This window comes from Blastococcus carthaginiensis (genome assembly GCF_030731085.1).
Taxonomy (GTDB): domain Bacteria; phylum Actinomycetota; class Actinomycetes; order Mycobacteriales; family Geodermatophilaceae; genus Blastococcus; species Blastococcus carthaginiensis.
Genome location: NZ_JASNFN010000002.1, coordinates 226901 through 284277, shown reverse-complemented (window position 1 = coordinate 284277; position 57377 = coordinate 226901). Strand labels below are relative to the sequence as shown.

Here is a 57377-nt window from a genome sequence, read left to right as displayed (position 1 = left end):
CCGCGTGATCCACGAAGCCGGCCATGGTGATCCGCTCCGCGGCCGGGCTGCCCGCGACCAGGCGACGGACCCGGTCCCGTTCCGGACCGTCGCCGACGAGGACCAGCGAGGCCCGCTCCGCCATCCGGCCGAAGGCCCGCACCAGGACGTCGGCCCGCTTCTGGTCGGCCAGCCGGCCGACGTAGCCGATGCGGGGGCGCCCGACGCCGGGGAGGACGTCGGCGCCCGGGTCGGCGAAGAGGGCCGGGTCGAAGCCGGACGGGATGATCGAGATGCGCCCGGGCGCCACCCCGTCGCGGGCCAGCGCCCGCGCCGTGCGTGCGGTGAGGACGATGACGGCCTCGGCCCGCCGGAGGGCGCCGCGTTCCGGCGCACCACCGAGACCGTGCAGCACCCGGGCGCGCACCGAGCGCCCGCGGAGCGTGTTCCCGACGCTGCAGTGGACGGTGACCACGAGCGGGCAGCCGTGCCGCCGGGCCGCCAGCCGGGCCAGCAGGAGGGTGGCGATGTCCTCGCCCTGGTGGGCGTGCACGACGTCGACCGGGCCGGTGGTCGACGGCCGCAGGACCACCGGGACGGCGGCGAGCGCCCACAGCTGCCGGAAGCATGCGATCGGCAATCCCGTGCGCCGGACCCGTGCCCGGCGGCCGGTGGGTGCGGCCCCGGACGGGCCGGCCAAGCGGGAGGTGACCACCGTCTGGGTGAGGCCCTGCGAGTCCAGGCACCGGGTCAGGGTCGCGGTGTGGTTCTGCATCCCCCCGATCGGGTCGAACCGCGCGGCCCGGGGGTCCAGCTCGCCGGAGAGCCCGGGCCCGCCCGGCCGCGGGGCGGCGGCCGGCTCGAAGACGCTGCACAGCCGCAGCACGTGCAGCCCGGTGGCGGCGTCGGCAGACCGTGGCACAGGGACCTCCCTGGTCGGCGGCCCGCAGTCAAGCACGGGGTTGCCGGATCGCACAGCCGGGCAGGACCGCCGGCGTGACCGCACCGTTCGCCGATCCGGATGTCCGGCGGGTGGCGCTGGTGCGTCTCCGGGTGGGGCTCGGGGACCTGCTCTGCTCGGTGCCGGCGCTGCGCCGGCTGCGGGACGCCCGGCCGGACGTGCGGGTCACGCTGATCACCTGGCCGGAGATGGCCCCGGTCGTCGACCGGATGACCGGCCTGGTGGACGAGCTCCTGCCCTTCCCGGGGATCGAGGGGATCCCGGAACGGCCGCCGGACCCGGCCGGCTGGGCGCCCTTCCTGGCCGCGGCCGGGGCGCGCCGGTTCGACCTCGCCCTGCAGGTCTACGGCGACCGCCCGGCGGCCAACCGGGTGACCGCGGCCCTCGGGGCCCGGCGCACCGGCGGCTTCGCCCCCACCGGGTGGGCACCGCCGGAGCGCACCGCGCACCTGCACCTGCGCTATCCGCTCGACCTGCACGAGGCCGACCGGCACGTCCGGCTGTTCGAGCACCTGGGGGTGCCCCGGGGCGGGCGGGCGCCGATGAGCTTCCCCGTCCGCGCGGAGGACGAGGCGGAGCACGCCGGCACCCTCGCGCGGACCGGTCTGGTGCCCGGTCGCTACGCCGTCCTCCACCCGGGCGCGTCGTCACCGACCCGCCGGTGGCCGGCGGAGCGCTACGCGGCCGTCGGGAACGCCCTGGCGGCCGACGGCTGGGACGTCGTGCTGACCGGCGTCGCGGGGGAGGCCGGGATCAGCGCGGCGGTGCGGGACCGGATGGCCGCCCCCACCGTCGACCTCACGGGGAGGACGAGCCTGGGCGGCCTCGCGGCGCTGCTGCGGGATGCCGCCGTGCTGATCGGCAACGACACCGGCTCGGCCCACCTGGCCGCGGCCGTCGGCGCCCGCAGCGTCACCGTCTTCCTCCCCGGTGATCCGGTGCGCTGGGCCCATCCGGGCCCCCGGCACCGGGCGGTGGTCGCCGACGTCGGGTGCGCACCCTGCCCGCACCTGGTCTGCCCGATCGACTTCCGCTGCGCCGCCTCGGTCGGCCCGGCCGCGGTGCTCGCCGCTGCCCGCGACGTGCTCGCCGGGAACGGCCGGTGAGCCGCCGGGTCGCCTTCGTGGCCGACTCCGACGCGTGGGGCGGGGCGGAGGTGTACCTGACGCACCTCCTGCGGCGCGCCGGCGAGCACGGCTGGACGGCCTCGCTGGTCGCCGCCGAGCCGGTGGCCGCCCGGTTCCGCGGCATGCCGGGCCGGCGCGCCACCGTGCCGCTGGCCCGCCACGCGCAGCGGGCGCCGGCCGTCCGTGCGGCCCTCGCCGACCAGCGCCCCGACGTCGTCGTGGTGAACCTCGTCGACCCCGGGTCGAACGCCGCCGCCGTCGCCGCCGCGCTCGAGGTCGCACCGGCGGTCGGCGTCCTGCACCTGGTCGGGGACACCGGCACCGGCGCGCGGCGCAGCGGGCTGGCGGCGCTCTACCAGCGCCTCTCGGCGGTGCTCTCGCCCTCGGCGGAGGGGCGGGACCAGGTGGTGGCCGAGCTCGGCGTCCCCGCCTCCCGGGTGCGGGTGATCCCGAACGGGGTGGACGTCCCGGAGGTCCCCCGCGGGCCGGCCGGGCTCGGGGTGCCCCGGGTGGGCGCGCTGGGCCGGTTGACCGCGCAGAAGGGCTTCGACGTGCTCATCGGGGCGGTGCGCGGGCTCGCGTCGGGCGGGATCGCGCTCGAGGTGGTCATCGGTGGCGCGGGCCGCGATGAGGCCGCGTTGCGCGCGGTGGCGGCGGGGCTGCCGGTGGAGTTCCGCGGGTTCGTCGGCGACGTCCGCGGGTTCCTCGCCGGCCTCGACGTGTTCTGCCTCTCCTCCCGCCGGGAGGCCCTGCCGCTGGTGCTCCTCGAGGCGATGGCCGAGGGGCTGCCCTGCGTGGCCACCGATGTAGGGAACGTCGCCGTGGCGGTCGGCGGGGACGCCGTCGTCGTCCCGCCGGGTGACCCCGCCGCACTGGCCGCGGCGCTGACCGGCCTGGTGACCGACCCGGCGCGACGGGCGGACCTGGGGGCACGGGCCCGCCGTCGCGCGGTGGCCGGGATGGACGCCGGCCTCATGGCCCGGCGGACCTTCGCGGTGCTGGAGCAGGTGCGCGCCGAGGCCGCCTGCCCGGCGCCCTGCTGACCGGCGCGGCGGGGGCCGGTGCACCACCGGCGACCTGCGCCGTGGTGGCGGTTCGGGACGAGGGCAGGGAGGTACACCCGGACCGGCCGGTCGTCGCGCGGGTCGTCCGGGCGACGCATCCGCGGGGCCGCCGCCCGACCGCGACCCGTGCCGACGGAGCAGAGGAGCCGAGTGACCGACGACCCGGACCGATCCCGGCAGGGGCGGGACGCGGTGGACGCCGCCGTGCGGGTGACGCTGCGGCCGACGGCGACGCCGCTCCCGATCAGCTTCCTCGGGCTGGCGCTGGCCAGCACGGTCTTCGCGGTGGTGGAGCTCGGCTGGCTGGCGCCCGACCAGGGGCGGGTCGCCGCCCTGGTCGCGGTGGCGGCGACGGTGCCGCTGCAGCTGCTGGCGGCGGTGTTCGGCTTCCTGGCCCGCGACCCGGTCGCCGGAACCGGCTGCGCCCTCATGGCGGTGACCTGGGCGGTGACCGGGCTGACCACCCTCACCTCCCCGCCGGGAGCGACCGTCCCGGGGCTGGGCGTGCTGCTGCTGGCCGCCGGAGCGGGCACCCTGGTGCCGGCCACCGCGGGGAGCGCGACACCGCTGCCGGCCGCCGTCCTCGCCCTGGTCGGGGTCCGTTTCGCCGTGACCGGCGTCTACCAGCTGACCGCGTCACCCGCGTGGGGTGCGACGGCGGGCTGGGTGGGGCTGGGGGTCGCGGGGGTGGCCGCGTACGCCGCGCTGGCCCTGGAGCTCGAGGGGGTCCACCACCGGGCGGTCCTCCCCGTGGGGCGCCGGGGGACGGCGCGTGCGGCGGCGCAGGGGGACGAGGTCTTCGACGCCGGGGAACTGGCCCGGGAGCCGGGGGTGCGCCCCCGCCTGTGACGCGCGCACCCGGACCGGGGCTCAGCCCGCCGGAGGCGGTGCCGGTGTCCCGGTCGCCGCCTGGGCATCCTCCCGCAGGCTCGCCGCCGTCTCCTGGGGCACGAGCGGCCAGGCCTCGCGGAGCTGGGCCAGCGCGGTGGCGGCGAGGCCGCCGGCCGCTCCTGCGTAGACGCCCGTGGCGAGCAGCGCCGCGGTCGTGGGACCGAACCGCTTCTCGAGGACGCGCAGCACGAGCGCCGCCGACGTCCCGAGGGCGAGGGTCCCGAGCACGGTCGCGCCGCCCAGCAGCGCGCCGGCCCGGCCGGCCTGCCGCGCCTTCTCCGCCAGTTCCTGCTGGGCGTGCTGCAGCTCCTGCCGGACGAGGGTCGAGATGTCGGCGCTCACGGCCTGCAGGAGGTCGGCGGTGGAACTGCCCGGGGTGCTCTCGGTCATCGGGGATCCCTTCCTGCGGTCGAGGACCGGTCCGTCCCCGGGGGCCGCTGGCCTACCCGGCCGCCGGACGGTCAACCGGCGCCGGGGGCACGAGCGGGGGCCGCTCGCGGACGCCGAACACCTCGCGGAGGGCCACCCGCGCGGCGTTGTCCCCGGCCATCCCGTGCACCGCCGGCCCCGGCGGGGTCGCGGCGGACGCGAGGAAGACGCCGGGCACCGGCGTCCGGTACGGGTTCCAGCGGGGGACCGGCCGGGCGAGCATCTGCCGGAGCGAGGGCTCCCCGTTGGAGATCTCGCCACCGACGTCGTTGGGGTTGCCCGCCGCCATCTGCGGCGCCGTGAGCGTGTGCCGTTCCAGGACGACGTCCCGGAACCCGGGGGCGAAGCGTTCGATCTGCGCCTCGATGCGGTCGGTCATGTCCACGTCCGAGCCGTGCGGCACGTGCACGTAGCCCCACAGGACGTGCCCGCCCGCCGGTGCGCGGCTCGGATCCGCCACGGTGGGCTGGACGGCGAGGACGAACGGGCGCTCCGGTACGCGCCCGTCGGCGGGGGCGGACTCCGCCGCCACCAGCTCCTCGAGCGACCCGCCCAGGTGCACGGTGCCCGCGCGGCGCACCTCGGGGTCGGTCCATGGAACCGGCTCGGACAGCGCCCAGTCGACCTTGAACACACCCGGGCCGACGCGGTAGCGCGAGACCCAGCGGCGGTATCCCTCGTGCACCCGGTCCCCGGCCATGTGCACGAACGCCTGCGGTGTGGTGTCGAGAAGGACGGCGGGCACGCCGGCGAACTCCCGGAGGTCGGTGACCTCGTGCCCGGTGACGACCTCCCCGCCCTGCTCCTCGAGCGCACGGGCCATCGCATCGGCGATGCTCTGCGACCCGCCCTCCGCGACGGGCCAGCCGACGTGGTGGGCCAGCACCCCCAGCAGGAGGCCCAGCCCGCCGGTCACCGCACGGGTCAGCGGCAGCATCCCGTGGGCAGCGGCGCCGGCCAGCAGGGCACGGGCGGGGTCGTCGTCGAACCACCGGCGGGTGAGGGTGCGGATGCTCGGCAACCCCAGCAGCCCGAACCGGGTGACCGCCGCCACCCCGTGGGTGGGGAGCCGCCGGAACGCGCTGCCGAGGAAGTGGTCGACGATGTCCTGGGCGTCCTCCACGAGAGGCCCCAGCAGCCGCCGGTAGGCCGCCCCGTCGGCGCCCAGCCCCGCCGCGGTCGCCTCGACCGAGGAACGGGCCACCGCAGCCGGGCGGCCGTCCAGCGGGTGCGCGTACGGGATCTCCGGCTGCAGGAGGCGCACGCCGCGGGCGGCGAGGTCGAACTCGCGGAAGAACGGGGACGCAGCGGCCATCGGGTGGGCCGCGGCGCAGACGTCGTGCACGAACCCCGGGCGGGTGAGCGCCTGGGACCGGAGCCCGCCGCCGATCTGCTCGTTCCGCTCGACGACGCGGACCCGCAGCCCGGCGGCGGACAACCGGAGCGCGGCGGCCAGCCCGTTGGGGCCCGAGCCCACGACCACGGCATCCGGTGTCCCGATCATGACGGCCATGCTGCGGGAGCAGCCGGGGGACGGCCAACCGTGATCGCGCGGACGGCGCCGCGGACCGTGGCGGCCGCACGCGCCCGGCAGGGCCGCGACGGGCGGCCGTCCCCGGCGGTCCTGCCGGCCGTCGGGCCCGCCCGCACCGGGACCCCGCCTGCCAGGTCGTCGGCCGCCCCTCCGCCGCCAGGGGATGCGCCCAGGACCGGGTGCTGGTTGAGTGACCACCGGGAAGCTTGCTGGACACCAACGGTGGGGGTGCGGGATGCCGACCAGGGACCAGGTCCTCGCCGTCCTCGGCGGCGGGACGGACTACCCGGCCGCCGCGCGGCGGCTGGGCATCCACCCGGGGCTGGCCTACCTCATCGCCACGGGGCTGCCCGCGGACGGCAGCGACGTCGTCACCGAGGAGGAGAACCGGCGTCCGGGCGTCCTCCCCGGCAGCACCCAGCACCTGGCGAACCCTCCGGCCCACGAGCCGCAGGCCCGGGACGTGGTGCACGCCTGGCTGCGCCGGCGGGCCCAGGCCGACCCGCAGATGATCGCCGCCACGCGGGCGCGGACGGCCGCCCCCGGCCCCGTGCACGACCCGGGTGCGACGGCCGACGTGCTCACCGTCCTGACCCGGCAGCACGACGCCGTCGTCGCCATGGTCAAGCAGCTGTCCGCCATCCCCGGCCGCAGCAAGGGCGGCACCCCGGCGCAGGCCTCCGAGCGGGAGTCGATCGTCGACATGATCAGCATGGCGCTGGCCTCCCACGAGACCGCCGAGGAGGAGCACCTCTGGCCCGCGGTGCGCCGTGCCCTCCCGGACGGGGACGACTGGGCCGAGCGCGGGACCGCCCAGGAGCAGGAGGCGACCGAGACCCTCCTGGCGCTGTCGCGCGCGGATCCGCAGAGCGAGGAGTTCGACGACCTCGTGAAGACCGTGACGACGCAGCTGCACAAGCACGTGGCCCTCGAGGACCAGGTCTTCCTCCGGTTGCGCGAGGCGCTCTCCGACGACGAACGGGCAGACCTCGGGCGGCGCGTCCTCGAGGCGCAGACCCGTGCACCCACCCGGCCGCACCCGGAGGCACCACGCGAACCCGGGCCGGCCGTGACCGCCGCGGCGACGGCCGCCGTCCCCCAGGACAGGGCCCGCGACGCCGCCGGGCGGCCCGCGGACCGCGTCGGCCACCCCGACCCCGAGACGGAGCAGTGAGGGAGCGATGGGCCTCAAGACCTTCATCGAGTCCTGGCCGGTCTACCGGCAGCTGACCGGGGACGACCCGCTCGGCCGCGGCAGCGCCGCCTACAGCAGGACCACGAAGAACCTGGTGCCGCGCACGGCGACCGCCGACAAGGTGGTCAAGTCGGTGTGCCCGTACTGCGCCGTCGGCTGCGGGCAGAACGTCTACGTCCAAGACGGGCAGGTCACCCAGATCGAGGGCGACCCCGACTCGCCGGTCAGCCGCGGGCGGCTGTGCCCCAAGGGTGCGGCCAGCAAGCAGCTGGTGACCGGTGACGGCCGGCAGCACCGGGTGCTGTACCGCCGGCCGCACGGCACCGACTGGGAGTCCCTGGACCTCGACACGGCCATGGACATGATCGCCGACCGGGTGATCGAGAGCCGCCGCGCGGGCTGGCAAGACGAGGTCGAGGGCAAGAAGGTCAACCGGACGATGGGCTTCGCCTCGCTCGGTGGGGCCACCCTCGACAACGAGGAGAACTACCTCATCAAGAAGCTGTTCACCTCGCTCGGCGCGATCCAGATCGAGAACCAGGCCCGCATATAGCACTCCTCCACGGTGCCCGGTCTGGGCACCTCGTTCGGTCGCGGCGGGGCCACGACCTACCAGCAGGACCTGCAGAACTCCGACTGCATCGTCATCCAGGGCTCCAACATGGCCGAGTGCCACCCGGTGGGGTTCCAGTGGGTGATGGAGGCCAAGGCGCGGGGGGCGACGGTCATCCACGTCGACCCGCGGTTCACCCGCACCAGCGCCCTGGCCGACCTGCACGTGCCGCTGCGCGCGGGCACCGACATCGCCTTCCTCGGCGGGATCATCAACCACGTCCTGCAGAACGACAGGTACTTCCACGAGTACGTGCTGGCCTACACCAACGCGCCCAACATCCTGCGGGAGGACTTCTGCGACACCGAGGACCTCGACGGCGTCTTCTCCGGCCTCGATCGCGAGGGGCGCAGCTACACGCCGACCAGCTGGCAGTACGAGGGCGCCCAGGTGCAGGCCGCCTCCGGCAAGCGCGATAAGCAGTACCAGCAGCAATCGCAGAAGCACAGCCGCGGGGAGAGCACCGGCGCCAGCGGAGCCCGGATCGGGCCGGGGACGCCGGAGCGCGACGAGACGCTGCAGGACCCGCGGTGCGTCTTCCAGGTGCTCAAGCGGCACTACGCGCGCTACACGCCCGAGACGGTGGAGCAGATCTGCGGCATCCCGCAGGATCTCTTCCTGCGCGTGTGCGAGAAGCTGGAGGAGAACTCCGGGCGCGACCGCACCAGCGAGTTCGTCTACGCGGTGGGCTGGACGCAGCACACGGTCGGCGTGCAGTACATCCGGGCGGCTGCCGTCCTGCAGCTGCTGCTGGGCAACATGGGCCGCCCCGGCGGCGGCATCATGGCCCTGCGCGGCCACGCCTCCATCCAGGGCAGCACCGACATCCCGACCCTGTTCAACATCCTTCCGGGCTACATCCCGATGCCGCACGCGCACGAGGGCGAGGACCTCCAGGCATTCATCGAGGGGGAGCGGGCCGACAAGGGCTTCTGGGCCGAGATGGGCGCCTACACCGTCAGCCTGCTCAAGGCCTGGTACGGGGCCGCGGCCACGCCGGAGAACGACTTCTGCTTCGGCCACCTGCCCCGGCTGACCGGCAGCCACAGCAACTACGAGACCGTGCACGCGCAGCTCGAGGGCACGACCACCGGCTACTTCCTCCTCGGGCAGAACCCGGCCGTCGGCAACGCCAACGCCAAGCTGCAGCGGATGGGCATGGCCAACCTCGACTGGCTCGTCGTCCGCGACTTCTCGCTCATCGAGAGCGCCACCTGGTGGAAGGACGGCCCGGAGATCGACACCGGCGAGCTCCGCACCGAGGACATCCGTGCGGAGATCTTCTTCCTGCCGGCCGCAACCCACGTCGAGAAGGACGGCAGCTTCACCAACACCCAGCGGATGCTGCAGTACCACCACCAGGCGGTCGAACCACCCGGTGACGCACGCAGCGACCTGTGGTTCATGTTCCACCTCGGCCGGATCGTCCGCGAGAAGCTCGCCGGCTCCACCGATCCGCGCGACCGCGCGGTCCTGGACCTGACGTGGGACTACCCGACGAAGGGCCCGCTCGCCGAGCCGGAGGCCGAAGCCGTGCTCGCCGAGATCAACGGGTTCGACGGCGAGGGCCGCCCGCTGGCCAGCTACGAGCAGCTGGAGGCGGACGGCTCCACCGCATGCGGGTGCTGGATCTACTGCGGCGTCTACGCCGACGGGATCAACCAGGCCGACCGGCGCAAGCCCGCCAAGCTGCAGGACTGGGTGGCCGGCGAGTGGGGCTGGGCCTGGCCTGCCAACCGCCGGATCCTCTACAACCGCGCCTCCGCCGATCCCGACGGCAAGCCCTGGAGCGAGCGCAAGGCGCTGGTCTGGTGGGACGAGGACAGCGCCGGGTGGACCGGGCACGACATCCCCGACTTCGCCAAGCACATGTCGCCCTGGCACCGGCCACCGGAGGGCGCCACGGGCGGGGAGGCGCTGTCCGGCGTCGACCCGTTCATCATGCAGTCCGACGGCAAGGGCTGGCTGTTCGTCCCGGCCGGACTGACCGACGGGCCGCTGCCGACCCACTACGAGCCGCAGGACTCCCCGTTCGACAACCTGCTCTACGGGCAGCAGCGCAACCCGGTCCGGCAGGTCATGCCGCCGAAGAAGTACAACCGCTACCACCCCAGCGGCAATGCGCCCGGGGCCGACGTCTACCCGTTCGCCATGACCACCTACCGGCTCACCGAGCACCACACGGCCGGGGGGATGAGCCGCTGGCTGCCCTACCTGTCCGAGCTCATGCCCGAGATGTTCTGCGAGGTCTCCCCGGAGCTCGCGCAGCTGCGGGGGCTGGAGCACATGGGCTGGGCGACGGTGATCACCGCCCGCGGTGTCATCGAGGCGCGGGTGCTGGTCACCGAGCGGCTGACCCCGTTGACGGTGCAGGGCAGGACGCTGCACCAGATCGGCCTGCCCTACCACTGGGGCCCGAACGGGCTGGTGCAGGGCGACTCGGCCAACGAGCTCACCCACCAGTCCCTCGACCCGAACGTCCACATCATGGAGACCAAGGCGCTGACCTGCGACATCCGGCCCGGCCGGCGGCCCCGCGGCCCGGCGCGCGCCGACCTGGTGCAGGAGCACCAGGTCCGGGCCGGGATCACCGACGAGACCGGTACGGAGGTCTGACGTGACGAGAACCTTCCTCGACGCCCCCGTGCTGCGCGCCGGGTTGACGGCGGCGACCCGCGGCGACGCCGACCCGGCGGCGCTCTCCGGGCACGCCGACCACCCCCCGCGGATGGGCTTCTTCACCGACACCTCGGTCTGCATCGGCTGCAAGGCGTGCGAGGTGGCGTGCAAGGAGTGGAACGCCATCCCCGAGGACGGCCTGCAGATGACCGGGATGTCGTACGACAACACCGCCGGGCTGGGGGCGGACACCTGGCGGCACGTGGCCTTCATCGAGCAGCGCAAGCCGCTGGCGATGCAGGAACCCGGCGTGGACCACTCGTCGGTGAACCTCCTCCAGCTCGCCCCGGAAGGTTCGGGCACGTCGCCGGAGGGGGCGACGGTCACGCCGACCACCCCCGGTCCCGGGCCGGACGGCGCCCCCGCGGAGACGGGGGACCTGCGCTGGCTGATGTCCAGCGACGTCTGCAAGCACTGCACGCACGCCGCCTGCCTGGACGTCTGCCCGACCGGGTCGCTGGTGCGCACCGAGTTCGGCACCGTCATCGTCCAGGAGGACATCTGCAACGGCTGCGGGTACTGCATCCCGGCCTGCCCCTACGGCGTGATCGACCAGCGCGAGGACGACGGCCGCGCGTTCAAGTGCACGCTGTGCTACGACCGGACGTCCGTGGGCCAGGAACCCGCCTGCGCCAAGGCCTGCCCGACCGACTCCATCCAGTACGGCGTCCTCGACGAGCTGCGGGAGCGGGCCGCGGAACGGGTGGGGCGGCTGCACGACCAGGGCATCGCCGACGCCCGGCTCTACGGCCACGACCCCGATGACGGTGTCGGCGGCGACGGTGCCTTCTTCCTCCTGCTCGACGCGCCCGAGGTGTACGGGTTGCCACCGGACCCGGTGGTCACCACCCGCGACCTGCCGGACATGTGGCGGCACGTCGGTCTGGCGGCCCTCTCGCTGGCCGGCATGGTCGCCGGCGCGCTGGTCGGGAGGCGCTCATGAGCGAGTCCGAGGTCACCCGGGAGGGCGTGCAGCCGAAGATCCCCGGCCGGGGCGGGCTGACCGGCGCCAAGGGCGGACGGCGGCGGCGCGGCGGCGAGCAGCCCGTCGTCCCCGACGCCACCTTCACCTCGTACTACGGCAAGCCGATCATCAACTCCCCGGTGTGGGAGGCCCCGGACATCGCCGGCTACTTCTTCACCGGCGGGCTGGCCGGGGCGTCGTCGGCGATGGCGCTGGCCGCGGACGCGACGGGGCGGCGGGGCCTGGCCAGGGTGGCCAAGGTCGGTTCGGCCGTGGGCGTGGGGCTGTCCCTGGCGGGGCTGATCCACGACCTCGGGCGGCCGGGCCGGTTCCTCAACATGCTGCGGGTCATCAAGGTCACCTCGCCGATGAGCGTCGGCTCCTGGTTGCTGGCCGGGTACGCGCCCCTGGCCGCAGCCGCGGCCGGCAGCGCGCTGACCGGGCGGCTGCCGCGGCTGGGACTGGCCGCCACGGGCGGAGCCGCGCTGCTCGGCACCGGTGTCTCCACCTACACCGCGGCGCTGGTGTCCGACACCGCCGTGCCGGCCTGGCACGATGGCTACCGCGAGCTGCCGTTCCTCTTCGCCGGGTCCAGCGCGGCATCCGCCGGGGGGCTGGGGCTGCTCGCGGGACCGTCCGTCGAGGCCGGGCTCCCGCGGCGGCTCGCCGTAGCGGGCGCAGCCACCGAGATCGCCGCCACCCGCCTGATGAGGAAGCGGCTCGGCATGGTGGCCGAGCCCTACTCCGAGGGCCGCTCCGGCCGGCTGGTGGAGGCGGCGGAGAAGCTCCTCCTCGCCGGGAGCGCGGCGGCGCTCGCCGGGGCCCGCCGGCCGTGGCTCGGGCGGGTCGGCGGTGCGCTCCTGCTCACCGCTTCCGCGACCACCCGGTGGGGCGTGTTCGAGGCGGGGATGGCGTCGGCCGACGATCCGAAGTACACGGTCGAGCCGCAACGGGCGCGCTTGGCGGCGCAGGGCCCGGCCCACCCCCCGGCGGAGCGCTCGCGGCCCCCCGCGGCCGGAGCCGCGGCCCGGCGGCCGTCCGGACCGTCACCGCCCCGGACGGCCGCCGGGTCGGTGACCGGGTGGTCGTGCGGGCGGGGCGTCGCGCTCAGCAGTCGAGCTGACGGGCGGCTGCTCCGAACAGCCCGTACCGGATGGTCACGGTTCCCCGGTGGTGCGGGAACTCCCGCACCACGGGCTCCATCGACCGCCACAGCCGCTCGGCGTCCCGGCCGTAGGCGAAGAGCGTGACCGCCGAGCCGTGGGTCTGGAGACCGTCGAGCTCGCCGGCCCCCGCCGCCAGGATGGCGTCCTCCACCGAGTCGGTCAGCGCCGAGAGGTCGGGGTGCCCCCGGTGGGTGACGGTGGCGGGGAGCGACAACTCGACCAGGACGGCCTCCTCCTCGGCGTCGGCCGGGGGAGGTGTGGAGTCCGCCGAGCGCCGGACCGGTGGGAGGTGGATGGTTCCCATGGCGACCCTCTCGCAGGACGAGGCGGGGAACGTGCCGGTGGCTGGACACTCGGCGTCAGCATGGCACCCACCGGCCCGGCGCGGCGAGGCCCGGTCTCGATGTCACACGACCGTCACCGCACGGCCGTCGCCGGCCCCGAACGGCTGCCCGCCCGGTGTGCCGTCCGGCCGTGCCCGATGATGGAGGGCACGACCGGCCAGGCGGACCGGGTGCGCAACATGGAGGCGAGCACGTGGACGAGGCCGACGAAGACCGGACGCTCCTCGGCGCCGTCCGGCTGGCCATGGCGGTGTCGGTACGGGCGGCCGATGCGGTCGGCGACGTCTCGGCCGTGCAGCTGCGGGCGCTCACCGTCCTGCACGGGGCGCCGGGGGCCAACCTCGGCCGGCTGGCCCAGGACCTGGGGATCACCACGTCCACCAGCAGCCGGCTGGTCGACCGGCTCGTCGCAGCGGGGCTGGTGGAGCGCCGGCCCTCGCCGCAGACCCGCCGCGAAATCAACCTCGTCCTCACGCGGCTGGGCATGCGGACCCTCGACCGCTACGACCGGCTGCGGCTGGACCAGCTGCACGACTGCCTCGGCCGGGTGCCGGCCGAGCAGCGGGAGAGCGTGGTGGCGGCCCTCGACGTGCTGGTGACGGCCGGCGACGTCCGGCCGGCGGCGGAGCTCCCCGGCTGAGCGCCCCGTTTCGACCGGGGGAGGCACGGGCTCAGTCGCGGGAGAGCCCCAGCCGGCGGCGCAGCCGCACCCAGGTGAGCTCCTCCAGCTCCTGCCCCGGCTGGAGCGGTGGGCCCACGAGCGGCCCGCCGGCGGGCCGCTCCGGTGGGCGCTCCTCGTCCGCGACGCTGCGACCCTCCCGCCACAGCCGGACCGCACCGACGACCGTGAGGACGGCGAAGGCGAGCCACTCGACGGCGTAGCTGTAGTTCAGCAGGGATCCGCGGGCGCGGCCGCGGTCCCACTGCCACACCGACAGCCGGACCATGACGGCGACGACCGCAGCCACGGCCAGCACCACCAGGGCGATCCGCAGCGCACGACCGAGCCCACCGCCGGACGTCCGGACCGGGGGGGTCACGCCGCGCTCCCGCCGGTGCGTGCCCCGCGGCGGTCGCGTGCGGTGACCGCCAGCGCGGCGACCACCACGACGGCCGCCGTCCGGACGCCGTGCCTCCGGACGGCGACGAGGAACACCACCAGGGCGGCCCCCAGCCACCGTGCGCGCCAGGCCGCGCCGTCGGCGGCGGCATCATCCGCCGACGACCGGTCGACGACCACGGTGAGCCCCGGGTAGGCGGTGCGCGCGGCATCGACAGCGGCCTCGCAGGTGGCCTCCGACGAGTGGCTGGGCAGCTCGACCGTCCCGCCGCCGTCCTCCGCCCCGACGTAGCGCCACCGCCAGCTCCCAGCCGGCTGCCGCCACACCTCCACGTGCTCGCTCACGGGACCGGCCCCGCCTCGACCCGCACCGGTTCGGACTCCTCCTCGTCCCGGCCCACCGGTCCGGTGGGCGTGTGCTCGGGCTCCGTCGCCGGACGCTGCTCGGCATCGTCCGCGCCCGAGAGCTCCGCGGGGACCTCCCGGTGCCGGCGCAGCGATCGGCGCAGGTCGGATCCGGTCAGCGCCAGCAGCCCCTCGGCGTCGCTGTCCCGCAGCGCCCTGGCGAGCACGAAGGCCACCGCGCCGGTCAGCAGCGGGAGGACCAGGACCGCCACCCGGAAGGAGTGGACCAGGGCGAAGACCGCGATGCCGGTGTACTGGCTGACGATGTCGAGGCTGAAGGCGATCAGCAGCACGCCGTAGAACGTCAGCGCGGCGACGCCGGCGGCGACGCGCCCCGGGCAGTCCCGCGGCCGCTGCAGCACCTGGTGCTCCCGGCGGTCCCCGGTCACCAGCCGTTCCAGCCACGGCCAGAGGTAGAGCACCAGGAACGTCAGGCCGGGCAGCACGACGGCCGGCAGGAACACGCTCGAGAGCCGGTACCCGAAGACGACCGGCTCCCACGGCGGCATCAGCCGCAGGGCCCCGTCGACCCACCCGACGTACCAGTCCGGCTGGGCCGGGGCGGTCGCCGAGCCGGGTTCGAACGGCCCCCAGTACCAGATGGGGTTGATCTGGACGAGCCCGCCGAGCGCCAGCGCGAGGGCGACGACGAAGAACAGCAGCCCCACGCTGCGCACGGCGTAGGCCGGCCACAGCCGGGAGCCGACGACGTTGGTGTCCGTGCGGCCGGGACCGGGGAAGTGGGTGTGCTTCTGCCGGACGAGGATGACCATGTGGGCGGTGATCAGCGCCGTGATCAGCGCCGGGACGACGAGGATGTGGACGACGTACAGGCGCTCGATCATGGCCTCGGCCGGGAACTCGCCGCCCCAGACGAGGAACGCCAGCCAGCCGCCCACCACCGGGATGGACAGCAGCACGGCGTTCGCCACCCGGAGCCCGGTGCCCGACAGCAGGTCGTCGGGCAGGGAGTAGCCGGCGAAGCCGTTGACGATCGCCAGGAGCAGCAGCGTCACCCCGACCGCCCAGTTGATGCCCCGGGGCCGGCGGAAGGCGCCGGTGAAGAAGATGCGGCACAGGTGCACGACGATCGCGCCGGTGAACAGCAGCGCCGCCCAGTGGTGGGACTGCCGGATCACCAGGCCCATCCGGACGTCGTGGCTCAGCTGCAGGGCCGAGGCGTAGGCCGCCGAGGTCTCGGAGCCGTGCATGGCGTCGTAGCTGCCCTCGTACACCGTGCGCGCCGTGGAGGCGTCGAAGAACAGGGTCAGGAAGACGCCGGACAGCACGAGGTACACGAAGCTGTAGAGGGCGATCTCGCCGATCATGAACGACCAGTGGTCGGGGAACACCTTGTTCAGGCCCGACTTCGCGGTGGAGGAGAACCCCAGCCGTTCGTCGGTGCGCTGCACCGCCCGGCGGATGATCATGCCTCCCTCCAGAAGGTCGGCCCCACCTGACCGCGGAACCCGCCCAGCGCGACGAGGTACCCGTCGTCGTCGACGCCCAGCGGAAGCTGGGGCAGCGGGCGCACCGCGGGCCCAGCGGTGGGTTCGGCCCCCCGCAGCACGTCGAAGACCGACTGGTGGCAGGGGCAGAACAGCTGGCGCGTGGTCTGCTCGTAGAGCCCGACGGGGCAGCCGGCGTGGGTGCACAGCTTGGAGAAGGCCACGATCCCCTCGACGGCGAAGCGGGCGGTCTCCCCGGGCAGCAGCGGGACGTCCTCCGGCGGCAGCCGCAGCAGCACGGTGGAGGCGTCGTCGGCGCGCAGCTCCCCCTCGGGGAAGACGGTCAGCTCGGTGCCGGGGACGACCTCGCCGGGACGGATCAGGTCGCCGGCCCGGGTCATCAGGCGGGCGCCGCTGTGCCACGGGCTGTGCCGCAGCGCTTCTCCCGGCGGCTCGCTCCCGGGCAGGAGCAGGCTCCGCAGCGGGACGACGACGGCGGCGCCGAGCCCCAGCCCGGCCAGCAGCAGCGTCCGGCGGACCACGCCGGGCGTGCCGGGGCCGCCGCGCTCGAGGGTGTCCACGAAGGCGTCCTCCGCCGCCGGTGACGACGGCATCGGTGCGCGCTCCTCGACGTAGGTGCCGTGGGGCAGCAGCGTGTGCGACCAGACGACCAGCCCGAGCGCCAGCAACCCGAAGGCGGCGGCGAGCAGGGCTCCCATCCACTGCGGCGACGAGTCGACGACGTAGGCCGCGATGAAGAGCACCGCGCACGTGGCCGCACCCAGGAAGGCTGCGGCGATCCACCCCTCCGCGGACGCACGCCTCACGGTGCCCGCTTCCCGAGCAGCCGCACGACGAGGACCAGCAGCGCGAGCGCGGCGAACCCGACGACGGTCTCGGCCACCGGGCCGATGCGGCCGAGGTCGGCGCCGCCCCGTCCGTCCAGCCGCTGCAGCTCCTGCACGTAGGCGACCACCGAGTCCAGCTGGTCCTGGTCCAGCGCCTCCTCCGGCCACACGGGCATGAGGTTGGGTCCCACGCGGATCGCCTCGGCGACCTGCTGCGGGGCGGTCTCCATCAGCGACGGCGCCTGGCGCCCGCCGACCTGGGTGTAGCCGGTGCCGCTCGAGGAGTGGCAGGCGGCGCAGTTCTGCAGGTAGAGCGCGCGGCCCTCGGTGAGGTCGCCCGGTCCGACCTCCGGCACCTCCGGCCCGCCGGGCCCGAACGAGCCGACGTACTCCACGAGGGCGTCGATGTCCTCCTCGCTGAACGCGGGTTCCCCGCGCTCGGCGCTGGCCTCCTCCTCGTCCAGGGGCATGCGGCCGGTCTCCAGCTGGAAGTCGACGGACGCCTCACCCACGCCGATCAGGCTCGGGCCCCGTTGGCTGCCCCCGCCCTCCTGCCCGTGGCAGGACGCGCAGCTGGCCCGGTACAGCTCCTGGGCCCGGGCGAGCGCCCCCTCCCCGGCCGGGTCCGGCCGCGGGGGAGGCGGCGTCGCCGGCACCGGTTCCGGAGCCGGCCCCGCGGCGACCGGATCGCCCAGCGCCACACCGGCGAGGACGAGGACGAGGAGCAGGAGGAACGCGGGCCAGCGCCCCGCCCGCCCCGCGTGCGAGGGGCGGGCGGTCATTCGAGCGTCAGGAGGTAGGCGGCGATGTCGCGGGCGTCGACGCGGGGAACCCCGAGGTCGGGCATGGCGGTGCCCGGTTCCACGTCCTGCGGTTCGCGGATCCAGTACTGCAGGTTCTCCGCGTTGTTCGGCAGGTTGCCGGCGATGTACATGCGCCGGCCGAAGCTGGTCAGCGGGGGGCCGACCAGGCCGTCGGCCTGCTCCAGGCCGGGGATGACGTGGCAGGAGCCGCAGCCGTAGTCGGTGATCAGCGCGGCGCCGCGGTCGGGATCGCCCAGCTGCGACTCGGCGGGCGGCAGCTGCTCGCCGGGGGTGGAGCAGGCACCGACCGCCACCAGGGCCGCCAGCGTGGCCAGCCAGGGCAGCGGACCGCCCGGGGTGCGTCTCACGATGCCGGCCTCCCGTCCGCCGTCGCGAGCCTGCCGGCGTCGGCCGGCTCCCGCGCACCGGGCACGTCGGGCGCCGGGAGGACCGTGCCGCCCGGGGAGTCGCGCTCCAACCTGCGCAGCCACAGCAGCAGGACGACCGCGCACAGCCCCAGATAGACCGCCCCCGCGGGAACCCACATGAGGAGGCCGGCGAGCTGCTGCTCGGTCAGCGCGCCGGGGCCGGTCCCGGTCTGGGCGGGGTAGAGGGGGACGGGCGCGAAGGTCAGGACGGCGCCCAGCAGGTTCATCGGCAGCCCGCTGGCGGCGATGTAGAGCGCCGTGCGGCCGTCCAGCTCGGTGGCCGGCGTCGTCACCAGCGACCAGAACCACCAGCCCACCGCCAGGAAGGCGGCGTGCTCGGTGACGTGCACGGCCGTCGAGGCCAGCGCCGCCGAGTACAGCCCCGGGAGGTGCCAGGCGCTCACGACGGCCGCGTGCCCGGCCACGACGACCGCCGGCAGCGCGGCGACGGCCCGGGCCCGCCGGACCGGTGACGACGAGCGGACCGCGGCCACCTGCCGCCGCCGGCGGTGCGGCAGGACGAGCAGCAGGGGGAGCCCCGACGCGCCGAGCGCCAGCAGCGGGGCGGCCACCATCAGCAGCGCGACGTGCTGGGTCATGTGCAGTGGGAAGCTCGCCGCGACGACCGGCTCCAGCGGGGGCAGCAGCGCGACGACGAGCACGGCGAGCCCGGCGGGGAAGGCCCAGCGACGCCAGGTCCACGACGAGGTCGGGTGGGCTGCGAGCAGCCGCCGCGCCCCCACGTCGTAGGCCACCGCCAGGGCACCGGCCGCGCCGACGAGCACGGCGGTCTGCCAGACCACGCCGCCGTGCGCGCCGCCGTGCGCGAGGAGCTCGCCGCTCATGACACGCACACCGGGATCACGAGGACGGCGACGCTGCTCATCAGCACCATGAGGGTGAACAGGACGTCGGCGACCAGGCCGACCAGGGCCATGAACGAGGCCCGCCCGCGCCGCAGCTCCGCCAGATCGTCGCCGGCCGGGGCGACGGACAGCCGTCGCCACAGCACGTAGGCGACGACGGTCGAGGCGACCGCCAGGGCGAGGAACAGCAGCGACAGCACGCCGAGGACCGGACGCAGCGGCAGGCCCAGCAGATCGTCGTTGCCCGAGCGGCAGACGGTCTCCTCCAGGCCCCAGTCGACGACGGTGTGCAGGGTCCAGGCGATGCCACCGCCCAGGACGCCGAACCACAGCAACCAGGGCGCGGCCCGCAGCCCGGCCCGCTCGGCGGCCGCCCTCACAGCTGCGCCGCCAGGTAGAGGGAGCCGAAGATGAAGACCCAGACCGCCCCCACCGTGTGCCAGTACAGACCGGTGATGCGGACGATCGCGTGGTGGCGGTGGGTGATCCGGCCGGCGAGACCGGCGACGAGGATCACCAGCAGGGCCAGCACACCGACGATCACGTGCAGCCCGTGGAAGCCGGTGATGGCGAAGAACAGCGAGCCGTAGGCGTTGGTCTGCGGGGTGAACTCCATGGTCAGCTTCTCGCGGTACTCCAGGCCCTGCACGACCAGGAACGCCACGCCCAGCAGGACCGTGACACCGACGCCGGCCAGCATCCGGCCGCGCCGGCCGTTCTTGATCCCGTGGTCCGCGAAGACGAGCGGTGCGCTGCTGGCGAGCAGCAGGGCCGTCATGATCCAGGCCTTCAGGAGCTTCGGCTCCGGGATGTCGCCCGGTGGCCAGTTGTCCCCGGCGGTCACGAACCGGATGTAGAAGTAGGCGGCCAGCAGCGCGGCGAACGCGGCGACGTCGGTCACCAGCGCGAGCACCATGCCCCACCAGCCGGGGCGGCGGCCGGCGGGGACCTCGCGGGCCGCCGCGGCCGGGTCGGTGGCGGCGGCCCGGAGGGCGGTCACGCGTCCGCCCCCGCCGGCGCGGCGTCCCGCGACCGCGCCGCCTCCTGGCGGGCGGCCCGCGGCCAGTGCCACACGAACAGCCCGGCGGGCAGCAGCAGCGCGGACACGGCGGCGACGAGCGGAGCGCCGAGGACCAGCGCGAACGTCGGCGCGGCGAGCCCGAGGGCTACGACGAGCGGGAGCACCGACTCCTCGGGGAGTGCGACGGGGTGCTCCGGGACGCCGTCGAGATCGCTGGTGCGCAGGGCCTGCTTGCCGTCGGTGAGCGTGCGCTCCTCGTCGTCGCGGTCCCGCGCCATGGAGGCCAGCGACTTCTCGTCCCACATGGGGTGCAGGCTGTGCACGGTGGGCACGACCGGGAAGTTGTACTCCTTGGGCGGCGAGGTGGTGGCCCACTCCAGCGTCTCCCCGCCCCACGGGTTGTCCGGTGCGGCCGGCCCGCGGCGCAGCGCCCGCACGATGTTGTAGAGGGTGAGGCTCAGGCCGACCAGGAGGACGTAGGCGCCGATGGTCTCGACGAGGTTCCAGCCCGCCCAGCCGAGCTCCGGCTCGTAGGTGTAGATCCGCCGCGGCATCCCCAGCAGGCCGAGCACGTGCATGGGGAAGAACGTGACGTTGAAGCCGGCGAACACCACCCAGAAGCTCCACCGGCCCAGCCGTTCGCTGAGCATGCGGCCGGTGAACTTGCCGAACCAGTAGTAGATGCCGGCGATGATCGGGAAGACCGCGCCGCCGAAGAGCACGTAGTGGAAGTGCGCCACGACGAAGTAGGAGTCGTGCGTCTGCTGGTCGAAGGGCACGACGGCGAACATCACGCCCGTGACGCCTCCGGCGACGAAGACGACGAGGAAGCCGAGCACCCACAGCATCGGCGTCCGGACCACCAGCCGGCCGAGCATGATGGTGACGAGCCACGCGAAGATCTGGATGCCCGACGGCACCGTCACGATCAGGCTGGCCGCGCTGAAGAAGGACAGGGACAGCTGCGGCAGGCCGGTGGCGAACATGTGGTGCACCCAGACCCCGAAGCTGATGATGCCGATCGCCGCGGTGGCCAGCACGACCAGCGGGTAGGCCGCGACCGGCCGGCGGGAGAACGTCGGCACGATCGCCGAGACGATGCCGAGCGCCGGCAGCACGATGATGTAGACGTCCGGGTGCCCGAACAGCCAGAACAAGTGCTGCCAGAGGATCGGGTCGCCGCCCTCGGCCGGGTCGAAGAAGTGGAAGCCGTACCGACGGTCCAGGAACAGGAACAGGTTGGCGACGTTCAGCGGCGGCAGCGCGAACACGATCATGAACGACTGGACGACGACCGCCCACACGAACAGCGGCACGCGGTTGAGCGACATCCCGGGCGCCCGCATCGTCAGCGCGGTGACGATGAAGTTGATCGCCCCGGCGGTCGTGGAGATGCCCAGCAGGAGCAGTCCGAGGCAGTAGACGTCCATGCCGACGCCCGGGAGGTACTGCTCCTCGTTGAGCGGCACGTAGGCGAACCAGCCCCCGTTGGGCGCCGCGCCGAACAGCAGGCTCCCGGTCATGAGCAGGCCGGCGGCGGCGAACACCCAGTACCCGAAGGCGTTCAGCCGGGGGAAGGCCATGTCCCGCGCGCCGAGCATCAGCGGCATCAGGTAGTTCCCGAAGCCGAAGAGCATCGGCGTCGCGAAGAAGAAAATCATCGTGACGCCGTGCAAGGTGAAGAGCTGGTTGTAGAGCTCGGGGCTCACCACGTCCAGCTGGGCACCGGCGAGCTGGCTCCGCATGACCGTCGCCTCGAGCCCGGCGGCGACGAAGAAGAACGCGGCGGTCACCATGTACCGCCGGCCGATCTTCTTGTGGTCCACGGTGGTGAACCAGCCGCGGATGCCGCCGCTCTCCTCCCAGACCGGCTCCAGCCGCTCCTCGACGGCCTCGTCCGCAGCCTTCCGCTGCTCGACGGTCGTCACCGCGTCACTCCAGGGTCTCGAGGTAGGCGATGAGGGCGGTGAGGTCCACCGGGTCCAGCGGCTGGGGGGGCATGAGGTTGCCCGGCTTGATCGTCTGCGAGTTGGAGATCCAGCCGCCGAGCCAACCCGGCTCGTTCGGCGCGACCCCGGCGCCGAGGGTGCGCCGGCTGCCGAAGTGGGTCAGGTCGGGGCCGACGTCGCCGTCGGCATCGGTGCCCCGGACGGTGTGGCAGGCGGCGCAGGACTGGCTCTCCAGCACCTCCCGGCCGCGCAGCGCGAGCGGATCGGTCGGCGTCTCGGCGGGCCGGGCCTGGTCGGCCAGCCAGTCGTCGAACTCGTCGGCCGGTTCGGCGATGACGAGGAAGGACATGCCCGCGTGCTGGGCGCCGCAGAACTCCGCGCACTGCCCGCGGTACTCGCCGGCCTCGTCGGCGTGCAGCCAGAGCTCGTTGTTCTGGTTCGGGATCAGGTCGACCTTGCTGGTGAGCGAGGGGACCCAGAAGCTGTGGATGACGTCGGCGGTCCGGAGCTCCACCTGCACCGAGCGCCCGACGGGGATGTGGAGCTCGTTGGCGGTGACGAAGTCGGGGTAGCGCACCTCCCACCACCAGAGGTGACCGATCACCTCGATGGTGAGCGCCGGCTCCGTGGGAGGTTCGGCCTCCGCGCGCATCACCGAGACCGTGCCGACGAACGTCCCGACGAGCACCAGTGTCGGGATCACGATGCCCGCCACCACGACGGTCCGCGTGCCGCCGGCCCGCGGCGTCACCTCGCTCCCGCGGCGCCGCAGCACGGCCCAGGCGACGCAGAGGACGACGACCAGCCAGACGACCGCCGAGACGGCGAACAGCGCCCACCACAGCGTGGCGAGGCGCCGGGCGCTGGGGCCGGCGGGATCCAGCGCCGACTGCGGGCTGCTGCAGCCGGACAGCAGCGCCACCGCGAGCAGGAGGAGGGCGCCCGCGCGACCGCCGCGCACGCCCCGGGAGGTCCGGGACGAGGGGGAGCGGCGCACCCCCCGGACGCTAGAGGGATGCCCGGCTCGGGACAAATTGTCACGGGCCAACTGTTGCTCCAGACAAGTTCCCGCAGGGAGCACGGGGCTCCGTGCGGCCGGGACCGACCGTGCATGGGATCCTGCCGCAGGTGGAGACGCTGCGCCGCCCGAGGTCGCGCCGCCCGTCCGGGTGGCGGTGGGCGCTGCTCGCCGCCCTCCCGGTGGCGGTGGTCGTGCTCGTGGCCGGCGCCCTCCTCGACCCGTCCGGGAAGGCCGCCGGGCGGCCCGCGGGGTCGTCGGTCGCGGTCGGCTCGGCCGCACCGGCGCTGCGGGGGCCCACCCTCGCCGGCGGTGAGCTGGACCTGGCGGAGCTCCGGGGGTACGTCGTCGTGGTGAACTTCTGGGCGGCCTGGTGCGCACCGTGCCGGCAGGAGCTCCCCGCGCTGGTGGCGGAGGGGCGCCGGCTGCACGACCGGGGGGTCCGGCTGGTCGGCGTCGACGCCCGGGACGGCGAACGGCAGGCGCGGGCCCTGCTGGCGGAGGTCGGCGGGGACCCGGCGTCGTCGGTGGTGGACCCCGACGGACGGCTCACCGCGGCCTGGGGTGTCCCCGGGTTGCCGGCGACGGTGATCGTGGACGCCGACGGCCGGGTCGCGGCCCGGCGCCTCGGCGTGGTCACCGGGGACTGGATCCGCGCGCACGTCGAGCCGCTGCTGGAGGCCGGGTGACCGCGCGCGCCGGTGGCCGGGTGGCCCGCTCCCCGGTGGCGCTGCGACCGCCCTACGCTGAGGCCGTGCCGGGGCCCCGCGCGATCCCGCTCCGCCCGCCGTCCCCGGGGCCCGCGGTCCCCGGCGGCGCGGCGGCCCTGCGCCTGTCCGGGGTCACCCGGGTGCACGGCGGCCACCCCGTCTGGGCGCCGGTGGACCTCGTCCTCGCCGCCGGCACGCTGACCGTCGTGACCGGGCCGAACGGCTCGGGCAAGTCGACCCTGCTGCGGCTGGCCGCAGGCCTGCTCCGGCCGGCCACCGGCACCCGCGCCTGCGTGGGGACGGCGCTCTACCTGCGGGGCGGAGCGGGGCTGCGGACGGCGCAGACGGTGCGCGCCGCCGTCACCGGGACGGCCGCGCTGGCGGGGCGCGCCCAGGCTGCCGGCGCGGCGATGGCCGCGCTGGGCCTGCACCCGCTCGCCGACCGGACCGTGGGCACGTTGTCGGCCGGGGAGCGCGTGCGGGCCGCCCTGGCCGCGGCCGTCGCCTGCCGGCCCGCCGTCCTGTGCCTGGACGAGCCGACCGCCGCCCTCGACGAGCGGGCGCTGGACGACCTCGCCGCGGTGCTCAACGCCGTGCGCGCCGACGGCGTGGCCCTGCTGGTGGCCACCCACCAGCCCGGGGTGCTGCTCCCGCTGGCGGATGCGCACCTGTCGATCGCCGACGGGCGGGTGGTCCGGCGGTGACGGCGCCGGTCCCGCGCACGGCCCAGGTGGCGGCGGTCCTGCGCCGCGAGGCCGCCGTCGAGCGCGCCGGCCGGGAGGCGCTGGTGACGACCGCACCGTTCGTCGCGGCGTTCGTCGTCCTGGCCGGGCTGGCGTTCGGGCCGGCGCCGGAGGACCTCGCGGCGGCGGCCGGGGGCACCGTCTGGCTGGCCCTGCTCGTCGCCACCGTCCCGCTGGCGCGCACCGTGGCCGGCACCGAGATCGCCGAGGACAGCTGGGACCTGCTGCGCGGGCTCGTCGCGCCGGGGGCCCTGTTCGCCGGCAAGCTGCTGGCGGCGTGGGCGGCGCTGCTGGTCACCGGGCTGCTCGCGGGCGGCCTCGTGGCGGTGCTGTTCGAGGTACCGGTCCCGCCGCAGGCCCTCTACGGTGGGCTCCTGGGCACCCTGGCGCTGGCGGCGCTGACCACCGGCTTCGGCGTGCTCGTGGCCTCCGGCAGCCGCCGGCGCGGACTGCTCGCCGCACTCCTCCTCCCTGCGGGGCTGCCGGCGCTGCTGGCGGGCACGCAGCTGTCGACCCCGGGCGTGCCCGTGCTGCCCTGGGCGGTGCTCGTGACCGTGTACGCCGCAGCCGTGGTCGTCGCGGCGTGGGCGGTCTTCCCCGTTCTGCTGGAGGAGTGAGGACATGACGACGCGATCGCCCCGGTCGGCCGACCGGTTGCTCGCCGTGGCGGCCGCGCTCGCCGCGCTCGCCGCGGGCGTGCTGGCCGTCGCCGTCGCGCCGACCGATGCCGTCCAGGGTCAGCCGCAGCGCCTGATGTACGTGCACGTGCCGGCCGCGTGGCTGGCCTATCTGTGCTTCGCCGGCGTCCTCGTCACCAGCATCGCCTACCTCGTCCGCCGGGATCTGCGGTGGGACCGCGTCGCGCAGGCGGCGGCGGAGCTCGGCGTCGGCATGACCGCGCTCGCGATCGCGCTCGGCAGCGTGTGGGGGCGGCCGGTCTGGGGCGTGTGGTGGGTCTGGGACCCGCGCCTGGTCACCACGGCCGTCCTGCTGCTGGTCTACCTCGGCTACCTGAGCGTCCGCGGTCTGGGGGACGACCGCGCCGCGGGCGCCCGCCGTGCGGCGGCGGTGGGGATCATCGGCTTCGCGAACGTGCCCGTCGTGCACTTCTCCGTCGTGTGGTGGCGGACGCTGCACCAGCCGGCCAGCGTGCTGTCGCCGGACCCCGCGCCCATGGACCCGCGGATGGCGGCGGCCCTCGGCGTCGCCGTCCTGGCCTTCACGCTGGCGGGGGCGCTGGTGGTGCGGCGCCGGCTCCGCGTGCTCGCCGTGGCCGACACCGCTGCCGCGCCGCCCGCCGAGGGGGACGCCCCGGCGGGGGTCGCCGCCGGGCCGCTGGTCGTCGTCCCGCGGAGCCGGTCGTGAACGGGTGGGGGTGGGTCCTCGCGGGCTACCTGCTGACCGGTGGCACGTGGGCCGGGTACTGGGCCTGGACCCGGCCGGGCCGGGGGCGGCGGTGACGCCGACGCCGGGGCCGGAGCTGCAGGAGCGCCCGCGCGGACGCCGTCGGCTGCCGCTGCGGCTGCTGGCCGTCGCGGGCGTCGTGCTCGTCGGCGTCGGCATCCTCGCCGCCGCCGGTCTGCAGGGCAGCCTCGTCTACTACCGGACCCCCACCGAGCTGCTCGCCGACGCCTCGCTGCAGGGCGACCGCGTCCGGCTGGGCGGACTGGTGGTGCAGGGCTCGGTCGAGCGGACCGGTGAGGGGGTCCGGTTCGAGCTCACCGACGGGGTCACCGAGGTCGCGGTCGTCAACTCCGGCCAGCCGCGCGGCGTCTTCCAGGAGGGGCAGGGTGCGGTGGTCGAGGGCCGCCTCGGGGAGGACGGCGTGTTCCGGTCCGACGTCCTGCTGGTCAAGCACGACAACGAGTACCGGGCCCCCGCCGACGGCACCGGCCGGCCGGCGGAGGACAGCGGATGAGGTACCTGCTCGGGCCGGGCGGGCTGGCCCTCACCCTGGTGTGCTCGTCGGCGGCCACCGTCGCGTGGGCGGTCGCCGGGCGCGGCGGCGACCGCCCAGCGCGGTTCGCCCGGCTCGCGACGCAGGCGGCGCTGTTCGGCGCCGCGCTGGCCGTGGCCGCCATGGTCACGGCGCTGGTGCAGCACGACTTCTCGATCCGGTACGTCGCCGAGAACGGCGGCCGGGCGGTGCCGACGTACTACACGGTCATCAGCCTCTGGGCCGCGCTCGAGGGCTCGCTCCTGCTGTGGTTGCTGGTGCTCACCGGGTTCACCGTCCTGGCCGTGGTGCGGGTCCACCCGCGCGCCGGGGCGCTGCACCCGTGGGCCATGGCGGTGCTCTCCTCGCTGAGCGCGTTCTTCGCCGGGCTGGCGCTCTTCGCCGGCAACGCGTTCGACCGCGTGAGCCCGGTCCCGGCGGACGGGCCGGGGCCCAACCCGCTGCTGCAGGACCACCCGCTCATGGGCATCCACCCGCCGCTGCTCTACCTCGGCTTCGTGGGCATGGCGGTCCCGTTCGCCTACGCGGTGGCGGCGCTGATCACCGGCCGCACCGGCCCCGCGTGGGTCGCCGCGGTCCGCGGGTGGACGCTCGTGGCCTGGACGTTCCTGACCGTCGGCGTCGTCATGGGCGGCTGGTGGGCCTACGAGGTCCTCGGCTGGGGCGGCTACTGGGGCTGGGACCCGGTGGAGAACGTCTCGGTGCTGCCGTGGTTCACCGCCACCGCGCTGCTGCACTCGATCATGGTGCAGCGGCGCCGGCCCACCCTGCGCCTGTGGAACCTCACGCTGGCGATCGCCACCTTCGTGCTCGTGGTGTTCGGGACGTTCCTCACTCGCAGCGGGGTGGTCGAGAGCGTGCACGCCTTCACCCGGTCGGCGATCGGGCCGGTGCTGCTGGCCTTCCTGCTGGCCCTCGTCCTGGGCGCCGGGCTGCTCCTCGTGTGGCGCTCCGACCGGCTGCGCGACGAGGATCCGCTGCTGGCCACCGTGTCGCGGGAGACGTCGTTCCTGGCCAACAACCTGCTGCTGGCGGGGCTGGCCTTCACCATCCTGCTCGGCACCACCTTCCCGATCCTGCTCGAGGCGGTGACCGGCGACCGCACGAGCGTCGGGCCGCCCTACTTCAACCGGATGACCGTGCCGCTGGCCCTGCTCGTCGTCCTGCTCATGGGCGTCGGGCCGCTGCTGCCGTGGGGGCGGGCCCACGTCGGGCGGCTCGGCCGGGTGCTGCTGCCCGCCACGCTGGCGGGTGCGGCCACCGTGGGAGTGCTCGGGCTCGCCGGTCTGACGGGGGTCTCCGCGCTGCTCACCTTCGGGCTCGCGGTCTTCGTGACCGTCGCGACGGGCACCCGGGTCGCTCTCGACGTCGCGCGCGCCCGGGCGTTGCGTCCCGGGCCGTGGGCGCCGGCGCTGGGGCGCACGCTGGTCGCGCACCGGCGGGGGTACGGCGGGCTGCTGGTGCACCTGGGCTTCGTGCTGGCCGCCGTCGCGGTGGCGGCGTCCTCCACCTACGGGACGTCGGCGACGCAGCAGCTGACCGTCGGGGAGACGGTCCGCGTGGGCGGCTGGACGGCCACGCTCGAGGACCTGCGCATGGTGCCCGACGCGCGGCGCATCTCCGCGGTCGCCGACCTGCGGCTGCGCGAGGACGGCGCGGACGCCGGGGTCTACTCGCCGATGCTCAGCAGCTACCCCACCCTGACCCAGGCCGTCGGGACGCCGTCGGTGCGGACCACCCTCACCGAGGACGCCTACCTGGTGCTCACCGAGATCGACGCCGACGCCGGGACGGCCACCGTCCGGCTGGCCGTGAACCCCCTGGTGCTGTGGCTGTGGGTGTCGGTCGGCGTCATGGCGGCCGGCGCGCTCGTGGCCGGGTGGCCGCGACGCCGGCGGGAGGAGCAACCCCCGCCGGAGCGGCCGGGGCGCCGGTCGCCGGCCGTGGAGGTGGCCGCATGAGCGCCCCGGAGGCCGCAGCCGGCGGCCCTGCCGTCGAGGAGGTCCCGGGCCGCCGCCCGCGGCGCCGGCTCGCGGCCGTCGTGCTCGTCGTCCTGGTGGCCCTCGCCGGCGTGGTCCTCGCCGGCCGGCTGGGCGGCGCCGAGCAGCAGGAGTCCGCGCTGCTGGGCGGCCCGGCCCCGGGGCTGACGGGACCGACGCTGGAGGGCGGGAGCTTCGACCTGGCCGACTGGGACGGCGAGGTCGTGCTGGTCAACGTGTGGGCCTCGTGGTGCGCCCCGTGCCGCCGGGAGCAGCCGCTGCTGGTCGCAGCGGACCAGGCGCTGGGCCCGCGGGGGCTGCGGATCGTCGGCATCGACGTCCGCGACCGGGCCGACGACGCCCGCACCTTCCTGGCCGAGCACGGCGGGGCGCCGTGGCCGAACGTGGTCGACCCCGACGGCGAACGAGCGGTGGAGTGGGGCACGTTCGCCCTGCCGGAGACCTACCTCGTCGGCCGGGACGGGACGGTGGTGGCCAAGGCGAGCGGCGAGCTGGAGGCGGCGTGGATCGACGAGCACGTGGTCCCGCTCCTGACCGCGGACGGCGCGCCGTGACCACCCCGCGCCGGGCCGCCGGCGTGCTGCTGGTCCTGGGGGTCGTGGCGTTCGCCGTCCTCGGGCTGGTGCAGGCCGCGGGTGGCGGCCGCCCGTCCCTGGAGGAGCGCGTCGCTGCGGTCGCCGGCACGATCCGCTGCCCGACCTGCCAGGGGCTGTCGGTGGAGGACAGCTCCTCGGTGCTCGCCGGGGGCGCCCGCGAGGTCATCGAGCAGCAGCTCGCCGACGGGCGCACCCCCGACCAGGTGCGCCAGTACTTCGTGGACCGGTACGGCCAGCAGGTGCTGCTCAGCCCCGACCCCGCCGGTCCGGGCCTGCTCGTGTGGCTGGTGCCCGCGCTGGCGGTCCCGGCGGTGGGTGCACTCCTCTGGGCCCGGCTGCGCCGGGCCCGCGGGGTGGGGAACCCGACGCCGGATCCGGTCGGGGACCCGGGGGCCGTGCTGGCCGCCTACCGCGACGGCACCCTGGTACCCGACGGCAGCCCGGCAGGGGACGCGCTGCACGGCGCGCTGGTGGCCCGGCTGCTCGCCGAGGCCGACGACGAGGGCGACGAGGACGGGGTGCGCCGGGCGGATCTGCGCCTCGCCGCGGCGCACCGCCGGTACACGGCCCGGACCGTGGGCCCGGCCGCGCCCGCCCGCGGGGGAACCCCGCCCCGGGCGTCGGCGCTGCCGCGCCGGCTGGTCACCGTCGGCTCCCTCGTGCTGGTCGTCGGTGCCGCGGCGGTCGCCGTGGCGCTGGATATGGGCGACGGGGCACCGGCCGCCGCCAGGTCTCAGGCTGAGGTGGAGCTCGAGGCTTCGGGGAACGGGACCGCGGAGCTGCTCGCGGCCGCGCAGGCGCGCCCCGAGGACCCGGCCGCCTGGGTCGCCCTCGGCCGGGCCCACGACCACGCCGGCGAGTACGCCGAGGCCCTCGCCGCCTACGACCGGGCGCTGTCGCTGCAGCCGGCCGACGACGTGGTGCTGCTGCGCGCCGGGCTGCTGGTCCGCGCGGGCAGCCCGTCGGAGGCGCTCCCGGTGCTCGCGGAGCTGGGCGAGCGGTACCCGGACAACCCCGACGTCCTCCTCCTGCTGGGGTTGGCGCAGGACCGGACCGGCGACCCGCAGGGCGTGACGACGCTGCGCAGGTTCCTCGAGCTGGACCCGGGCTCGCCGGCGGCCCCGGGCGTCCGGCGCCTGCTGGAGAAGCGGTGAGGCGCGCCGCGGCGGCCGTGCTGCCGCTGCTGACGGCCCCCGCGCTGCTCACCGGCTGCGGGGCCTCCGGTGCAGCGCCTGTACCGGACGGTCCACCGGTGGACGAGCTGCGCATCGGCATGCAGGAGTACCGCTACCAGCTCTCGGCCGGCACGCTGCTGCCCGGCGCCGTGGACGTCGTCGTCACCAACGCCGGCAGCAGCGCCCACGACGTCGTGCTGGTGCAGGGCGGGACCACCCTCTGGGCCAGCGACCTGCTGGGGCCGGGGGAGCGGCAGACCGTCGAGGTCGAGGTCGCGCCCGGGGAACCGGTGCTGCTGGAGTGCACGGTCGGCGGGCACAGCGCCGCCGGCATGCACACCACGCTGGAGGTCGCCGAGGGTTGAGCGCCCCGGACGGGTCAGCCGCCGAGCGGGCCGTCCAGCAGCGGCAGCACGGCCCCGGCGGCGAGGCCCAGCCCGAGGATGCAGGCGGCGGCCAGCACCGCGGCCACCGAGGCGAAGGGCCGGGTCCCGCCGTCCCCGGCATCCCCCTCCGGACGGCGGAACACCGGCGCGAGCCAGCGGAGGTAGTAGAAGAGGCTGGCGACCGTGTTCGCGGCGGCCACCACGACCAGCCAGGCCAGCCCGCCGTCCCAGGCGGCGGTGAAGACCGTCAGCTTGCCGACGAACACCGCCGTCGGCGGGGTGCCGACCAGGCCCAGCAGCGCGACCACCAGCGCGCCGGCCAGCCACGGGGAGGCCGTGGCGAGACCGCGGGACTCCTCGAGGCCCCGGCGGTCGGGGACGGCGGCGACGACGGCGAACGCGGCGAGGTTGGTGACCGCGTAGGCGCCCAGGTAGAACAGCAGTGCGGGCAGCGCCTCGCCGGTGCGGCCGGCGACGGCCACGGGCAGCAGCAGGTAGCCGACCTGGCTGACGGTGGACCAGCCGAGCAGCCGCCGGACGTCGGACTGGGCGAACGCCGCCAGGTTGCCCAGCGTCATGGTGACCGCGGCGAGCACGGCGACCAGCAGCGGCCAGTCCGCGGACGCGGGCAGCACGTCGACCAGCCGGAAGACCGCCACCAGCGCGCCGACCTTGGGCACGGTGGTGAGGAAGGCGGCCGCCGGCGTCCCCGCCGCCTGCGCGGCGTCGGGCACCCAGAAGTGCCCCGGTACGCCCCCGGCCTTGAACACCAGCCCGGCCAGCACCCCCAGCAGGCCGACGGCGAGCGCAGCCACCGGGGCGCCCTCCAGCCCGGTCGCGAGCCCCGCGTACGCGGTGGCCCCGCCCAGCCCGTAGAGCACGGTCGTGCCCAGCAGCAGCAGGATGCCGAACAGGGCGCCCAGCAGGTAGGTCTTGAGCGCGGCCTCGGCGGCCCCGGGCGAGCGCAGCATCCCGACCAGCCCGTACAGCGGGATGCTGCCGAGCAGGAAGGCGACGGCCAGCACCAGCAGGTCGGTGGTGCTGCCCATGACGGTGGCCCCGAGCGCGCCGAGCAGCAGCAGCGCGTAGGTCTCGCTCTCGCGGCGGGTGCCGGCCAGTTCGTCGACGCCGAGGCCGATGACCAGCAGGGTGGCGGCGGCGACCACCAGCCGGACGGCGCCGGTGGCGGTGTCGACGGCGAAGGTCCCCCCGTAGACGGTCCGCGCGGGGCCGGCGAGGGCGACGGCGGCCGTGATCCCGGCCGCGACCAGGGCCGCCGTGGCGACGAGGCGCGCACCCCACTGCCGCTCGCGCGGGAGGAAGGATCCGGCGAGCAGGGTGGTGACGGCGCCGACCAGCAGGCAGATCTCGGGGAGCAGCGCCAGGGGTTCGGAGTGCACGGGCGGCTACCGGGAGACCAGGCCGACGACGGTCTCCGCCGCCGGTGCGATGAGGTCCAGCAGCGGCCAGGGCACCACGCCGATCAGCAGCGACAGCAGCAGCAGCCCGCCGACGGGCAGCAGTTCGTGGGTGCGCAGGTCGGGAAAGCCCTCCGCCCGGCCCACGGTCGGCCCCGTGAACAACCGCTGGTAGGCGCGCAGGAACAGCGCCGCGGTGAGCAGGATGCCGGGGACGGCGAGCACCGCGAACCAGGTGGCGCCGATGCTGCCGGCGAAGATCTGGAACTCGGCGACGAAACCGCTGAACGCCGGCAGCCCCAGCGACGCGAAGGCGCCGACCGCGAAGAGACCCGCGTACCGGGGGGCCGGAGCGGCGAGGCCGCCGAAGTCGGCCATCGCGTAGCTGCCGGCGCGGTCGTGGAGCACCCCGGCCAGGAGGAACAACGCGCTGGTGATCAGCCCGTGGCTCACCATCTGGGTGACCGCGCCGGTCACCGCCAGCTCGCGGGCCTCCCGGGCCCCGTCGGCCACCACGCCCGCGGCGCCGACGGCCACGAGCACGTAACCCATGTGGTTGACCGAGGTGTAGGCGATCATCCGCTTCACGTCGGTCTGGGCCAGCGCCACGAGGGCGCCGTAGAGGACGGAGACGACGCCGACGGTGAGCACCACCCACGCCCAGGCCTGCCACGCGCCGGGCAGTGCGGGCATGGCGATGCGGACGAACCCGTAGGTCCCCATCTTCAGGAGGATCCCGGCCAGCACCGCCGAGCCGATCGCCGGCGCATCGGTGTGCGCGGGCGGCAGCCAGGTGTGGAACGGCACGGTCGGCGTCTTGACGGCGAGGCCGAGCAGGATCGCCCCGAGCACCCAGGCCCCGGCCACGGCGTCGTCGGCCAGCGGCGCCGCGGCGACGAGCTCGGGGATGTCGAAGGTGTGCGGATCGGCGGCGAGGTAGAGACCGATGAAGCCGACCAGCAGCGCCAGGCTGCCCAGGAAGGTGTAGAGGAAGAACTTCAGCGCCGACCGTGCGGCGCCGCCGTGGCCCCAGCCGGCGATCACGAAGTACATGCCCACGATGGACAGGTCGAAGAAGACGAAGAACAGGATCAGGTCCTGGGCGACGAACAGCCCCAGGCAGGTCGCCTGCAGGAAGAGGAAGAGCGCGGCCTGGGCGCGGGGACGGCGCGCGTCCTTCAGCGCGTGGACCGCGCAGGCGCAGAAGACGACGGCGGTCAGGGCGACCAGCGGCAGCGAGAGCCCGTCGACCCCGACGTGGTAGCTGCTGTTCACCGACGGGATCCAGCGCAGGCGCTGCTCCCAGGCCAGCCCGCCGTCGGGAGGGGTGTCGTAGCCGGCGACCAGCACGCCCACCAGCACGAGCTCGGCCACGGTCACCCCGAGCCACGCCCACCGCGACACCGCGTCGGGCAGGGCCCGCGCGGCCCCGAGCACGACCGCGGCGGCCAGCGGGAGGAAGACGATCAGGCTGAGCACGGTCACCTCGTCAGGAGCAGGAGCGCCAGCGCGGCGGCGAGCACCACGGCGGCCTGGACGTAGTACTGGTGGAGCTGACCGGTCTGCGTCCGCCGGAGCAGGTCGCCGAGCCGGCGCAGCGCCGCGGCCACGCCCTCGGCGGCCCCGTCGAAGCCGGTGGTGTCGGCGACCGCGGCCCCCCGGGCGGCCCGGACGCCGCCGGTCCCGGTCGCCTCGACGGCGCGGTCGAGCACCCGGTCGTCGAATCGGGCCAAGCCGCCCGCCGCGCCCCGCACGGCGACGGCCGCCGCCGTGACCGACCGGTCGAGCACCCGGTCGTCGAACCGGGCGAGGGCCTCGGCCAGCCGCAGCACCGGCCGCACCGCCACGACCTGCGTCGCCGTCCCCAGGCCGAGCCAGCCCGCCGCCCAGCGCGGCTCGGGCAGGGGGAGGCGACCCACGGCCAGCACCACCCCGACCGCCAGGACGGCGGAGAGGACCGTCTCCAGCACGGACGGGCGGGGCAGGCCGGTCTCGCCCAGGGCCGTGCGGATCGCCGTGCCCACCGGCGACCAGACGAGCAGGCCCAGCACGGCGGCGCCGGCGGCGAGGACCCCCAGCGGCGCCTGCTGCAGCCCGCCCACGTGCCGGGTGCCCGGTCGCTCGGTGTCGTACCCGCTCTCGGAGGCGGCAGGAGGCCGGCGCCAAACCATCCACAGCACCTTGCCCGCGTAGGCGGCCGAGAGCGCGGCGCCGGCGAGGCCCACCACGTACAGCGGCAGCGAGTGCTCCCGCGCGACGGCGAGGACCTCGTCCTTGGTGGCCCACAGCGACAGCGGCACGATCCCGGCCAGGGAGAGCGCGCCGACCGCGGCCGTGACGCCGACGACCGGCCAGCGGCGGGCGGCCCCGCGCAGCGCGGGCAGCTGCTTGGTGCCCAGCGCCGACAGCCAGGCGCCGGCGGCGAGGAACAGCAGCGCCTTGGTGGACGCGTGGGCCACCAGGTGGGCGGCGCCCCCGGAGACGGCGGCGACACCGGCGGCCAGGACCACGTAGCCGAGCTGCGCCGCGGTGGAGGCGGCGAGCAGCTGCTTGAGGTCCCGCTGGGCCACCGCCACGGCGCCCAGGGCGACCGCCGTGAGAGCGCCCGCCCAGGCGGCGGCGTCGTCGGCCCAGCCGCTGGCGGCCAGCAGGGGAGCGGTGCGCAGCAGGAGGTAGCCGCCCATCGCCACCATCGCCGCGGAGTGCAGCAGGGCGCTGACCGGGCTCGGCCCCTCCATCGCCCGCGACAGCCAGAACGAGAAGGGCAGCTGCGCCGCCTTGCCCAGGGCCGCGACCAGCACGCCGGCGGCGACGACGTCCAGCCACGGCCCCTCGGCGTCCGCCAGCTCGTCGAGGCCCAGACCGGCGCCACCGGCCAGGGCCGCGCCGGCCGCGACGTACAGGCCGACGTCGGCGGTCCGGGTGGTGAGGAAGGCCGTCGTCCCCGCGCCGACCCGGTCGGGATCGCGCCAGGAGAAGGCGATGAGCGCGTAGGAGGTGGCGCCCATGACCTCCCAGGCGAACAGCAGCGCGGGCAGCGTGGTGGCGACGGTCGTGAGCGCGACCGCGGCCTCGAACAGCAGCACCAACCCGAAGAACCGGCCCCGGGCGCCGGCGATCTCGCCGGCCGAGAAGACGAGCACCAGCAGGGTGACCGCGGCGACTGCGGGCAGCACCACGGCGGTGAGCGCGTCCACCGCGAGGCCCAGGTCCGCGCCCGGCAGGAACGGCACGGAGACCGCCGGCCGCGACACGGCGACCGCGATCGCCGCGGCCAGCACCAGGGCGGCGGTGCCGACGGCGGCGGCCGGCGCCACCCGGTCGGCCCGGCGACCGGCTCCGCACAGCAGCGCACCGACGACCGCGGGCAGCGCGACGAGCGCCCAGAGCAGCGCGGTCACCGGGACAGGTCCGTGGCCATGTCGGTCATGTCCGACCCGCGGGAGCGGTGCAGCAGGGTGGCGACGGCGAAACCCATGGCCATCTCCACGGTCATCGCCGTGATGACGACCAGCAGCAGGACCTGCCCGTCGGGCGCGGGGGAGAGGAACCACCAGAAGGCGCCGGCCGCGAGGATGACGCCGTTGAGCATCAGCTCCAGGCCCATCATCACCATGACGACGACCTGCTGGGAGATGGCGCCGTAGAGCCCCACGCAGAAGAGCGCGGCGGCCACCAGGAGCACGGTCTGCAGGGTCACGACGCCGCCTCTTCCGCGTCGTCCGCGGGAGCGTCGTAGCGGCCGCGGGGGAGGGCCAGGACCAGGGCGGAGACGATCGTGGCGAAGAGGACCGCGCTCACGGTCATCATCACCAGCATCTTGCCGCCCATGACCGCCCGGCCGACGGCGAGCGTGAGGTCGGCGGCGGGCGCACCGCGGCGCTCCGGCCAGTCCACCAGGAGGATGCCGGCGGCCAGCACGGCGAAGGTCAGCCCCGCGACGGCGAGCGACGTCCGCTTCCCGTGCACCATGCTCATCGGCATGAGCGCGGGGTTCATCCCCATGAACATGATCATGTAGATGGCCATGATCGCCATCTCCATCACCATCATCAGGACGACGACGACGCCCAGGTAGTCCAGGCCGAACAGCAGCAGCGCCAGCCCCACGGCGACGAAGGAGACGGCGAGGGCGTAGGTGGCCCGGGCCATCGAGTCCACCCGGAACACGGCGATGCCCGAGGCGACGGCGACGACCGCCAGCGCCCAGAACACGATGTCGTCGACCACCTCAGCCCCTTCCCACCACGACCACGGCGACCACCAGCAGTTGGAGCAGCACCAGCGGGAGCACGACCACCCACCCGAACGGCAGCAGCCGGTCGGGCCGGACGGTCGGCAGCCGCCGCCGCACCCACACCAGCACGGCCAGCAGCGCGGCGGTCTTGACCAGCGACCAGAGCCACGCCGGCAGCAGCGGCCCGTGGCCGCCGCCGAGGAAGACGGCCACGGCGAAGGCCGAGCCCGCGGCCATCAGCGCCCAGCGGCCGGCGAGCAGCAGCCAGCGGTCGATCCCGGAGGAGTCGGCGAGCACGCCCCCGGCGAGATCGGCGCCGGCGGGTGCGGAGAACGGGGCGCGCACGGAGAAGGCGAGCACCGCGCCGCAGAAGACCAGGAAGGCGACCGGCATCCAGACGGCGAACCACAGCCCCTCCTGCGCGGCGACGACGTCGCCCACCGCCAGGCTGCCCGCGGCCACGGCCGGCGCGGTGATCGCGAACATCAGCGGCAGCTCGTACGCCAGGGCCTGGGCGAGGAAGCGGTAGCCGCCGACCAGGGCGTGCGCGCTGTTGGGCCCCCACCCGGCGAGCCACACGAGCGCCCACACCAGGACGTCCATGGCGTTGAACCAGACGATGCCCACGGGCAGGTCGCCCAGCGTCCAGCGGCCGAGCGGCACCACGACGACCATGAGCAGCGCTACGACGACGAGGCCGCCGGTGCCGACCAGCTCCAGCGGCCGGTCGGCGGCGACCGTCCGCCGCCGCCGTTGCCGCAGCAGCCGGGCCGTCTCCGCCACCGGCACCCTCGCGCCGTGCTGCCAGGGCCGGCCCTCGGCGCGGGCGGCGACCGCCCCGTCGAACGCCGCACCGGCGGCCGCGACGGCGAGGAGGAGGACGGCGGCCAGCGGCACCCACGCCGCGGACACCTGGGTCAGGGAGGAGCCCGTCACGACAGCCCCGCCCCGCTGCGCACGAGCGTCCCCGGTGCCAGTTCGGCGGCGGCCACCCGCAGCCGCACCGCGCCCAGCTCCTGCCCGGTGACCAGCGGGGCGAGGTCGTCGAGGGGGAGGAGGGCGATCGGCGTGGTTGTGCCGGTCAGCGCCGCCACCGCGTCGTCGAGGAGGGTGAGGAGGCGGCCGCGCAGCTCGCCCGGCAGCGTCCAGCGCAGGGTGCGGGACCGCCGGACGCGCCGGGTCAGCCGCTGCAGCGCGGGGCGGCAGGCCCCGGGGTCCCCCGGGCCCAGCAGGTCGTCGCGCAGCCGGGCGGCGGCCGCGGCGGCGTCCGCCCAACCGGTGAGCGCGAGGATGCCCGCGGCCCGGTCGCAGCGGTCGGCCGGCGATCCGGGGACGAGGTCCCCGTCGGGCTCCGCCGCCGGATCGGGGGGCAGCACCTCCGCGCGGGCCTCCTGGACGACGTCGCCCTGCACGGTGCAGTGCAGCACCAGGCCGGCCGGCCACGCGGGCAGAACGGGGCCGAGCGGCACGTGCAGCACGTCCATCTCCAGCCCATCCCGCGCGTCGCCGCCGCCGGCCAGCGGGATGCCCGCCGGCATCGGCATGTCCATGTCGCCGTGGTCCATGTCGCCGGAGTCGTCCCCGTCGTCGTCCCCGGAGTCGTCGTCCCCGTCCTCGGTGTCCCCGTGGTCCACGTCCTCGTGGTCCCCGTCGTCCGCGGCGTCGTCCTCCGCCGGATCCGCGCCGGCCTCGATCCCCATGGCCGGCTCTCCCGGCCGCGACGCGGCGTCCGCCCGCTGCGCGGCGTCGTCGGAGAGCGCGGCCACGACCCGGTCCAGCACTGCGGCGATCCCCGCCGGGTCGAGCACCTCCGCCCGGGCACGGGGGCCGGGCAGCTGGTCCCAGGCGAGGTCGACGGCGGCCGCCAGCCGGGTGCCGGGCACGCCGCAGACGAGCAGGACGTCGGCGTCCGCGGGCGTGAGGGCCGGCCGCCAGCCGCGCCGGCGGAGCTGCTCCTCGGCGGCGCACCGGGTCCGTCCCCAGCCGGGCACCTCCACGACCAGGACCGCGATCCGCCGGACGGCCGCCGTCGTCAGCCGCTCCCTCAGACCCATCGCAGCGCACCTTCGCGCCAGGCCCAGAGCACGCCCACCATGAGCACGCCGAGGAAGACGAACATCTCCACCACCGCGGAGACGCCGACCTCGGCCACGACGGTGACCCACGGGTACATGTAGAGCATCTCCACGTCGAAAGCCAGGAACAGCAGCGTGACCGGGTAGTAGCGGGCGTGGAACCGCGACAGGGCGTGCTCCTGGGGGCGCCACCCGGAGAGGAACGGCAGCGTCGCCAGCGGAGCGGGGGCCACAGCGGTGACTCGGTGGAGGCGCCACGCGCCCACCGCGACCGCCGCGCCGAGCAGCAGCATCACGGCCGCGGCCAGGTACATGCGCGCTCCTCCCGGTCGGTGATCACCGCGAGCGCGCTACCCGGTGCCGACCGGTGCACGCATGACGATGCGGTGACGTCGGGAGGCGGCCCTGGGGGCCCGCGGGGCGCCGCTACCCCCGCTGACCGGCCGCGCGGCGGACCAGGTCGTCGTAGACCGACGGGTCGTCGGAGTCGACGACGGGGTACCCGCCGGCCTCGTCCGGGTGCATCGCGACCCCCGGGTTGTGGACGTCCGAGCCGTCGGCGAGGAAGAAGTGCGGGCTGCCCTGCACGTCGTCCCGGTGCGCCCGGTAGCCGGCCATCATCGCGCCGCGGGCCCGCCCGTCGTCCAGCGCGGCGGCGACCGCGTCGGCGTCCACGAGGTCGCAGCCGCGGGCGACGTCGACGACCTCGTGCAGCATGCTGATGCACCGGCTGTCGCGGAAGAACGCCAGCCGCAGCGCCATGTCCAGCTGCTCGGCCGCGGCCGCGGACTGCTCCTTGGCCGCGTGCACCGCCTCGTCGGCCGGCAGGCCGGTCACCGGCCACGCCGACGGTTCGCCCTGCCAGGGGGAGAGCCCCAGCGAGGGCTCCAGCTGCCCGACGACCGGGATCTCGGCGTCGACCATGCCCCGCGGGATCGCGAAGCGGTTGACGTCCTCCAGCAGGAAGAGCCGGTGGTCCACCCGCACCGCGTCGTCGAGCCCGAGGCGTGCCCGGGCTGTGCAGAAGCGGTGCAGGGCCACGGTGGACCAGGCGCAGACGACGTCGGTGAAGACGACGACGGTGCACGGTGCGACGTCGATCGGCATGGCAGCGGCCCTACCCACCGCGCCGCCGGCACACCCGTACCGGCAGCGCGGCGAGCCGGTCAGGGCGCGACGACCGCCTTGGTCCAGCCGCTCTCGCGCCGGTCGAAGGTCTCGTAGGCGTCGAGCACCGAGGGCATGTCCTCGACCTGGGTGAGCACCGTCGAGGGGTCGATGGCACCGGTGCGCACCAGGTCGAGCAGCTGCGGGATGTACCGGCGGTGGTTGCAGTTGCCCATCTTCACCGTCAGGTTCTTGTTCATCGCCGCACCGATCGGATAGCTGGTCATCTCGGGCGGGTAGACGCCGATGATCCCGATCGTCCCGGCCTTGGCCACGGCCTGCACCGCCCACTGCGCCGCCTGGCCGGGCGCGTCGCCGGCCACCCACGTGCCGCCCTGCGGGTTCTGCTCGGGCGCGACCTGCGACCGCTCCTGGTCGAACGTCCCCGCCTGCTGCTCCGCCGCCTCCGCCGCCGGGCCGGACTTCGGCCGCTGGGCGTCGACGCCGACGGCGTCGATGACGCGGTCCACGCCGATTCCGCCGGTGAGCTCCTGGACGACGGCGACCGGGTCCTCGGCGTTGAAGTCGATCGCCTCCGCGCCGCGTCCGCGCGCCTGGTCCAGCCGGCTCGCGATGCCGTCGACGACGAGCACGCGCCCGGCGCCCTGCTGGAAGGCGCTGGTGATCGCGAACTGGCCGACCGGGCCGGCGCCCAGGACCAGCACCGTGTCACCCGGTTCCACCTCGGCCAGGCGCGCGCCGAACCAGGCCGTCGGGTAGATGTCCGACAGCAGGATGGCCTGGTCATCGGTCACCTCCGGCGGCAGCCAGACGGGGCCGACGTGGGCGAACGGGATGCGCGCGTACTGCGCCTGCAGGCCGTCGACGGGGCCGGTGGTCTGCGGCCCGCCGAAGAAGCAGGTGCCGGCCGACGGCCCGTTCGGGTTCGCGTTGTCGCACTGCGCGTAGTAACCGGCGCGGCAGTACGAGCAGACCCCGCAGCCGACCGTGGACGGGATGACGACCCGGTCCCCGGCGCGCAGGTTGCGCACGCCCGGCCCGGTCTCGCGCACCACACCCACCGCCTCGTGGCCGAGGATCGTGCCCTCGACCATGCCCGACATCGTGCCCCGCACGAAGTGCAGGTCGGTGCCGCAGATGCCGCTCGCGGTGATCTCGACGATGGCGTCGGTCGGGTCCTGGATGGTCGGGTCGGGGACGTCGTCCAACCGGATGTCCCCGACGCCGTGCCACACGACTGCCTTCATGGTGTTCCTCCTGTGGTGGTGGTCTGCGGCGCTGCCCGGAGGCTCACCCCGGGCGCGCGAGGGGCGGGGAGGGCGGGGCCCTCGATCAGGCCTGGCCGGGGCGGAGCAGCACCTTGGTCCAGCCGTCGTCCCGCTGGTCGAAGCGCTGGTACCCCTCTGCCGCCTGGTCCAGGCCGAGCTCGTGGGAGGTGATCAGGCCGGGCGTGGCCCGGCCGGCGACGATCAGGTCGCGCAACCGGCGGTTGTACCGCTTCACCGGTGCCTGCCCGGTGCCCATCGACAAGCCCTTGGTGAAGAAGGTCCCGAACTGCCACGGGATCCGGCCCTGCTGGGCCAGCTCGCCGTTCGCCCCGGGGTCCTGCGGCATGTAGACGCCGACCACCCCGATGCCGCCGGTCGAGCGCACCACCTGCGCCAGGTTGTCCAGCACCAGCTCGGGGTGCTCCTCGCCGGAAGGGTCGTGCGCCTGGTAGCCGACGGCCTCCACGCCGCGGTCGACGCCGCGCCCGCCGGTGGCGTCCAGCAACTGCTCGACCGGGTCGTGCGCGCTGAAGTCGACCGGCGTGGCCCCGAACTTCTCGGCCAGCGCGAGCCGGTCGGTCTCCTTGTCGACGACGAAGACCTGCGAGGCGCCGCGGATCATCGCGCTGTGCGCGGCCATGAGCCCGACGGGACCGCCGCCGAACACCGCGACGCGGTCACCGACCTGGAAGCCGGAGAGCTCCACCCCGTGCCATCCGGTCGGGAAGATGTCCGACAGCATCGTGAAGTCGTTCTCGTGCTCGTCGCCGGCGGGCAGGTGCAGCAGGTTGAAGTCCGCCCACGGCACCCGCAGGTACTCCGCCTGGCCGCCGTCGTAGGGCCCCATGCTGGCGTAGCCGTACGCGGCGCCGTCCACGCCCTCGGTCGGGTTGGCGCGCAGGCAGAACGACGTCCACCCCTGGGTGCAGTTGCGGCAGGTGCCGCAGGCGATGTTGAAGGGCACCGACACCCGGTCGCCGACCTGGATCCGGTCGACGCCCTCGCCGACGGCCTCGACGACGCCCATGTTCTCGTGGCCGAGGACCTTGCCCTCCTCGACGGGGGTGCGGCCCTCGTACATGTGCAGGTCGGACCCGCAGATGTTCGTGGTGGTGATGCGGATGATCGCGTCGGTGGGGGACTGGATCGTCGGGTCGGGGACCTCTTCGACGGCGACCTTCTTCGGGCCCCGGTAGACGACGGCCTTCATGGACTGGTCCTTCCGCTGGAGGGGGACGGCGCCACGACGCCGCCCGGGACGGGGCGTCGACTCCGGCCGGTGTCTGCGCACCGGGGGTCCTCGCGCCGCTCCGGCACTACCCGGTCCGCCGGCGGGTACTCGGCCGTCCGCGATCCGATCGAGGTCGGCCGGTCGGGGGCTGCCGGCTCGGCTTGCCGCGGCCGCGACCGGGCGGCACCCTGCCGGGACGGTGGTCCACCGGCCGGAGGGGCGACGATGGCGGCGCGGCAACCGAAGGAGATGGCCCAGGCGGCCACCGCGATGGGCGCCAAGAAGGTCGATCGCAGTTGGGACCGGGTGCTGGTCAGCGCCTTCCTGGCCGGGGCCTACATCGCCTTCGGCGGCCTGGTCGCGATCACCGTCTCCTCAGGGCTGGACCCGGAGACGTGGGGGACGCTGCCGACGCTGTTCACCGGGGCGACGTTCACCCTCGGCCTCGTGCTGGTGCTGATCGCCGGCTCCGACCTCGCCACCGGCAACATGCTGCTGGTCCCGATGGGCGCCATGCACGGCAGGCTCGGCATGGGCGACGTCGCCCGCAACCTCGCCCTGGTCCGGCTGGGCAACGTGGTCGGCGCGTTGTTCGTGGCCTACTTCCTCGCCGTCCAGACCGGGGTGATCGGGGACGCCGACGCGGCGGGCAGCGCGGCGCTCACCTACGAGCGGCTGGCCTCCATCGCCGAGGGCAAGGCCCTGGGGGAGTCGCCGTGGCAGACCTTCCTGCGGGCGGTGGGCTGCAACTGGCTGGTCTGCCTCGCGGTCTGGATGTCGCTGGCGGCCACGTCGGTGTCGGGCAAGATCCTCGCTCTTCTTCCCGATCATGGCGTTCGTGGCGATGGGCTTCGACCACGTCGTCGCGAACATGTTCTTCCTGCCGGCCGCGATCTTCGCCGGGGTCCCCGACATCGGCTGGGACGACACCCTGCTGAACTGGCTGCTGGCCGGGGCCGGGAACCCCGTGGGCGCGGTCGTCTTCGTGGCGACGTCCTACTGGTACCTGTTCCTCCGGGACGAGCCGGAGCCCTTCCCGGAGGAGGCGGCCGCCAAGCCGGCCGAGCGGGGCCGACCAGGCCCGCACCGGAGCACGCCCGTCACGGGATCGTCATGCGCCGGGCTGCGTTCGGCAGCCGACGACGGGGGTAGGGCGGGTCCGGCGAGAGCCCCCGGCCGCGGTCGCGACCGGGCCGACCAGCGAAGGAGACCGACGTGACCGTCGCCGCCCAGATGCTCGACACCTACCCGAAGGACCTCGGCGGGGTGGACCGGCAGAAGCTCCTGGAGTGCATCGAGGCGTGCGTCGAGTGCGCCCAGGCGTGCACCGCCTGCGCCGACGCCTGCCTCAGCGAGGACACGGTCGCGGAGCTCACGAAGTGCATCCGCACCAACACCGACTGCGCCGACATCTGCGACACGACCGGACGGGTCCTCTCCCGGCACACCGGCTACGACGCCAACCTGACCCGTGCGGTCCTCGAGGCCTGCGCCGCCGCGTGCAAGGCCTGCGGGGACGAGTGCTCGGGCCACGCCGGGATGCACGAGCACTGCCGCGTCTGCGCCGAGGCATGCCGGCGCTGCGAGGCCGCCTGCCGGGACCTCATCAGCAGCCTGGGCTGACCGCCGTGCCGTCGAGTGACCTGATGACCGGCGGCACGCGGTGACCGTCGACGTGCTCCTGGTGGCGGCGGGCGCTCTCGCGCTCGTCGCCGCCGCCTGGTCGGAGCGGATCCGTCGCCTCCCGGTCAGCGAGCCGCTCCTCGCTCTGGCCATCGGGGTCCTCCTCGGCCCGGCGGTGCTCGGCGTCCTGCCCCTGCCCGACCTGCTGGAGGACCACGCGTGGCTGCACACCGCGGCCCGCCTCCTGCTCGCCGTCTCGGTCATGTCCGTCGCGCTGCGCTACCCGTTCCGCACCGCGCGCGCCCGCTGGCGGCCGGTGCTGCTCCTGCTGGCCGTGGTCATGCCGGCCATGGCGGTCGTCACCGCCGGGCTCGCCGCGCTCACCCTCGGCGTCGGGCTCGGGGTGGCCGCGCTGATCGGCGCCGCGCTGACCCCGACCGACCCGGTGCTCGCCTCCACCGTCACCACCGGCAAGCCCGCCGAGGAGGACCTGCCCGGCCGCGACCGGCAGGTCCTCTCCCTGGAGTCCGGCGCCAACGACGGGCTGGCCCTCGCGCTGGTGCTGGTCGCGCTGGCGCTGGCCGGTCCGCTGTCCATGGGTGGTGCGCTGCTCGAGACGCTCTGGGACGTGGTCGGTGCGCTGCTGCTGGGGGCGTTCCTGGGCTGGCTCGGTGGTCAGGCCCTCAAGGCCGGTGCCGACCACGGGGCCACCGACCCGGGGCCCGAACTGGTGTTCACGATCGTGCTGGCCTTCGCCACCCTGGGGGTGGGCGGGCTGATCCACGTCGACGGGATCTTCGCCGTCTTCGTCTGCGGGCTCGCCTTCAACGCGGTGAGCACCGGGCGGGAGCGCGAGGCCGACGTCCGGATCGACGAGGCGGTCAACCGGTTCGTCGTCCTCCCGCTGTTCCTGGCGTTCGGGGCCATCCTGCCGTGGGCGGAGTGGCGCACCCTGGGCTGGAGCGGGCTGCTGTTCGCCGTCCTGGTGCTGCTGCTGCGCCGGCCGCCGGTGGTCTACCTGCTCCGCCGCCCGCTGCACCTGGCCCGGCCGGATGCCGCCTACCTCGGCTGGTTCGGGCCGATCGGGGTGTCCGCGCTGTTCTACCTGACGCTGGAGTCCGAACGGCTGGCGATCGACCCGGTGGTCCTCGTCGCCGGCACGCTGGTCGTCGCGGTCAGCACCGTGGTGCACGGCCTGACGGCGACGCCGGGGCGCGTCGCCTACCGCGCGCTGGCCGGCCCGAAGGGCAGGGACGAGGGTGCGGAGGAGGGCCGGGACCAGGACCACGACCGTTCCGGGTCGTCGTCCGGCAGCGACGGGTAGGGGGTGGGCATGTGGTTCGACAGCGTCTCCGACCTCGTCCGCGTTCTGCTCGTCGGCGGGGCCGCCTACATCACCGTGGTCGTCCTACTCCGGACGACGGGCAAGCGCACCCTGGCCAAGCTGAACGCCTTCGACCTGATCGTCACCGTCGCGCTGGGCTCGACCTTGGCCACAATCCTGCTCAGCTCAGATGTCTCGTGGACCGAGGGCGCGCTCGCGCTCGCGCTGCTGGCGGTCCTGCAGACCGTCGTGGCCTGGGTCACCACGCGCCGGCCGGGGCTCCGCAACGTGGTGACTGCACGGCCCAGGCTGGTGCTCCGCAACGGCGAGCCCCTCCAGGACGCGATGCGGACCGAGCGGATGAGCCTCGACGAGATCCGCCAGGCGGTCCGCTCCTCGGGATCCGGGGACCTGGCCGACGTCGCCGCGGTGGTGCTGGAGAGTGACGGCTCGCTGAGCGTGATCCCGGCGGAGAAGTACGGTACCGGCGCCGCGCTCGAGGGGGTGGCGGGGGCCGACGCCCGCCGCCGCGGCGCGCAGACCTGATCTCCCCGCGTCCCGTGCACATCTTGCCGCGTGCGGCGGCAGCAGATGTGACGAGGCCGTGTCAGCTCGCCGGGGCGCACGTTCGGGTCGGGGGCCCGCGGGGCACAGGCGGGTCTGGAACCCCCGTCGAACTCGTGGAGGACGCACGTGCAGCGCATCGATCGGATCGCCGAACCCTGGGGCACCCGGACCCCGTACGGACCGGGCGAGAGCTGGCCCACGAGGGTGGACACCCACCTCGCCGACGGCCTGACCGAGGAGGACGTCGATCGCTGGGTCCAGTCGGCGTCGATCCTGCACTCCAACGGTGACGCGCTGGACATCGCCGTCAAGGACGAGCGGATCGTCGGTGTCCGCGGCCGGGAGGGCGACCGGGTCAACCACGGGCGGCTCGGCCCCAAGGACCTGTTCGGCTGGCAGGCCAACAACTCACCCGAGCGGCTGACCAAGCCGTTGATCCGCAGGAAGGGCAAGCTCGTCGAGACCGACTGGGAGACCGCGATGAGCGCGGTGGCCGGCCGGTGCACGGAGCTGCTGGAGGAGCAGGGCCCGAGTGCGATCAGCTTCTACACGACCGGGCAGCTGTTCCTGGAGGAGTACTACACCCTCGGCCTGATCGCCCACGGCGGCATCGGCACCAACCACGTCGACGGCAACACCCGGCTGTGCACCGCCACCGCGGCCGCGGCGCTCAAGGAGACCTTCGCCTGCGACGGTCAGCCGGGCTCCTACAGCGACATCGACCACGCCGACGTCATCGCGCTCTACGGCCACAACATGGCCGAGACCCAGACCGTGCTGTGGACCCGCGTGCTCGACCGGCTGGCCGGCCCGAACCCGCCGAAGGTCGTCTGCGTCGACCCTCGGATGACACCGGTCGCGCGGGCGGCCACCGTGCACCTGGCCCCGCGGCCGGGCACCAACGTGATGCTGATGAACGCGCTGATCCACGAGATCATCGCCAACGGCTGGATCGACCGGGAGTACATCCAGGCGCACACCGTCGGCTTCGACGAGCTCGAGAAGATGACGGAGGAGTACACCCCGGAGGTGGCCGCCGAGGTGTGCGACGTCCCGGCGGAGCAGATCCGGGAGGCCGCCCGCGTCCTCGGGCAGGCCGAGCGGCTGCTGTCCACGGTGCTCCAGGGCTTCTACCAGTCCCACCAGGCCTCGGCCGCCGCCGTCTCGGTGAACAACATCAACGTCATCCGCGGCATGCTCGGCAAGCCGGGCTGCGGGATCCTGCAGATGAACGGCCAGCCGACCGCGCAGAACACGCGCGAGGCCGGGGCCGACGGCGACCTGCCGGCGTTCCGCAACTGGTCCAACGACAGCCACGTCCAGGACCTCGCGCGGGTCTGGAACGTCGACCCGATGGAGATCCCGCACTACGCGCCACCGACCCACGTGATGCAGATGATGCGGTACATCGAAGAGGGCACGATCCGCTTCATGTACGTGACCGCCACGAACCCGGCGGTGTCGCTGCCCGAGCTGGCGCGGATCCGGGAGGTCCTCGCGCAGGACCGGCTGTTCCTGGTGGTGCAGGACATCTTCCTGACCGAGACCGCGCAGCTGGCCGACGTCGTCCTCCCCGCGGCGACGTGGGGTGAGAAGACCGGCACGTTCACCAACGTCGACCGCACCGTGCACCTCTCGGAGAAGGCGGTGGAGCCGCCGGGCGAGGCCAGGCCGGACCTGGACATCCTTCTCGACTTCGCGCACCGGCTGGGCCTGGAGGACAAGGACGGCGCACCGCTGGTGAAGTGGTCGGACGCAGAGGGCGCCTTCGAGGGCTGGAAGGAGTGCAGCCGGGGCCGGCCGTGCGACTACAGCGGCATGTCCTACGACAAGCTGCGCGGCGGCAGCGGCATCCAGTGGCCGTGCAACGACGAGCACCCCGACGGCACCGAGCGCATCTACGTCGACGGCCAGTTCTGGGCCCAGCCCGAGTACTGCGAGAGCTACGGCCGGGACATGATCACCGGGGCCCCGGTCGAGGAGACCGAGTACAAGGCGCTGAACCCGACCGGCAGGGCGGTGCTCAAGGCGGCCGAGTACACCGGGCCGCACGAGATGCCCAGCCAGGAGTTCCCGTTCCAGCTGATCACCGGCCGCACGCTCTACCACTTCCACACCCGCACCAAGACGGCGCGGGCCCCGCAGCTGGACGCCGCCGCACCGGAGGTCTGGGTCGAGATGTCGGCGAGCGACGCCACCGACCGCGGCCTCACGGAGGGCGACGTCCTGGAGGTCACCACCCCCCGCGGCCGGGTGCGGGCCCGGCTGCGGATCAGCGGTGTCCGGCCCGGCGTGCTCTTCCTCCCCTTCCACTACGGCTACTGGGACACCGAGAAGGGCTCCCAGCCGAAGAAGAAGGAGGCCGGCCGGGCGGCCAACGAGCTCACCGTCACCGACTGGGACCCGGTGTCCAAGCAACCGATCTTCAAGACAGCGGCGGCGCAGGTCGAGCGCGTGGCCTCGGGGAAGGGGAAGCCCGCCCCTGCTCCCACGACCACGGGGTCGGCACCGGTCACCGGCGCCGTGCCCCCGACCGTCGGCGGGGACAGCGCCCGCGCACAGGAGCTGGTGGGAGGACAGGCATGAAGCTCGGCATGGCGATCGAGACGCTGCACGCGTCGGAGAACCACCTGGTCACCGTGCTGACGTCCATGTCGGACAAGCACAAGGCCGACCACGACGTCTTCTACATCACCCGGGACATGGCGAAGTGGTCCCGGGAGCACGTCGCCGGGTTGGCGCACGTCGGCCGCGACTTCGGTCTCGACCTGGACCCGGAGGCGTCCGAGGACCCCGGCCTGCTGGCCACGATGAAGCAGCGGACGTCCGACCTCATCGGACGACGGCCGGAACCGGGCCTGCTGCTGCTCGCCGACCTCCGCCACCTCTACCGCGAGGCGGCGGGTGTCTCCTTGGACTGGGAGGTCCTGGCGCAGGGGGCCCAGTCGAACAAGAAGCAGGAGCTGCTGGAGCTCAGCCAGCGCTGCCATCCCGAGGCGCTGCGTCAGGCGCGGTGGGCCAACGCGCACCTCAAGGTGGCCTCCCCCCAGGTCATGGCGAGTTGACGACGGACGGCGCCCCGGCTGCCGCGGCGCCGGCCGCTCCGCCATGGTGGGTGAGGGCCCGCTGCACTCCGACGACCTGATCCGGGAGTTCGGGGTGCGCCCGCAGCTGTGAGGCGCACCCCGGCGGTCGACGATCCGGCGATCAGCCGGTCGGCGCATCCGACGGCTGCGCTTCGGAGCTGAGCCGCCGGGCGGGCGACCAGCGGCCGGCCAGGGCGCCCTCGACCGCCGACCGCCAGGCGTTCGTCTCGCGGTTGTCGATCGCGGTGCTCTCCAGCGCCTGCTCCACGGTGCGGTCGAGCAGGGCGCGCAGCGCGTGGTCGAGACCCTCACCCCGCACCCGCCACGCCAGCTCGTGCAGCAGCCCGGCGATCCGGCGCAGGACCGCGGGTTGCCCCGAGGCGTACTGCAGCGGCTCCTCCAGGCCCACGGTGAGCAGCTCGTCGGCGGTCCACCTCGGCACGAGCAGCCGCACGGTGCCGTCGTCGTCCCGCCAGGCCCGCACGGTGCTGCGGCGGGGGAGGAGGTCGCCGAGCAGCGCGGAGACGTGGGAGAGGGCGTGCACGGCGGTCGTCGGGTCGTTGATCCCCGGGGACAGTGCCCGGCCGGCGATGTCGACGATCTTGCGCAGGCTGTAGGCCGCGTCCTGCTCGGGGCTGCGCTCGTAGGACAGCCTCACGCCGTCGTTCACCGCGTCGCGTAGCGACCCGGGGTCGCCGTCGGCCCCGCCGTCGCGCCGCCAGACCTCGGCCAGCGGCGTGCCGGCGACCACGGCGTCGCCCATGCGGGGGGAGAGGGCGAGGACCACCCCGGCGTCGCGGGCCGTCCGCACCAGGTGCTCGACGTCGATGCGCACGACGAAACCGCTGCGGGTGGCCTCGACCGGGGTGCCCTGGCCCGGGGGCAGCGCCCCCGTGTGCTCGGGATCTTCCTCGTCCGTCACCGCCTGCGTCGCCTCGGCGTGGACGTCGCGCAGCATCGTCTCGACCCGCAGCGAGCGGGCCAGGTGGCCGAGGAACACCACCAGCGCCGTCACGCTGCCCAGCGCGAAGACGAACGCCAGGGTGATCGACAGCCGGGGCACGTACGAGTCGTCACCCGCCGCGGCCTCCGCCGTGCGCACCGTCCGGAGCACGGTGAGGGCGTAGACGAAGGTGCCGGTCAGCTGGGCCAGGCTGAGCTGGACCACGCGGTCGGTGGCGAAGGTCTGGAGCAGGCGGGGGGAGTACTGGCTGCTGCCCAGCTGCAGCGCCACGACGGTGAGCGAGAAGACCACACCGGTCACGGAGATGAGCGAGCCCGCGATCGCCGCCAGCAGGTCGCGCGCCGCGGCGGGGCCGCCACCGAACACGAAGTTCAGCGGCGACGCCGGCCCACTGGTGCCGAGGTACCCGTCCACGATGGGCATGCCGATGCCCAGCGCGACGGCGAGCGTGAGCGTCAGCAGCGGGATCGGCCACAGCGCGCTGTGCATCAGCCGCCACAGCCGGCTGACCGGGTTGATCTCGTTCACGGGCTCAGTCCTCGCTCGTCGGGCCGGAGGCCGGGGTTCGGGGGGTGCCGGGTGGGGCCACCGACAGGAGCTGGTCACGGCCCACCGGCTCGTCGGAGAGCCCGTCGTCGGTGGGCACCTCGAGCGGCGAACCCTCGATGAGGAAGCGCACCCGGGTGGTGCCGGGCAGCTCGGTCAGCGTCCAGACCACCTGCGCGACGGCGAGCAGCTGGTTGCCGCCGGTGATCCCGGCGAACTCCTCGGTGACGCTCACCGCCGTGATGCCGCCGGGCAGGCCTTCGTCCGCCACGATGGACTGCGGCGCCACGGCGGTGCGCAGGCCGCCGATGACCTCCGCCCGCGTGGGACCGGTCGCGAGGAGGGCGACGGCGCTTCCCGGGGTGACCGTCGTCGTCGCCCGGGGGACCGGTGCCAGCGCGGCCCCGCGGACGAAGAAGACGACGACCTCCGGCCCGGCGTCGCCGGGCCGCGGCGTCGCCGTGCCGGGCGTCGCGGTGGGGACGGCGACGCGCTCGGGCTCCGGCTGCGGTTCGACGCCGCACCCGGTGAGCACCGCGAGCAGGCACAGCACGACGGCGAGCGCCCTCACGGCGCGGCCTCCACGGGCAGGGCCACGACGAACCGGGCGCCGCCGTCGGGACCGTCCTCGACGTGCACCGCGCCTCCCATCATGCGGACGTGGCGGCTGACGAGGGCGAGCCCGAGCCCGGCTCCCTCGGTGCGGGTGCGGAGGCTGCCCGCTCCCCGCGCGAACCGGTCGAAGATCCGGTCGCGGTCGGCCGCGGCCACGCCCGGGCCGGCGTCGTCCACGGTCACCTGCGCGAGGTCCCCGACCCGGGTGACCGTGATCCCGGTGACGCCGCCGGCGTGCTTGTCGGCGTTGTCCATCAGGTTGCCGAGCACCCGCTCCAGGCGGCGCTTGTCCACGCAGACCAGCACCTCCGCGGCGTCGGGGTGCACGGTGAGCAGCGCCGCGGTCGTGCCGTCCAGCCGGTGCCGCCCCACGACCTCCCGGACGAGCGCGGACAGCTGCACGGGTTCCAGGGCGATGTCGGGGCTCCCGGCGTCGGCCCGGGAGATCTCCAGCAGGTCGGCGACCAGGCGTTCGAACCGCTCGACCTCCGAGCGGAGGAGCACCAGCGCCTCGGCCTGCTCCGCGTCGCCCGAGTCGGCGGTGGCCTCGACCAGGTCCAGCGCCCCCAGCATCGTCGTCAGCGGGCTGCGCAGCTCGTGGCTGACGTCGGCGGCGAAGCGCGCGTCGCTGCGTACCCGCTGCTCGAGCGCCTCGGCGGTCTGGTTGAACGAGGCGGCGATGGGAGCCAGCGACGGGTCGCCGCGCGGGTCGATGCGGGTGTCGAGCGCGCCGGCGGCGACGGCCGCCGCCGCGGCGGAGATCCGGTCGAGCGGGCGCAGCGCCGGGCCGGTCACCCACCACCCGACCACCAGGGCCAGCGGTACCGAGCCGAGGACCGAGACCGCGAGCACCGTGGCCAGCACCCGGTAGGTCCGGTCCAGCTCGCCCAGCGGGAAGACCTCGATGTAGGCCGACCCCAGCTCGGCCAGCGGCACCGCGACGGCCATCACCGTCTCGCCGTCGAGCTCGATGCGCTGCCGGACCGGCGTGCCCGCCACGGCCAGCTCGCGCAGCTGCTCGGGCAGGTCGTCGCGGCCGACGAGCAGCGACGTGGTGCTCCAGGCACCGCCGTCCACGAGCAGCGAGGTGGAGCCCGTCTCGCGTGGCAGCTGGGCGAGCACCTGGGCGACGCCCAGGCCCTCGGTGGCCAGCGAACGCTGCACCTGGGCGGCGTTGTCGGCGGTCTGCACGAGGGTGACCCGCTCGCGCTGCAGGAGGAGGAACTGCGACACCGCCACCCACACCGCCACCGCCACCACCGAGGAGAGCACGAGGGTGACCGCGGTGAAGGCGGCCGTCGCCCGTGCGCGCAGGGTGGCGAGCCGGAAGGGAGCGCGGCGCACCGGTGCGGCACCCGAGCCGGGGGACGTGGCCCCGTCGACCGGCGCCGTCACCCAGGGACCCGGTAGCCCATGCCCCTGACGGTCATCACCAGCGCCGGGTTCGACGGGTCGGGCTCGATCTTCTTCCGCAGCCTGCGGATGTGGACGTCGACGAGCCGGGAGTCGCCGAAGTAGTCGTAGCCCCAGACCCGCTCGAGCAGCTCCTCCCGGCTGAGCACCCGGCCGGGGTCGACCGCGAGCTCGCACAGCAGCCGGAACTCCGTGCGGGTCAGGTTCAGCATCGCGCCGTCGCGCGTGATGGTGCCCTCGGTCGGCGAGATCTCCAGGTCGCCGACGGTGAGGTGCACGCGTGGCTCGGGCGCGCGGCTGCGGCGGGCCAGCGCCCGGATCCGGGCGGAGAGCTCCTTGACGACGAACGGCTTGGAGACGTAGTCGTCGGCCCCGGCCTCGAGGCCGGCCACCACGTCGTGGCTGTCCGACCGGGCCGTGAGCATGATGACGGGGACGTTCGAGGAGCGCCGGATCTCCCGGCACACCTCGAAGCCGTCCTTCCCGGGCAGCATCAGGTCCAGCAGGATGACGTCGAAGGACGTCTCCCCGAGCCGCGCCAGGCCGTCCTCGCCGGTGGCCGCCTCGGTGACCTCCAGGCCCTCCCGCTGCAAGGTCAGCTGCAGCATGCGCCGGATCCGCGGGTCGTCCTCGATGATCAGCACAGACCGGGACATGCCGGTCAGTCTGCCCAGCCCGGGCTGAACTAGTCACCCGCCCCCCGTCGGGGTGGCCGCCGCCCGGGACCTGACGGGCGCGGGACGCCGCCGGGGTCATCCGTCGGCGCGCAGCTCGAACAGGACGAGCTGCGGGGCGGCGTTGATCCGCACCGGCACCGTGCTGAAGCCCAGCCCGCAGGAGACGAACATGCGGTTCCCGTCGGCGCCGTACTCCTCGGGCGCCCACCCGTCGGCGACGACCTCCTCCTCGTCGGTGAGGCCCAGGTAGGACCACCGCGGGGTCCCCGGCAGCGCCACCTGACCGCAGTGGGTGTGCCCGGCGAGGGCGAGCGGTGCCGTGCCGGCGGGGAGCTCGGGGAAGACCGTGGGGTTGTGCATCAGCGCGACGCGCGGGGCGCCGTCGGGCACCTCGGCGAGGGCGGCGTCCACGTCCACCTCGCCGGGCCACGCCGCCCCGAGGCCCACGACGTGCAGCGCCTCGGCACCCTCGCCGGTGCCGGGGACGGCGGCCGCCTCGTTGCGGAGCACCGTGATGCCGGCCTCCTCGAAAGCGGCGACCAGTTCCTCCACCGCCCCGACCGCGTGGTCGTGGTTGCCGAGGACGGCGTAGGTCGGGATGCCCGAGTCGACCAGCGGCTGCAGCAGGTCCATGACGGTCTCCACCTGCTCGGGGATGCCCGGGTCCTCGCTGTACACGTAGTCACCGCCGAGGAGGGCGAGGTCCGGCTCGGCCTCGACCAGTTCGTCCACGGCGCGCGCCACCATGCCCTCGTTGGCCCACCACATGCCGATCTGCGGGTCGGAGATCATCCCGACCAGCGTGCCGTCGGCGTCCTCGGCCAGCTGGGGGAGCAGCACCTGCGCCCGCTCCTCGTCGAGCAGCAGCCGCGGCTCGACGAGGACCCCGTAGAGGAGCAGGAGCACGAGCAGCACGCCCAGGGCAGCGGCGGTGCGCAAGAGCCAGGTCATGACGGGGGTGTCCTCCGGACGGCGCGCGTGGGGTCGAGCGGCTGGGAGGCTGCGGAGCCACCTGCCCGCCGCGACTGTCGCACCCGGCTTTCCCCGCGGTTCCGGTGGCATGCCGTCCGACCGCATTTCGCCACGGCCTCGTCACACCGGCGGCGGAACGGGGCGGCGCCGGTCGCACCGGCCGACGGCGCGCGGGAGGTGGGCACCGCGCGCCGCCGGGATCGGGTCGGGGCCAGCGTTCGGGCCGCCCCGCGCGGCCGGCGGGCGCGCCGCCCACCGCCGGCCACGGGCAGGTGCTGCCCACCGGGCGCGGCGTGATGCGCGGTCGTCCGGGCTTCGACACCGATCCGCAAGATCCCGGCAACACGTCACGACCGGGCAGCACGCCCGCCCGTGCCTCGATGGCGGTCCTGTGACGGGGGAGCCGGACCGTGCGGCGTCGTCATTGCGATGCGGTGACGAACGCGCCGGCGTGGAGATGTGCGGGGCGCCGCTGGGCAGCACCCACCCGATCGGCCGACCACCCCCGCGCAGCGCCGAGCAACCGAGAGGACACCGACATGACGACCACCCGGCCCCGCCCCGAGGCGCCCGCTCCCGCTCCGCGGGAGGGGTGAGCCCGGTGACGCGATCTGGACGGACCCTCCACCGCCGGATCCCCGCCGTCCTGCTGGCCGCCCTGCTCTCCGGCGCGGTCCTCGGCGGTTGCGGGGAGGACGACGTGGACGACACCACCGCGACCGACGTCGACGTCCGGCCCTCCGACGACCTGGAGGACCCGTACGACGGGGAGTACACGGCGGCCTTCCGCGAGGACCTCGACGGGTACACCGGGCTGGAGGTCACCCTGGTCGGGGAGGTGGGCTCGATCGTCTCGCCGATCGCCTTCACGCTCACCGGCGACGACGTCGAGCCGATCCTCGTCATCACCGACGAGGAGATGCCCGACCTCCAGCCCGGCCAGGTCGTCGCCCTCGGCGCGGAGCCCACCGAGGAGTTCGAGCTGACCGCGCTGGAGCAGGAGCTCGGCACGGACCTGCCGGACGAGGCGTACGAGGAGTGGGAGGGCGACCACTTCCTCGCCGCGACGACCGTGGAGCCGCGCGCCTGACCAGGTGGCCGGACGTGGTCGGCCGGCGCCCCGCCGGGGCGGGACGCCGGCGCGGCGGTCAGCTGTCAGCGGCGGGCGCCCAGCGCGGCGATCTCGTGCGCGGACTCGAGCGTCGGCGCGGTGGCCAGCGCCCGGGCGAACGCGCGTTCCTCGCGCAGGTGCGCGCGGACGGCGTGCCGGCGGGCGAGGACGGTGCGGAGGCGGGTCATGGCGTGTCCTTCCGGAGCAGCGGTGGTGGTGCGAGCGCTGCAGGGGGCCGGGCGGGCCGGCCGGAGACCGTCCGCCTCCTGGGTTCGCACCACGAACTCTGCTCCTCCGCGCACGGTTCGGCAAGCGAACCCAGCATGGTTATCCTCACACCCGTGAGCGACGCGACGTTCGACCGGTCCCGCTGCTCCGTCGCCGGCACGCTCGCCGTGGTGGGGGAGAAGTGGAGCTTGCTCGTCCTGCGGGAGGCCTTCCTGGGCGTCCGGCGGTTCGCCGACCTCCAGCAGGCGCTCGGCGCACCGAAGGCGGTGCTCACCGACCGGCTGGCCACGCTGGTCCGCGAGGGGGTGCTCAGCCGGGAGCCCTACCGCGCCGAGGGCGAGCGGCAGCGCCACGAGTACCGGCTCACCGACAAGGGGCGCGACCTCTACCCGACGCTCGTCGCCCTCATGGCCTGGGGGGACCGCTACCTCACCGACGGTCCGCCGCCGCTCGCACTCGAGCACCGCGACTGCGGGGCCGCGGTGCGGGTCGCGCTGGTGTGCGACGACGGCCACGAGATCGGCGGGCCGCGCGAGGTCCGCGCCCGGTCCGCGGGAGCGGGCGCGGCCCCGGCCTGACCCCCGGTTCCCGTTCCGCGCCCGGGCGGGTACGGCTCCCGGTGCCGCCGGTGCGGCGGCAGGTGGGCAGGGACGCCGGGCCGAGCCGACGCTCGGACCAGACGATGGATCATCGGCCGGCGTGAGCGCTGACGCCCACTTTCGAGGCCTCGGGCGGTCAGCGCACACGCTGGTGAGGGAGAGCGCACGCTCGCCGGCGCGTCAGAGTCTCGCCTCCGATGGTGATGTCCCGCAGGACCGCCCACGCGTTGCCGTACCGGGGTGCCGCACACCGATGAGTTCGCGCCGGTCCCGTCGTCCTACCCGCGAGCCCGGCGGACGGCGCCGGGACACCACGTACCGAGGAGCTCCCCGTGCGCATGATCTTCGTGAACCTGCCGGTGGCCGACCGCGACCGCGCCGACGCCTTCTACGGAGCGCTGGGCTTCCGGCGCAACGACCAGTTCTCCGACGACCGGACCGTCTCCTACCAGATCGAGGAGAACATCGCGGTCATGCTGCTGACCCGCGACCGGTTCGCCGACTTCGTCGCGGGCGAGGTGGGCGACCCCGCGCAGGCCACCTCGGTGCTCACCTGCCTGTCGGCGGACAGCCGCGAGGAGGTCGACCGGCTCGTGTCCACCGCGATCGCGGCCGGCGGCAAGCCCTGGCTCCCGGCCCAGGACCACGGCGCCATGTACGGGGCGAGCTTCGCCGACCCGGACGGCAACGTCTGGGAGGTCATGTGGATGGACCCGGCGGTGATCGCCGGCTGAGCCCCCGCCGGGCCCACCCGACGGCCGTGCGTGTGCGCCCGTGTCGAGTTCTGCGCGTCAGAACCCCGCGGCACCGCACACGCGTCCGACCCCGGGCGGCGGGACCGGCCCACCCAGCTGTCGAGGTCGCCGGAGGCCTACCGGTCGCCGGAGGTCTACCGGTCGCCGGATGCCCATCGGTAGGTGGCGGCCGTCGGCTGGCGGCGGCGCCCACTCTCCGGAACCCTGTCGTCACCGGCCGCTCGCGGCGGTCGGGCGGTGGAGGCGCCGTCGCGGCGCTCCGCCGCGGCGCGGAGGGGGAGCAGTGATCGATCCGCAGGTACCGGAGGAGCCGGGCAGCGTGCGGCACGGGGCGGTCGGCCCGCTGACCCGCACCACCGGCCGGCAGGTGCTCGTCCTCGCCGACGGCGACGGTCCGGTGGACTGGGGACGGGCCGGCGTGCGCGACGTGGCGGACTCGCGCGACTTCGCCGACGGGGTCGTCCCCCCGGAGGTCCTCCGGGAGTCCCCCGCGGTCGTGTTCGCCGCGCTCGGGATCGCCGTCGTGGCGGCGGACCCGGCCCGGGTGGGCGTGCTGGCGGCGGGGGCCACCGGGCGGCCGGTCCTCTCGGTCTCGCCAGAACTGGTGCACCACGTGCTCGAGCAAGGGACGGCGAGCTACGCCCGCGGCTACCGCGACGGCGTCGCCGACCTCACCGGCCGCCTCCTGGCCGCCCCGGGTGAGGAGCCCGCCGGACCGGCGGCGCGGTTCGAGGACACGCGCCAGGCGACCTGGGGTGTGCAGGCCGTCGGCGCCGACGGCTCCGCGCTGTCCGGCCGCGGGATCCGAGTGGCCGTGCTCGACACCGGGTTCGACCTCGACCACCCCGACTTCGCCGGGCGCGCGGTGACGGCGCGGTCGTTCGTGGCCGGCGAGGGGCCGCAGGACGGGCACGGCCACGGCACGCACTGCATCGGCACCGCCTGCGGACCGCGGACCCCGCCGGCGGGGCCGCGGTACGGCATCGCCCACGAGGCGGAGATCTTCGCCGGGAAGGTGCTCGGCGACGACGGCAGCGGCACCGACGCGGGCATCCTCGCCGGGATGAACTGGGCGGTGACGAACCGGTGCCCGGTGATCTCCATGTCGCTGGGCGCCGACGTCGCCCAGGCCCACCCGCCGTACTCGGCGGCCGGCCGGCGGGCGCTCGCGCAGGGATCGC

General features: G+C 75.0%; 56 protein-coding genes and 2 pseudogenes (2 of these 58 running past the window's edge). 27 read left to right on the top strand and 31 right to left on the bottom strand.

What is annotated here, in order from left to right; genetic code table 11:
* Positions 1–901, bottom strand: partial view of a glycosyltransferase gene (locus tag QOZ88_RS04205; RefSeq protein ID WP_305998535.1) — the 5' portion only. It extends 353 nt beyond the left edge of the window; the window shows 901 of its 1254 coding nt (coding positions 1–901); the start codon lies at positions 899–901; its stop codon lies off the left edge, out of view.
* A 74-nt stretch (positions 902–975) separates the two neighbouring features.
* Here QOZ88_RS04205 and QOZ88_RS04200 point away from each other — a divergent pair, with 74 nt between their 5' ends.
* The 3 genes from QOZ88_RS04200 (at position 976) to QOZ88_RS04190 (ending at position 3980) form a co-directional block, all read left to right on the top strand.
* Complete coding sequence (locus QOZ88_RS04200; RefSeq protein WP_305998534.1) at positions 976–2046, top strand: glycosyltransferase family 9 protein; 1071 nt, start codon at positions 976–978, stop codon at positions 2044–2046.
* On the top strand, positions 2043–3110 hold the full coding sequence (locus QOZ88_RS04195) for a glycosyltransferase (protein ID WP_305998533.1): 1068 nt from the start codon (positions 2043–2045) through the stop codon (positions 3108–3110). The genes QOZ88_RS04200 and QOZ88_RS04195 overlap by 4 nt, the downstream gene beginning before the upstream one ends.
* 171 nt (positions 3111–3281) lie before the next feature.
* Entirely contained in the window at positions 3282–3980 is a 699-nt protein-coding gene (locus tag QOZ88_RS04190; protein ID WP_305998532.1) for an acetate uptake transporter family protein, read from the top strand.
* A 21-nt stretch (positions 3981–4001) separates the two neighbouring features.
* On the opposite strand, the gene QOZ88_RS04185 is transcribed toward QOZ88_RS04190, so the two are convergent.
* Positions 4002–4412, bottom strand: coding sequence for a phage holin family protein (locus tag QOZ88_RS04185; RefSeq protein ID WP_305998531.1), 411 nt, complete (start codon positions 4410–4412; stop codon positions 4002–4004).
* A gap of 52 nt (positions 4413–4464) precedes the next feature.
* Positions 4465–5955, bottom strand: a complete 1491-nt coding sequence (locus QOZ88_RS04180; protein ID WP_305998530.1) for a phytoene desaturase family protein — start codon at positions 5953–5955, stop codon at positions 4465–4467.
* Between the two features lie 265 nt (positions 5956–6220).
* Between QOZ88_RS04180 and QOZ88_RS04175 the strand changes: the two genes are divergently transcribed.
* The 5 genes and pseudogenes from QOZ88_RS04175 to QOZ88_RS04155 all read left to right on the top strand — a co-directional run bounded on the left by QOZ88_RS04175 (position 6221) and on the right by QOZ88_RS04155 (position 13586).
* Positions 6221–7159 (top strand): hemerythrin domain-containing protein, encoded by a 939-nt coding sequence (locus tag QOZ88_RS04175; protein WP_305998529.1) that lies wholly within the window; start codon positions 6221–6223, stop codon positions 7157–7159.
* Between the two features lie 7 nt (positions 7160–7166).
* Positions 7167–10409, top strand: a pseudogene (fdh, locus tag QOZ88_RS04170) (formate dehydrogenase).
* Position 10410: 1 nt separating this feature from the next.
* Entirely contained in the window at positions 10411–11415 is a 1005-nt protein-coding gene (locus tag QOZ88_RS04165) for a 4Fe-4S dicluster domain-containing protein (protein WP_305998528.1), read from the top strand.
* Positions 11412–12686, top strand: coding sequence for an NrfD/PsrC family molybdoenzyme membrane anchor subunit (gene nrfD, locus QOZ88_RS04160; RefSeq protein ID WP_305998527.1), 1275 nt, complete (start codon positions 11412–11414; stop codon positions 12684–12686). Before QOZ88_RS04165 ends, nrfD begins: the two co-directional genes overlap by 4 nt.
* A gap of 453 nt (positions 12687–13139) precedes the next feature.
* A complete protein-coding gene (locus QOZ88_RS04155; RefSeq protein WP_305998526.1) occupies positions 13140–13586 on the top strand; it encodes a MarR family winged helix-turn-helix transcriptional regulator in 447 nt (148 codons plus the stop codon).
* 31 nt (positions 13587–13617) lie between these two features.
* On the opposite strand, the gene QOZ88_RS04150 is transcribed toward QOZ88_RS04155, so the two are convergent.
* From QOZ88_RS04150 to coxB, 11 genes are read right to left on the bottom strand one after another with little or no spacing between them, the layout of a single operon-like run.
* A complete protein-coding gene (locus tag QOZ88_RS04150) occupies positions 13618–13986 on the bottom strand; it encodes a hypothetical protein (protein ID WP_305998525.1) in 369 nt (122 codons plus the stop codon).
* Complete coding sequence (locus tag QOZ88_RS04145; protein WP_305998524.1) at positions 13983–14351, bottom strand: hypothetical protein; 369 nt, start codon at positions 14349–14351, stop codon at positions 13983–13985. Before QOZ88_RS04145 ends, QOZ88_RS04150 begins: the two co-directional genes overlap by 4 nt.
* Complete coding sequence (qcrB, locus tag QOZ88_RS04140) at positions 14348–15841, bottom strand: cytochrome bc1 complex cytochrome b subunit (RefSeq protein WP_305998523.1); 1494 nt, start codon at positions 15839–15841, stop codon at positions 14348–14350. The genes QOZ88_RS04145 and qcrB overlap by 4 nt, the downstream gene beginning before the upstream one ends.
* Positions 15838–16686, bottom strand: coding sequence for a QcrA and Rieske domain-containing protein (locus QOZ88_RS04135; protein ID WP_305998522.1), 849 nt, complete (start codon positions 16684–16686; stop codon positions 15838–15840). Before QOZ88_RS04135 ends, qcrB begins: the two co-directional genes overlap by 4 nt.
* Positions 16683–17489, bottom strand: a complete 807-nt coding sequence (gene qcrC / locus QOZ88_RS04130) for a cytochrome bc1 complex diheme cytochrome c subunit (RefSeq protein ID WP_305998521.1) — start codon at positions 17487–17489, stop codon at positions 16683–16685. Before qcrC ends, QOZ88_RS04135 begins: the two co-directional genes overlap by 4 nt.
* Complete coding sequence (locus QOZ88_RS04125) at positions 17486–17878, bottom strand: c-type cytochrome (RefSeq protein WP_305998520.1); 393 nt, start codon at positions 17876–17878, stop codon at positions 17486–17488. The genes qcrC and QOZ88_RS04125 overlap by 4 nt, the downstream gene beginning before the upstream one ends.
* On the bottom strand, positions 17875–18783 hold the full coding sequence (locus QOZ88_RS04120) for a cytochrome c oxidase assembly protein (protein WP_305998519.1): 909 nt from the start codon (positions 18781–18783) through the stop codon (positions 17875–17877). The genes QOZ88_RS04125 and QOZ88_RS04120 overlap by 4 nt, the downstream gene beginning before the upstream one ends.
* Positions 18780–19184 carry a hypothetical protein gene (locus QOZ88_RS04115; RefSeq protein ID WP_305998518.1) on the bottom strand — a complete coding sequence of 135 codons (405 nt, stop codon included), beginning with the start codon at positions 19182–19184 and terminating at the stop codon, positions 18780–18782. The genes QOZ88_RS04120 and QOZ88_RS04115 overlap by 4 nt, the downstream gene beginning before the upstream one ends.
* A complete protein-coding gene (locus QOZ88_RS04110) occupies positions 19181–19804 on the bottom strand; it encodes a cytochrome c oxidase subunit 3 (RefSeq protein WP_305998517.1) in 624 nt (207 codons plus the stop codon). Before QOZ88_RS04110 ends, QOZ88_RS04115 begins: the two co-directional genes overlap by 4 nt.
* Positions 19801–21753 carry a cytochrome c oxidase subunit I gene (gene ctaD / locus QOZ88_RS04105; RefSeq protein ID WP_305998516.1) on the bottom strand — a complete coding sequence of 651 codons (1953 nt, stop codon included), beginning with the start codon at positions 21751–21753 and terminating at the stop codon, positions 19801–19803. Before ctaD ends, QOZ88_RS04110 begins: the two co-directional genes overlap by 4 nt.
* 4 nt (positions 21754–21757) lie before the next feature.
* Positions 21758–22771: a cytochrome c oxidase subunit II gene (coxB, locus tag QOZ88_RS04100; RefSeq protein WP_305998515.1), complete on the bottom strand. Its 1014-nt coding sequence runs from the start codon at positions 22769–22771 to the stop codon at positions 21758–21760.
* Positions 22772–22902: 131 nt separating this feature from the next.
* Here coxB and QOZ88_RS04095 point away from each other — a divergent pair, with 131 nt between their 5' ends.
* The 9 genes from QOZ88_RS04095 to QOZ88_RS04055 all read left to right on the top strand — a co-directional run bounded on the left by QOZ88_RS04095 (position 22903) and on the right by QOZ88_RS04055 (position 30338).
* Positions 22903–23481 (top strand): TlpA family protein disulfide reductase, encoded by a 579-nt coding sequence (locus QOZ88_RS04095; protein ID WP_305998514.1) that lies wholly within the window; start codon positions 22903–22905, stop codon positions 23479–23481.
* Between the two features lie 65 nt (positions 23482–23546).
* Positions 23547–24206 (top strand): ABC transporter ATP-binding protein, encoded by a 660-nt coding sequence (locus tag QOZ88_RS04090; protein ID WP_305998513.1) that lies wholly within the window; start codon positions 23547–23549, stop codon positions 24204–24206.
* A complete protein-coding gene (locus tag QOZ88_RS04085; protein WP_305998512.1) occupies positions 24203–24862 on the top strand; it encodes a heme exporter protein CcmB in 660 nt (219 codons plus the stop codon). Before QOZ88_RS04090 ends, QOZ88_RS04085 begins: the two co-directional genes overlap by 4 nt.
* 4 nt (positions 24863–24866) lie before the next feature.
* A complete protein-coding gene (ccsA, locus tag QOZ88_RS04080; RefSeq protein WP_305998511.1) occupies positions 24867–25610 on the top strand; it encodes a cytochrome c biogenesis protein CcsA in 744 nt (247 codons plus the stop codon).
* A 46-nt stretch (positions 25611–25656) separates the two neighbouring features.
* Positions 25657–26163 carry a cytochrome c maturation protein CcmE gene (locus QOZ88_RS04075; RefSeq protein WP_305998510.1) on the top strand — a complete coding sequence of 169 codons (507 nt, stop codon included), beginning with the start codon at positions 25657–25659 and terminating at the stop codon, positions 26161–26163.
* Positions 26160–28163: a heme lyase CcmF/NrfE family subunit gene (locus QOZ88_RS04070; RefSeq protein WP_305998509.1), complete on the top strand. Its 2004-nt coding sequence runs from the start codon at positions 26160–26162 to the stop codon at positions 28161–28163. Before QOZ88_RS04075 ends, QOZ88_RS04070 begins: the two co-directional genes overlap by 4 nt.
* Positions 28160–28756 carry a TlpA family protein disulfide reductase gene (locus QOZ88_RS04065; RefSeq protein WP_305998508.1) on the top strand — a complete coding sequence of 199 codons (597 nt, stop codon included), beginning with the start codon at positions 28160–28162 and terminating at the stop codon, positions 28754–28756. The genes QOZ88_RS04070 and QOZ88_RS04065 overlap by 4 nt, the downstream gene beginning before the upstream one ends.
* Positions 28753–29952: a cytochrome c-type biogenesis protein CcmH gene (locus QOZ88_RS04060; RefSeq protein ID WP_305998507.1), complete on the top strand. Its 1200-nt coding sequence runs from the start codon at positions 28753–28755 to the stop codon at positions 29950–29952. Before QOZ88_RS04065 ends, QOZ88_RS04060 begins: the two co-directional genes overlap by 4 nt.
* Complete coding sequence (locus QOZ88_RS04055; protein ID WP_305998506.1) at positions 29949–30338, top strand: hypothetical protein; 390 nt, start codon at positions 29949–29951, stop codon at positions 30336–30338. Before QOZ88_RS04060 ends, QOZ88_RS04055 begins: the two co-directional genes overlap by 4 nt.
* Positions 30339–30352: 14 nt before the next feature.
* Here QOZ88_RS04055 and QOZ88_RS04050 read toward each other — a convergent pair whose 3' ends face one another.
* The 11 genes from QOZ88_RS04050 to QOZ88_RS04000 form a co-directional block, all read right to left on the bottom strand.
* Complete coding sequence (locus QOZ88_RS04050) at positions 30353–31759, bottom strand: NADH-quinone oxidoreductase subunit N (protein ID WP_305998505.1); 1407 nt, start codon at positions 31757–31759, stop codon at positions 30353–30355.
* Positions 31760–31765: 6 nt separating this feature from the next.
* Positions 31766–33262 carry a complex I subunit 4 family protein gene (locus QOZ88_RS04045; protein ID WP_305998504.1) on the bottom strand — a complete coding sequence of 499 codons (1497 nt, stop codon included), beginning with the start codon at positions 33260–33262 and terminating at the stop codon, positions 31766–31768.
* On the bottom strand, positions 33259–35178 hold the full coding sequence (locus QOZ88_RS04040; protein ID WP_305998503.1) for a proton-conducting transporter transmembrane domain-containing protein: 1920 nt from the start codon (positions 35176–35178) through the stop codon (positions 33259–33261). The genes QOZ88_RS04045 and QOZ88_RS04040 overlap by 4 nt, the downstream gene beginning before the upstream one ends.
* The gene (locus QOZ88_RS04035) at positions 35175–35477 is read right to left on the bottom strand and encodes an NADH-quinone oxidoreductase subunit NuoK (RefSeq protein ID WP_091929773.1); all 303 of its coding nucleotides are present in this window, start codon (positions 35475–35477) and stop codon (positions 35175–35177) included. Before QOZ88_RS04035 ends, QOZ88_RS04040 begins: the two co-directional genes overlap by 4 nt.
* Positions 35474–36007, bottom strand: a complete 534-nt coding sequence (locus QOZ88_RS04030) for an NADH-quinone oxidoreductase subunit J (protein ID WP_305998502.1) — start codon at positions 36005–36007, stop codon at positions 35474–35476. Before QOZ88_RS04030 ends, QOZ88_RS04035 begins: the two co-directional genes overlap by 4 nt.
* A 1-nt stretch (position 36008) precedes the next feature.
* On the bottom strand, positions 36009–36950 hold the full coding sequence (locus tag QOZ88_RS04025; RefSeq protein ID WP_305998501.1) for a complex I subunit 1 family protein: 942 nt from the start codon (positions 36948–36950) through the stop codon (positions 36009–36011).
* Positions 36947–38068: a hypothetical protein gene (locus QOZ88_RS04020; RefSeq protein WP_305998500.1), complete on the bottom strand. Its 1122-nt coding sequence runs from the start codon at positions 38066–38068 to the stop codon at positions 36947–36949. The genes QOZ88_RS04025 and QOZ88_RS04020 overlap by 4 nt, the downstream gene beginning before the upstream one ends.
* Positions 38059–38403, bottom strand: a complete 345-nt coding sequence (locus QOZ88_RS04015; protein WP_305998499.1) for an NADH-quinone oxidoreductase subunit A — start codon at positions 38401–38403, stop codon at positions 38059–38061. Before QOZ88_RS04015 ends, QOZ88_RS04020 begins: the two co-directional genes overlap by 10 nt.
* 112 nt (positions 38404–38515) lie before the next feature.
* Positions 38516–39196: a DsbA family protein gene (locus tag QOZ88_RS04010; RefSeq protein WP_305998498.1), complete on the bottom strand. Its 681-nt coding sequence runs from the start codon at positions 39194–39196 to the stop codon at positions 38516–38518.
* Between the two features lie 59 nt (positions 39197–39255).
* A complete protein-coding gene (locus QOZ88_RS04005) occupies positions 39256–40464 on the bottom strand; it encodes an alcohol dehydrogenase catalytic domain-containing protein (protein WP_305998497.1) in 1209 nt (402 codons plus the stop codon).
* Positions 40465–40549: 85 nt separating this feature from the next.
* Complete coding sequence (locus tag QOZ88_RS04000; protein ID WP_305998496.1) at positions 40550–41695, bottom strand: glutathione-independent formaldehyde dehydrogenase; 1146 nt, start codon at positions 41693–41695, stop codon at positions 40550–40552.
* 246 nt (positions 41696–41941) lie between these two features.
* Between QOZ88_RS04000 and QOZ88_RS23140 the strand changes: the two are divergent.
* The 6 genes and pseudogenes from QOZ88_RS23140 to QOZ88_RS03965 all read left to right on the top strand — a co-directional run bounded on the left by QOZ88_RS23140 (position 41942) and on the right by QOZ88_RS03965 (position 48295).
* Positions 41942–42935, top strand: a pseudogene (locus QOZ88_RS23140) (formate/nitrite transporter family protein).
* Positions 42932–43339: a four-helix bundle copper-binding protein gene (locus QOZ88_RS03985; RefSeq protein ID WP_305998494.1), complete on the top strand. Its 408-nt coding sequence runs from the start codon at positions 42932–42934 to the stop codon at positions 43337–43339. Before QOZ88_RS23140 ends, QOZ88_RS03985 begins: the two are co-directional and overlap by 4 nt.
* 40 nt (positions 43340–43379) lie before the next feature.
* The gene (locus QOZ88_RS03980; RefSeq protein WP_305998493.1) at positions 43380–44663 is read left to right on the top strand and encodes a cation:proton antiporter; all 1284 of its coding nucleotides are present in this window, start codon (positions 43380–43382) and stop codon (positions 44661–44663) included.
* A gap of 9 nt (positions 44664–44672) precedes the next feature.
* Positions 44673–45209 (top strand): DUF421 domain-containing protein, encoded by a 537-nt coding sequence (locus tag QOZ88_RS03975; protein ID WP_305998492.1) that lies wholly within the window; start codon positions 44673–44675, stop codon positions 45207–45209.
* 147 nt (positions 45210–45356) lie between these two features.
* Positions 45357–47816 (top strand): molybdopterin oxidoreductase family protein, encoded by a 2460-nt coding sequence (locus QOZ88_RS03970; protein ID WP_305998491.1) that lies wholly within the window; start codon positions 45357–45359, stop codon positions 47814–47816.
* Positions 47813–48295, top strand: a complete 483-nt coding sequence (locus QOZ88_RS03965; protein ID WP_305998490.1) for a hypothetical protein — start codon at positions 47813–47815, stop codon at positions 48293–48295. Before QOZ88_RS03970 ends, QOZ88_RS03965 begins: the two co-directional genes overlap by 4 nt.
* A 142-nt stretch (positions 48296–48437) precedes the next feature.
* On the opposite strand, the gene QOZ88_RS03960 is transcribed toward QOZ88_RS03965, so the two are convergent.
* The 5 genes from QOZ88_RS03960 to QOZ88_RS03940 form a co-directional block, all read right to left on the bottom strand.
* Positions 48438–49808, bottom strand: a complete 1371-nt coding sequence (locus QOZ88_RS03960) for a DUF2254 domain-containing protein (RefSeq protein WP_305998489.1) — start codon at positions 49806–49808, stop codon at positions 48438–48440.
* 4 nt (positions 49809–49812) lie between these two features.
* Complete coding sequence (locus tag QOZ88_RS03955; protein WP_305998488.1) at positions 49813–50397, bottom strand: GerMN domain-containing protein; 585 nt, start codon at positions 50395–50397, stop codon at positions 49813–49815.
* Positions 50394–51785, bottom strand: a complete 1392-nt coding sequence (locus tag QOZ88_RS03950) for a sensor histidine kinase (RefSeq protein ID WP_305998487.1) — start codon at positions 51783–51785, stop codon at positions 50394–50396. Before QOZ88_RS03950 ends, QOZ88_RS03955 begins: the two co-directional genes overlap by 4 nt.
* Positions 51786–51832: 47 nt before the next feature.
* Complete coding sequence (locus QOZ88_RS03945) at positions 51833–52510, bottom strand: response regulator transcription factor (RefSeq protein ID WP_305998486.1); 678 nt, start codon at positions 52508–52510, stop codon at positions 51833–51835.
* A gap of 96 nt (positions 52511–52606) precedes the next feature.
* Positions 52607–53482 (bottom strand): metallophosphoesterase, encoded by an 876-nt coding sequence (locus tag QOZ88_RS03940; RefSeq protein WP_305998485.1) that lies wholly within the window; start codon positions 53480–53482, stop codon positions 52607–52609.
* A 622-nt stretch (positions 53483–54104) separates the two neighbouring features.
* On the opposite strand from QOZ88_RS03940, the gene QOZ88_RS03935 reads away from it, so the two are divergent.
* Complete coding sequence (locus tag QOZ88_RS03935) at positions 54105–54593, top strand: hypothetical protein (RefSeq protein ID WP_305998484.1); 489 nt, start codon at positions 54105–54107, stop codon at positions 54591–54593.
* A 65-nt stretch (positions 54594–54658) separates the two neighbouring features.
* On the opposite strand, the gene QOZ88_RS03930 is transcribed toward QOZ88_RS03935, so the two are convergent.
* Entirely contained in the window at positions 54659–54802 is a 144-nt protein-coding gene (locus tag QOZ88_RS03930; protein WP_305998483.1) for a hypothetical protein, read from the bottom strand.
* Between the two features lie 153 nt (positions 54803–54955).
* On the opposite strand from QOZ88_RS03930, the gene QOZ88_RS03925 reads away from it, so the two are divergent.
* From QOZ88_RS03925 to QOZ88_RS03915, 3 genes are all read left to right on the top strand, one after another.
* A complete protein-coding gene (locus tag QOZ88_RS03925; protein WP_305998482.1) occupies positions 54956–55420 on the top strand; it encodes a winged helix-turn-helix transcriptional regulator in 465 nt (154 codons plus the stop codon).
* 359 nt (positions 55421–55779) lie between these two features.
* Positions 55780–56175 carry a VOC family protein gene (locus tag QOZ88_RS03920; protein ID WP_305998595.1) on the top strand — a complete coding sequence of 132 codons (396 nt, stop codon included), beginning with the start codon at positions 55780–55782 and terminating at the stop codon, positions 56173–56175.
* Positions 56176–56479: 304 nt separating this feature from the next.
* A protein-coding gene (locus QOZ88_RS03915; protein ID WP_305998481.1) for a S8 family serine peptidase crosses the window boundary here: on the top strand, positions 56480–57377 show its 5' portion. It continues 401 nt past the right edge of the window; 898 of the gene's 1299 nt are visible here — the first part of the coding sequence; it begins with the start codon at positions 56480–56482; its stop codon lies beyond the right edge, outside the window.

Coding starts and splice junctions, on each gene's coding strand:
- qcrB (WP_305998523.1), bottom strand. CDS start 15,841: ATGATCATCCGCCGGGCGGTGCAGCGCACCGACGAACGGCTGGGGTTC.
- QOZ88_RS04000 (WP_305998496.1), bottom strand. CDS start 41,695: ATGAAGGCCGTCGTCTACCGGGGCCCGAAGAAGGTCGCCGTCGAAGAG.
- QOZ88_RS03945 (WP_305998486.1), bottom strand. CDS start 52,510: ATGTCCCGGTCTGTGCTGATCATCGAGGACGACCCGCGGATCCGGCGC.
- QOZ88_RS03965 (WP_305998490.1), top strand. CDS start 47,813: ATGAAGCTCGGCATGGCGATCGAGACGCTGCACGCGTCGGAGAACCAC.
- QOZ88_RS03920 (WP_305998595.1), top strand. CDS start 55,780: ATGATCTTCGTGAACCTGCCGGTGGCCGACCGCGACCGCGCCGACGCC.
- QOZ88_RS03930 (WP_305998483.1), bottom strand. CDS start 54,802: ATGACCCGCCTCCGCACCGTCCTCGCCCGCCGGCACGCCGTCCGCGCG.
- QOZ88_RS04065 (WP_305998508.1), top strand. CDS start 28,160: ATGAGCGCCCCGGAGGCCGCAGCCGGCGGCCCTGCCGTCGAGGAGGTC.
- QOZ88_RS04015 (WP_305998499.1), bottom strand. CDS start 38,403: ATGTACCTGGCCGCGGCCGTGATGCTGCTGCTCGGCGCGGCGGTCGCG.
- QOZ88_RS03975 (WP_305998492.1), top strand. CDS start 44,673: ATGTGGTTCGACAGCGTCTCCGACCTCGTCCGCGTTCTGCTCGTCGGC.
- ccsA (WP_305998511.1), top strand. CDS start 24,867: ATGACGACGCGATCGCCCCGGTCGGCCGACCGGTTGCTCGCCGTGGCG.
- QOZ88_RS04010 (WP_305998498.1), bottom strand. CDS start 39,196: ATGCCGATCGACGTCGCACCGTGCACCGTCGTCGTCTTCACCGACGTC.
- QOZ88_RS04180 (WP_305998530.1), bottom strand. CDS start 5,955: ATGATCGGGACACCGGATGCCGTGGTCGTGGGCTCGGGCCCCAACGGG.
- QOZ88_RS04120 (WP_305998519.1), bottom strand. CDS start 18,783: ATGAGCGGCGAGCTCCTCGCGCACGGCGGCGCGCACGGCGGCGTGGTC.
- QOZ88_RS04175 (WP_305998529.1), top strand. CDS start 6,221: ATGCCGACCAGGGACCAGGTCCTCGCCGTCCTCGGCGGCGGGACGGAC.
- qcrC (WP_305998521.1), bottom strand. CDS start 17,489: ATGACCGCCCGCCCCTCGCACGCGGGGCGGGCGGGGCGCTGGCCCGCG.
- QOZ88_RS04070 (WP_305998509.1), top strand. CDS start 26,160: ATGAGGTACCTGCTCGGGCCGGGCGGGCTGGCCCTCACCCTGGTGTGC.
- nrfD (WP_305998527.1), top strand. CDS start 11,412: ATGAGCGAGTCCGAGGTCACCCGGGAGGGCGTGCAGCCGAAGATCCCC.
- QOZ88_RS04005 (WP_305998497.1), bottom strand. CDS start 40,464: ATGAAGGCAGTCGTGTGGCACGGCGTCGGGGACATCCGGTTGGACGAC.
- QOZ88_RS04185 (WP_305998531.1), bottom strand. CDS start 4,412: ATGACCGAGAGCACCCCGGGCAGTTCCACCGCCGACCTCCTGCAGGCC.
- QOZ88_RS03940 (WP_305998485.1), bottom strand. CDS start 53,482: ATGACCTGGCTCTTGCGCACCGCCGCTGCCCTGGGCGTGCTGCTCGTG.
- QOZ88_RS04020 (WP_305998500.1), bottom strand. CDS start 38,068: ATGGGTCTGAGGGAGCGGCTGACGACGGCGGCCGTCCGGCGGATCGCG.